Origin of the sequence: Undibacterium sp. Dicai25W (genome assembly GCF_049340505.1) — a bacterium.
Taxonomy (GTDB): Bacteria; Pseudomonadota; Gammaproteobacteria; order Burkholderiales; family Burkholderiaceae_D; genus Undibacterium; species Undibacterium jejuense.
Genome location: NZ_JBMPOQ010000020.1, coordinates 1 through 57,671, shown reverse-complemented (window position 1 = coordinate 57,671; position 57,671 = coordinate 1). Strand labels below are relative to the sequence as shown.

General features: G+C 47.5%; 52 protein-coding genes (1 of these 52 running past the window's edge). 34 read left to right on the top strand and 18 right to left on the bottom strand.

Annotated features, from left to right (window positions below):
- The 5 genes from argS to ACO0KY_RS16870 all read left to right on the top strand — a co-directional run.
- Nucleotides 1–486, top strand: the end of a protein-coding gene (gene argS / locus ACO0KY_RS16890; RefSeq protein ID WP_423047986.1) for an arginine--tRNA ligase. The gene continues 1,227 nt to the left of window position 1, outside the view; 486 of the gene's 1,713 nt are visible here — the last part of the coding sequence; its start codon lies beyond the left edge, outside the window; it ends in the stop codon at nt 484–486.
- A gap of 118 nt (nt 487–604) precedes the next feature.
- Nucleotides 605–1,282, top strand: coding sequence for an SPOR domain-containing protein (locus ACO0KY_RS16885; RefSeq protein ID WP_186913936.1), 678 nt, complete (start codon nt 605–607; stop codon nt 1,280–1,282).
- Between the two features lie 18 nt (nt 1,283–1,300).
- Entirely contained in the window at nt 1,301–2,008 is a 708-nt protein-coding gene (locus ACO0KY_RS16880) for a thiol:disulfide interchange protein DsbA/DsbL (RefSeq protein WP_186913937.1), read from the top strand.
- 76 nt (nt 2,009–2,084) lie between these two features.
- On the top strand, nt 2,085–2,870 hold the full coding sequence (locus ACO0KY_RS16875) for an SDR family oxidoreductase (protein ID WP_423047983.1): 786 nt from the start codon (nt 2,085–2,087) through the stop codon (nt 2,868–2,870).
- Between the two features lie 2 nt (nt 2,871–2,872).
- Nucleotides 2,873–3,676 (top strand): helical backbone metal receptor, encoded by an 804-nt coding sequence (locus tag ACO0KY_RS16870; RefSeq protein ID WP_423047981.1) that lies wholly within the window; start codon nt 2,873–2,875, stop codon nt 3,674–3,676.
- Between the two features lie 93 nt (nt 3,677–3,769).
- Here ACO0KY_RS16870 and ACO0KY_RS16865 read toward each other — a convergent pair whose 3' ends face one another.
- The 6 genes from ACO0KY_RS16865 to ACO0KY_RS16840 form a co-directional block, all read right to left on the bottom strand.
- The gene (locus ACO0KY_RS16865) at nt 3,770–4,189 is read right to left on the bottom strand and encodes a response regulator (RefSeq protein ID WP_423047979.1); all 420 of its coding nucleotides are present in this window, start codon (nt 4,187–4,189) and stop codon (nt 3,770–3,772) included.
- Between the two features lie 28 nt (nt 4,190–4,217).
- Nucleotides 4,218–9,020 carry a response regulator gene (locus ACO0KY_RS16860; RefSeq protein ID WP_423047977.1) on the bottom strand — a complete coding sequence of 1,601 codons (4,803 nt, stop codon included), beginning with the start codon at nt 9,018–9,020 and terminating at the stop codon, nt 4,218–4,220.
- Between the two features lie 282 nt (nt 9,021–9,302).
- Nucleotides 9,303–9,968: a methyl-accepting chemotaxis protein gene (locus tag ACO0KY_RS16855; protein WP_246447469.1), complete on the bottom strand. Its 666-nt coding sequence runs from the start codon at nt 9,966–9,968 to the stop codon at nt 9,303–9,305.
- Between the two features lie 799 nt (nt 9,969–10,767).
- Nucleotides 10,768–11,658 (bottom strand): DMT family transporter, encoded by an 891-nt coding sequence (locus ACO0KY_RS16850; RefSeq protein ID WP_423047975.1) that lies wholly within the window; start codon nt 11,656–11,658, stop codon nt 10,768–10,770.
- Nucleotides 11,659–11,711: 53 nt separating this feature from the next.
- Nucleotides 11,712–12,494 carry an alpha/beta fold hydrolase gene (locus ACO0KY_RS16845; RefSeq protein ID WP_423047973.1) on the bottom strand — a complete coding sequence of 261 codons (783 nt, stop codon included), beginning with the start codon at nt 12,492–12,494 and terminating at the stop codon, nt 11,712–11,714.
- Nucleotides 12,491–13,501 (bottom strand): M14 family zinc carboxypeptidase, encoded by a 1,011-nt coding sequence (locus tag ACO0KY_RS16840; protein ID WP_423047971.1) that lies wholly within the window; start codon nt 13,499–13,501, stop codon nt 12,491–12,493. Before ACO0KY_RS16840 ends, ACO0KY_RS16845 begins: the two co-directional genes overlap by 4 nt.
- Before the next feature lie 224 nt (nt 13,502–13,725).
- Between ACO0KY_RS16840 and ACO0KY_RS16835 the strand changes: the two genes are divergently transcribed.
- Nucleotides 13,726–14,001, top strand: coding sequence for a hypothetical protein (locus ACO0KY_RS16835; protein WP_423047969.1), 276 nt, complete (start codon nt 13,726–13,728; stop codon nt 13,999–14,001).
- An 86-nt stretch (nt 14,002–14,087) separates the two neighbouring features.
- Here the strand turns inward: ACO0KY_RS16835 and gshA are convergent, their stop codons facing one another.
- On the bottom strand, nt 14,088–15,680 hold the full coding sequence (gene gshA / locus ACO0KY_RS16830) for a glutamate--cysteine ligase (protein ID WP_423047967.1): 1,593 nt from the start codon (nt 15,678–15,680) through the stop codon (nt 14,088–14,090).
- Nucleotides 15,681–15,863: 183 nt separating this feature from the next.
- A complete protein-coding gene (locus ACO0KY_RS16825; protein WP_423047965.1) occupies nt 15,864–16,073 on the bottom strand; it encodes a hypothetical protein in 210 nt (69 codons plus the stop codon).
- Between the two features lie 24 nt (nt 16,074–16,097).
- Between ACO0KY_RS16825 and ACO0KY_RS16820 the strand changes: the two genes are divergently transcribed.
- The 6 genes from ACO0KY_RS16820 to ACO0KY_RS16795 all read left to right on the top strand — a co-directional run bounded on the left by ACO0KY_RS16820 (nt 16,098) and on the right by ACO0KY_RS16795 (nt 21,365).
- Nucleotides 16,098–16,490 (top strand): VOC family protein, encoded by a 393-nt coding sequence (locus ACO0KY_RS16820; protein WP_423047963.1) that lies wholly within the window; start codon nt 16,098–16,100, stop codon nt 16,488–16,490.
- Between the two features lie 34 nt (nt 16,491–16,524).
- The gene (locus ACO0KY_RS16815) at nt 16,525–17,286 is read left to right on the top strand and encodes an ABC transporter ATP-binding protein (protein ID WP_423047961.1); all 762 of its coding nucleotides are present in this window, start codon (nt 16,525–16,527) and stop codon (nt 17,284–17,286) included.
- 1 nt (nt 17,287) lies between these two features.
- Nucleotides 17,288–18,841, top strand: coding sequence for a hypothetical protein (locus ACO0KY_RS16810; protein ID WP_423047959.1), 1,554 nt, complete (start codon nt 17,288–17,290; stop codon nt 18,839–18,841).
- Nucleotides 18,842–19,130: 289 nt separating this feature from the next.
- Nucleotides 19,131–19,451: an NINE protein gene (locus ACO0KY_RS16805; RefSeq protein ID WP_186913950.1), complete on the top strand. Its 321-nt coding sequence runs from the start codon at nt 19,131–19,133 to the stop codon at nt 19,449–19,451.
- Between the two features lie 65 nt (nt 19,452–19,516).
- Nucleotides 19,517–19,843 (top strand): DUF805 domain-containing protein, encoded by a 327-nt coding sequence (locus ACO0KY_RS16800; protein ID WP_423047957.1) that lies wholly within the window; start codon nt 19,517–19,519, stop codon nt 19,841–19,843.
- Nucleotides 19,844–20,270: 427 nt separating this feature from the next.
- The gene (locus ACO0KY_RS16795) at nt 20,271–21,365 is read left to right on the top strand and encodes a catalase family protein (RefSeq protein WP_186913952.1); all 1,095 of its coding nucleotides are present in this window, start codon (nt 20,271–20,273) and stop codon (nt 21,363–21,365) included.
- A gap of 102 nt (nt 21,366–21,467) precedes the next feature.
- Here the strand turns inward: ACO0KY_RS16795 and ACO0KY_RS16790 are convergent, their stop codons facing one another.
- From ACO0KY_RS16790 to ACO0KY_RS16765, 6 genes are all read right to left on the bottom strand, one after another.
- A complete protein-coding gene (locus ACO0KY_RS16790) occupies nt 21,468–23,135 on the bottom strand; it encodes a bifunctional aspartate transaminase/aspartate 4-decarboxylase (RefSeq protein ID WP_423047955.1) in 1,668 nt (555 codons plus the stop codon).
- A 128-nt stretch (nt 23,136–23,263) separates the two neighbouring features.
- Nucleotides 23,264–24,952, bottom strand: coding sequence for an aspartate-alanine antiporter (gene aspT / locus ACO0KY_RS16785; protein WP_423047953.1), 1,689 nt, complete (start codon nt 24,950–24,952; stop codon nt 23,264–23,266).
- 66 nt (nt 24,953–25,018) lie between these two features.
- The gene (gene aspT / locus ACO0KY_RS16780) at nt 25,019–26,710 is read right to left on the bottom strand and encodes an aspartate-alanine antiporter (RefSeq protein ID WP_423047951.1); all 1,692 of its coding nucleotides are present in this window, start codon (nt 26,708–26,710) and stop codon (nt 25,019–25,021) included.
- Nucleotides 26,711–27,001: 291 nt separating this feature from the next.
- On the bottom strand, nt 27,002–28,624 hold the full coding sequence (locus tag ACO0KY_RS16775; RefSeq protein WP_423047949.1) for a Dyp-type peroxidase: 1,623 nt from the start codon (nt 28,622–28,624) through the stop codon (nt 27,002–27,004).
- A 39-nt stretch (nt 28,625–28,663) separates the two neighbouring features.
- Nucleotides 28,664–29,365 carry a hypothetical protein gene (locus tag ACO0KY_RS16770; protein ID WP_186913957.1) on the bottom strand — a complete coding sequence of 234 codons (702 nt, stop codon included), beginning with the start codon at nt 29,363–29,365 and terminating at the stop codon, nt 28,664–28,666.
- A complete protein-coding gene (locus ACO0KY_RS16765) occupies nt 29,358–30,026 on the bottom strand; it encodes a hypothetical protein (RefSeq protein WP_423047947.1) in 669 nt (222 codons plus the stop codon). Before ACO0KY_RS16765 ends, ACO0KY_RS16770 begins: the two co-directional genes overlap by 8 nt.
- A gap of 273 nt (nt 30,027–30,299) precedes the next feature.
- Here ACO0KY_RS16765 and ACO0KY_RS16760 point away from each other — a divergent pair, with 273 nt between their 5' ends.
- Complete coding sequence (locus ACO0KY_RS16760; RefSeq protein WP_423047945.1) at nt 30,300–30,992, top strand: aspartate/glutamate racemase family protein; 693 nt, start codon at nt 30,300–30,302, stop codon at nt 30,990–30,992.
- A 101-nt stretch (nt 30,993–31,093) separates the two neighbouring features.
- Here the strand turns inward: ACO0KY_RS16760 and ACO0KY_RS16755 are convergent, their stop codons facing one another.
- Nucleotides 31,094–32,170 carry an MBL fold metallo-hydrolase gene (locus ACO0KY_RS16755; protein ID WP_423047943.1) on the bottom strand — a complete coding sequence of 359 codons (1,077 nt, stop codon included), beginning with the start codon at nt 32,168–32,170 and terminating at the stop codon, nt 31,094–31,096.
- A 211-nt stretch (nt 32,171–32,381) separates the two neighbouring features.
- On the opposite strand from ACO0KY_RS16755, the gene ACO0KY_RS16750 reads away from it, so the two are divergent.
- From ACO0KY_RS16750 to ACO0KY_RS16650, 21 genes are all read left to right on the top strand, one after another.
- Nucleotides 32,382–32,783, top strand: coding sequence for a MerR family transcriptional regulator (locus tag ACO0KY_RS16750; RefSeq protein ID WP_186913960.1), 402 nt, complete (start codon nt 32,382–32,384; stop codon nt 32,781–32,783).
- A gap of 257 nt (nt 32,784–33,040) precedes the next feature.
- The gene (locus ACO0KY_RS16745) at nt 33,041–34,225 is read left to right on the top strand and encodes an isovaleryl-CoA dehydrogenase (protein WP_186913961.1); all 1,185 of its coding nucleotides are present in this window, start codon (nt 33,041–33,043) and stop codon (nt 34,223–34,225) included.
- Between the two features lie 133 nt (nt 34,226–34,358).
- Complete coding sequence (locus tag ACO0KY_RS16740; RefSeq protein ID WP_423047941.1) at nt 34,359–35,288, top strand: pyridoxal-phosphate dependent enzyme; 930 nt, start codon at nt 34,359–34,361, stop codon at nt 35,286–35,288.
- 8 nt (nt 35,289–35,296) lie between these two features.
- Entirely contained in the window at nt 35,297–37,066 is a 1,770-nt protein-coding gene (aceK, locus tag ACO0KY_RS16735) for a bifunctional isocitrate dehydrogenase kinase/phosphatase (protein WP_423047939.1), read from the top strand.
- A 45-nt stretch (nt 37,067–37,111) separates the two neighbouring features.
- On the top strand, nt 37,112–38,293 hold the full coding sequence (locus ACO0KY_RS16730) for an acetyl-CoA C-acetyltransferase (protein ID WP_423047937.1): 1,182 nt from the start codon (nt 37,112–37,114) through the stop codon (nt 38,291–38,293).
- A gap of 212 nt (nt 38,294–38,505) precedes the next feature.
- A complete protein-coding gene (locus ACO0KY_RS16725; RefSeq protein WP_423047935.1) occupies nt 38,506–39,177 on the top strand; it encodes an SDR family oxidoreductase in 672 nt (223 codons plus the stop codon).
- A 38-nt stretch (nt 39,178–39,215) separates the two neighbouring features.
- Nucleotides 39,216–40,352 carry an acyl-CoA dehydrogenase family protein gene (locus ACO0KY_RS16720; RefSeq protein WP_186913966.1) on the top strand — a complete coding sequence of 379 codons (1,137 nt, stop codon included), beginning with the start codon at nt 39,216–39,218 and terminating at the stop codon, nt 40,350–40,352.
- Nucleotides 40,353–40,425: 73 nt separating this feature from the next.
- The gene (locus ACO0KY_RS16715) at nt 40,426–41,031 is read left to right on the top strand and encodes a 2-hydroxychromene-2-carboxylate isomerase (protein WP_423047932.1); all 606 of its coding nucleotides are present in this window, start codon (nt 40,426–40,428) and stop codon (nt 41,029–41,031) included.
- A 32-nt stretch (nt 41,032–41,063) separates the two neighbouring features.
- Nucleotides 41,064–41,459 carry a rhodanese-like domain-containing protein gene (locus tag ACO0KY_RS16710; RefSeq protein WP_186913968.1) on the top strand — a complete coding sequence of 132 codons (396 nt, stop codon included), beginning with the start codon at nt 41,064–41,066 and terminating at the stop codon, nt 41,457–41,459.
- Between the two features lie 2 nt (nt 41,460–41,461).
- Nucleotides 41,462–41,875, top strand: a complete 414-nt coding sequence (locus ACO0KY_RS16705) for a YchJ family protein (RefSeq protein ID WP_423047930.1) — start codon at nt 41,462–41,464, stop codon at nt 41,873–41,875.
- Nucleotides 41,876–41,971: 96 nt separating this feature from the next.
- The gene (locus tag ACO0KY_RS16700; protein ID WP_423047928.1) at nt 41,972–43,579 is read left to right on the top strand and encodes a carboxyl transferase domain-containing protein; all 1,608 of its coding nucleotides are present in this window, start codon (nt 41,972–41,974) and stop codon (nt 43,577–43,579) included.
- Nucleotides 43,580–43,641: 62 nt separating this feature from the next.
- Nucleotides 43,642–44,520: an alpha/beta hydrolase family protein gene (locus tag ACO0KY_RS16695; RefSeq protein WP_423047926.1), complete on the top strand. Its 879-nt coding sequence runs from the start codon at nt 43,642–43,644 to the stop codon at nt 44,518–44,520.
- A 7-nt stretch (nt 44,521–44,527) separates the two neighbouring features.
- The gene (locus ACO0KY_RS16690; RefSeq protein ID WP_423047924.1) at nt 44,528–45,310 is read left to right on the top strand and encodes an enoyl-CoA hydratase/isomerase family protein; all 783 of its coding nucleotides are present in this window, start codon (nt 44,528–44,530) and stop codon (nt 45,308–45,310) included.
- Nucleotides 45,311–45,493: 183 nt separating this feature from the next.
- A complete protein-coding gene (gene bioA / locus ACO0KY_RS16685) occupies nt 45,494–46,825 on the top strand; it encodes an adenosylmethionine--8-amino-7-oxononanoate transaminase (RefSeq protein WP_423047922.1) in 1,332 nt (443 codons plus the stop codon).
- Nucleotides 46,826–46,863: 38 nt separating this feature from the next.
- Entirely contained in the window at nt 46,864–48,075 is a 1,212-nt protein-coding gene (bioF, locus tag ACO0KY_RS16680) for an 8-amino-7-oxononanoate synthase (RefSeq protein ID WP_423047992.1), read from the top strand.
- Nucleotides 48,075–48,773, top strand: coding sequence for a dethiobiotin synthase (gene bioD / locus ACO0KY_RS16675; RefSeq protein WP_423047920.1), 699 nt, complete (start codon nt 48,075–48,077; stop codon nt 48,771–48,773). Before bioF ends, bioD begins: the two co-directional genes overlap by 1 nt.
- Nucleotides 48,774–48,806: 33 nt before the next feature.
- Entirely contained in the window at nt 48,807–49,835 is a 1,029-nt protein-coding gene (gene bioB / locus ACO0KY_RS16670) for a biotin synthase BioB (RefSeq protein ID WP_422993938.1), read from the top strand.
- A gap of 52 nt (nt 49,836–49,887) precedes the next feature.
- A complete protein-coding gene (locus tag ACO0KY_RS16665) occupies nt 49,888–51,882 on the top strand; it encodes an acetyl/propionyl/methylcrotonyl-CoA carboxylase subunit alpha (RefSeq protein WP_423047918.1) in 1,995 nt (664 codons plus the stop codon).
- Nucleotides 51,883–52,132: 250 nt separating this feature from the next.
- Nucleotides 52,133–52,876, top strand: coding sequence for a pyridoxine 5'-phosphate synthase (locus ACO0KY_RS16660; protein WP_423047916.1), 744 nt, complete (start codon nt 52,133–52,135; stop codon nt 52,874–52,876).
- 8 nt (nt 52,877–52,884) lie between these two features.
- Nucleotides 52,885–53,817 (top strand): 2-hydroxyacid dehydrogenase, encoded by a 933-nt coding sequence (locus ACO0KY_RS16655; protein ID WP_423047914.1) that lies wholly within the window; start codon nt 52,885–52,887, stop codon nt 53,815–53,817.
- A gap of 2 nt (nt 53,818–53,819) precedes the next feature.
- Nucleotides 53,820–54,728, top strand: a complete 909-nt coding sequence (locus ACO0KY_RS16650) for a hydroxymethylglutaryl-CoA lyase (protein WP_423047912.1) — start codon at nt 53,820–53,822, stop codon at nt 54,726–54,728.
- Between the two features lie 74 nt (nt 54,729–54,802).
- Here the strand turns inward: ACO0KY_RS16650 and ACO0KY_RS16645 are convergent, their stop codons facing one another.
- Genes ACO0KY_RS16645 through egtD form a run of 3 tightly spaced genes read right to left on the bottom strand, consistent with a single transcriptional unit; the run spans nt 54,803 to nt 57,318 of the window.
- Nucleotides 54,803–55,093 (bottom strand): DUF427 domain-containing protein, encoded by a 291-nt coding sequence (locus ACO0KY_RS16645; protein ID WP_423047910.1) that lies wholly within the window; start codon nt 55,091–55,093, stop codon nt 54,803–54,805.
- A gap of 29 nt (nt 55,094–55,122) precedes the next feature.
- On the bottom strand, nt 55,123–56,337 hold the full coding sequence (gene egtB / locus ACO0KY_RS16640) for an ergothioneine biosynthesis protein EgtB (protein ID WP_423047908.1): 1,215 nt from the start codon (nt 56,335–56,337) through the stop codon (nt 55,123–55,125).
- A 15-nt stretch (nt 56,338–56,352) separates the two neighbouring features.
- On the bottom strand, nt 56,353–57,318 hold the full coding sequence (gene egtD / locus ACO0KY_RS16635; protein WP_423047906.1) for an L-histidine N(alpha)-methyltransferase: 966 nt from the start codon (nt 57,316–57,318) through the stop codon (nt 56,353–56,355).
- Between the last annotated feature and the right edge of the window lie 353 nt (nt 57,319–57,671).

Here is a 57,671-nt window from a genome sequence, read left to right as displayed (position 1 = left end):
GATGTGGTGAAAGGCCGTGACGCCGTACGCTTCTTCCTGATTTCACGTAAAGCAGATACAGAATTCGTATTTGACGTTGACGTGGCATTGGCACAGTCTGATGAAAACCCGGTCTACTATGTGCAGTACGCCCATGCACGTATTTGTTCAGTGTTGGCGCAATATTCGACCGACGAAGCAGGCTTTGCTGGTCTGGTAAATGTTGATTTGTCACCTTTGGTCGCACCACGCGAAGCAACTCTGTTGGCAAAGCTGGCTGAATATCCAGAAGCATTAGAACGTGCACTTGATGAGCTAGGTCCACATCAGGTGGCATTCTATCTGCGCGATCTGGCAGGCGAATTGCATAGCTATTACAATGCCGAACGTGTATTGGTTGACGATGAAGCGACCAAGATGGCACGTTTGGCGCTGATGCTGGCTACACGTCAGGTCATTCGCAATGGCTTGTCTTTGATCGGTGTATCAGCGCCAAATAAAATGTAATTGTTTAATATCCTTGCATGCTTGTGTCGGCATCAAAGGCGCAGGCGTGCAGGTATTGACCTCAAATTTTCGTACTCTAGCAATGACACCAGCGTAATTATTTATTCTTCGGAGACGCATGAAATCTCATCATTCAAGCCTGCAAGGCCAACGGGGCAATACTTTAACGGGACTAATTATTGGTCTGGTCATTGGTCTTGGTATAGCGGTTGCGGTTGCACTATTAATTACCAAATCGTCGACGCCGTTTACCAACAAAGGATTGAAATCAGATAAACCGGATCAACCAGTCACGCAGTTACAGGATCCGAATAAGCCTTTGTATGGAAATAAAGAGACGACGAAAGAGGTAGCCAAGGAGTTTGTAAAAGATCCGAATGCACCTAAGTCAGCCGAAACGGCGGCTACGCCTGCTGGGACCCCACCGGTATCCACTATTTCCGCAGCTACTAAAACAGCAGTTGAAACAAAAGCAGAAACCAAACCTGCAGTGGATAAAACACTCGCAGAAAAGAACGACAAAGCTGCTGATGTTGCAAAGAATGAAGCGAATGACGACAAGTACATTTACTTCTTGCAGGCGGGTGCCTTTAAGGATCAGGCAGATGCTGAGGGCGCACGCGCTAAACTTGCATTAATTGGTTTTGAAGCGAAGGTCAGCGAAAAAAATTCTGACACAGGAACCATGTATCGCGTCCGCGTCGGGCCATTTAATAATGCAGAAAGTATGAACCGAACAAGAACTAAGTTGTCTGATAATGGCGTTGATGTTGCCGTTGTGCGAACTGTTAAGTAATTTTGTAAAGGAAGAATAATGCGTTTATTTAGTCATATTGTACGTAGTGTCATGCTGCTGGGATTGGGTTTAATTGCAACTGGTGCCGGTGCTTCACCTGCTGCGCCACAAAATGGCACTGAATATCGTGTCTTGTCCCGTCCCCAGGGAACGGACAGTGGGAAAAAAATTGAAGTCATTGAGTTCTTTGGTTACTTCTGTCCCCATTGCAATGCATTAGAGCCACATATCGAAGCCTGGGTCAAAAAGCAAGGCGATAATATCGTTTTCAAACGTATACACGTCGATTTTCATGATCTCGTTACCCAACAAAAATTGTTCTTCACTCTGGAAGCAATGGGAAAAGTGGATGAATACCAACCTAAGGTATTTGCTGCTTTCCACGTTGATCACAACAGCTTGAGAACCGATGACGACGTGATGCGCTTCGTTGCAAAATCCGGTCTCGATAAACAAAAGTTTTCAGAAATTTATAATTCTGTATTTTTTACTCAGAGTAAATTGACCCGTGCCAAACAATTGGCGGACGCATATCAAATCGATGGCGTTCCAACCATCGCCGTCGATGGACGTTTTGTGACTTCTCCTGCTCAGGCTATCAGTACCGTTGGTCGTGCTTCGGAAGACGCCCAAAATACTGCAGTACTGCAGGTGTTGGATTTCTTAGTTGCCAAGGCGCAAAAAGATAAAGGCCTGACGCCAACTGAGCCAGCGAAAAAGAAATAAGCCATAGTTACGATCGCCACTACGATCATCAGTCCGCCGTATACTTTCTATCCGGCGGACTTTTTTATTGGATCATATGAAAACTGTTTTCATTACCGGTGCGTCATCAGGCATAGGTGCTGCGTTGGCTAAGGCTTATGCACAACAAGGCGCAAGGTTGGGTCTGCTCGCCAGACGCAAAGAAAATCTCGAACAGCTACGCGCCAATTTACCGAATCCGGAGCGCCATCACATCTACGCAGTGGACGTGACCGACCACGCCGCAGTGGCGTCAGCTGCTGAGGATTTTTTGAAACAATGCGGACAAGTTCATATTGTTATTGCCAATGCCGGTATATCGGTCGGTACCTTGACCGAGCATCAAGGTGATTTGCCGGTCTTTGACCGTGTCTTTCAAACCAACGTAACTGCAACTGTCGCGACTTTTGCACCATTTATTGCTGCCATGAAAACCTATTCAAAACAAGAGAATTGTCGATTGGTTGGGATAGGCAGCGTGGCTGGCATACGTGGCTTACCTGGCGCCGAAGCATATAGCGCTTCCAAGGCCGCAGTGATTAGTTACTGCGAATCTTTGAGGGTGGAGTTGAGAAAAAATCGGATACGCGTGGTAACCATCGCCCCAGGCTATATTGATACGCCGATGACCCAGGTGAATTCCTATCCTATGCCATTTTTGATGCCTGTCGAAAGATTCGCGAACCAGGCTATTCAGACGATCGATGCTGGACGTTCTTATCGGGTTATACCCTGGCAAATGGGCTTAGTGGCAAAATTATTGCGACTATTACCTAATCCTGTCTATGATTTTTTGTTTTCCCGCGCGCCGCACAAAGCACGCGTCGAAGAAGCAGGAAAATAAAGATGCTGGCGACATCTTATTTGGTCGACGCGATAGGTCAACGACACCCATTGGCGAATAAGGCCGATACCCGCATTGTCAGTCTGGTGCCTTCGATCACTGAATTACTGTGCGATCTTGGTCTGGCTAGTTTGATTGTTGGTCGTACGGGATTTTGTATTCATCCCGTACAGATCGTACAAGCGATACCAAAAATCGGTGGCACCAAAGATGTGAATATAGAAAAAATTCGCAAGATGGCACCAACTCATCTGATCGTCAACATTGATGAGAATGAAAAGCCAACGGTAGACGCTTTAGTAGAATTTATTCCCCATGTAATTGTGACACATCCAATTACGCCCATGGATAATCTGGATCTATATCGATTATTAGGACATATCTTTCAGGTGGAAAAAGCGGCGACAAAGCTGATACGCGAATTTGAAGGAGCAAGTAAAGCTTTATTTGAAATGAATGCTTTTAAGTCTGAAAGAGTCGTGTATTGTATTTGGCAAGATACGTGGATGACGGTGTCTCAGGATACCTATATCTCAAATATGTTGCGCATGATCGCGTGGCAAACCTGGACACCAAAAGACGCTAAAAGCAGATACCCCGTTTTTCACTGGAACGATCAAATGGCACAAGAAATTGATCGCATTTTATTGTCTACTGAACCTTATCGATTTAATGAATCACATGTCGATGCCTTGGAACGACAAACCGGAAAACCAGTGCAACTGGTGGATGGCGAAATGCTATCCTGGTATGGTAGCCGCGCTATCGAGGGTCTGCAATATCTGGCTACACTCGTGAACACCTAAGCTACAAGCATTGCTTCAATAAAAAAATCCCCCAGCATTCGTTGTCGGGGGATTTCTATAAATTGCCCAAATAAACTACGTATCAGCTAAGGGTTATACCTTTGCATATAGTTTTTCTATTGCAGCCAGCAGAGCATCTTTTTGCAAAGGTTTTTCTATCGTACCTAAAAAATTCTGGCGTGCTAACTGCGCAACCAGCGAAGCAGAATACAAAACTTTTGCGCCTTGTCCAGACATCAATATCACGCCACCAGTGTAGTTGCGTTCTCCTAATTTTTTCATAAATTCGAAGCCATCAATATCCGGCATTTGTATGTCACATAAAAGTAAATCTGGCTTGGGATTGGTGTGATCAAAAATGGTGAGTCCACTTTTCCCGCCCAAGGCAGTGACGATATTTTTTATACCGCATTCTGCCAGCAAATCGGAAACAAATTCGATTTGAAAATCGTCATCATCGACAATCATCACGTGCAGATGCGCATTGTCGGAAGGAGAGAGAGAATCGTCCATAATTTCACCTATCTAAAAACCAGTTAAATTAATTTGTTTGTTGCGAATCTTGTTTAAGCTTCAGATCCCATTCTATTTTCCAATCCATAAATTCCTTCGCTGCCATTGGACGGGCGATAAAATATCCTTGTACCTCATCACAACCTGAGCCAGCGATTAAATCCCAATCTTGTTGTTTCTCTACACCTTCCGCGACTAAATTGAGCCGGAATATTTTTCCTAATTGAATACTGGAACCCAGAATAGCTCTGGCTGCTTCATCTTTGGTCGCGCCATTGACAAATGCGCGATCGACTTTGAGTTCGGTCACAGGTAATTGTTTAAGATTTTCCATCGTCGAAAAACCGGTACCAAAGTCGTCGATAGACAGGCCAAATCCCTTCAGGCGCAAGCGCGTTAAAATTTCCAGGCTCACTGTCAGATTTTCCATTAAACGACTTTCCGTTAATTCCAGTGTAATTTGATTTGGTTGTACACCTGCGTTACAGACGATACGTTCAAACTCCTCAGGCAAATCGAGTTGATCCAGATCGTCCATGGAAACGTTAACGGATAGTTTAAAGTCGTGCCCTTCTTTGAGCCATTTTCCGAGTTGTAACGAGCCCTTCTTGAGCACTTCATGGGTCAGGACATCGATCATTCCGTGTGCTTCCATGACCGGCACAAATGAAGCCGGGCCTATGATGCCGCGCTCAGGATGACGCCAGCGTGCGAGGCATTCGGCACCGACCACTTGTTTGTTAAAGACGGAGACTTTAGGCTGATAGAAAACTTCAACACAATCGTCAGCGATACCTTGCTGTAATTCCGCGATTGTCAGTACGGCTTCTTTTTTGTATTGAACACGTTCTGGCCGTGAATGCTTCTGATGTGCCAGAGCGAGTTCCAGAGAATCCTGCAACAATGGTTTTTTCAGCGCGGCCAGTAGATTCAAACCATAGGCCTTTACCAGACTTTCCGCTACTTTCAATAAGTTATGATCGACACCGCTAAGTAAGATCACCGAACCTGAATAACCGTGTTCTGCGACTAAACGCAAAAAAGTGATCCCATCCATGCCGTGTAAATGCAGATCACACAACAATAAATCAGGATTGTAGGTGCGTATCATCGTCAGTGCCTGATGCCCATCCATGCAAGACATAATGCGAGTGACACCGAGCTTGCGCAACGTCGTGCTGGCGATTTCGATGTGGTTTGCATCGTCTTCCAATACTAAAACGTGTAAATCAGAGTGAGATGCCGTACCGATCGAGTCAGTTTTTGGAATAATTAAATCCATATTGCCTTTGGATTTCAAATAAAGGCTAACAAAGGACTCAATTTTTTCAAACCATTCATGCATTTCGCTCACGATTTCAAGAGAACGATGCAGATTGGATTTATTTTTTAATTCTTCCAATTCGTGACACAGGTCGGCAAATTGATGTGCCCCGACAGTGCGTGCGCTGGATTTTAAACGATGTCCTAATGCTGAAAGAGTAATCTGATCTTTCGCATGGCAAGCCTCGTCCAGTTCTTGTAATCCTTTGCGTGCGGAGTCGACAAATTTTGACGCAAATTTTCCAATTTTTTCAGGTACCGCACCTAATTGCTTTTCTAAAACGCGTAAATCGATGCATAAATTTTTATCGAAGACAACTTGCTGCGGTGCTTCATACAACTCTGTAGTTTCATGCACTTCATTGTTATTTGACAGCCAACGTGTCAAGGTACTGTATAAGACTTCGGGCACAAATGGTTTGGCAATAAAATCATTCATGCCGACCCCCAGGCATTGCAAACGATCTTCGTTCATTGCGTTGGCGGTCATGGCGATGACTGGTAAGCGAGCGAATTTTTCTATACTGCGTAATTTGCGGGTTGCTTCCAACCCATCCATGATAGGCATCTGGATATCCATCAACACGCAATCGACAGGCTTTTTTCGTAAAATATCGATGGCTTGCTTACCGTTGCCAGCCAATAAAATGGTGAGTCCGGCAGCTTCCAGTAGTTCGGTGGCAATTTGTTGATTGAATTGGTTGTCATCGACCACCAATACTGTCAGTCCGCCGCGTTCTTTGGACAGTAACTGCAGACGTGTGTTGTTGAGTGCATCTATCTTCGCTTCTGGTATGGCGGCAACTTCTTTTGCAGCTGACAGGTGTACCGTAAACCAGAAAGTGCTGCCTTTACCCAATTCACTGTGCACGCCAACATCACCGCCCATTAATTTTGCAAGTTGCTTGCTGATTGCCAAACCTAATCCGGTTCCCCCATATTTGCGCGTTGTCGAATTATCCGCTTGTTGAAATGAGCGAAATAATTTGCTTTGTTGTGCCTGTGTCATACCGATGCCAGAGTCCTGTACTTCAAAGCGTACCAGCCAGCCATCTGCGGCATCCTGTACTTTTCGCACCCTGACGATGATCTCACCTTGCTCGGTGAATTTGATGGCGTTGTTGGTGTAGTTAATCAAAATCTGACTGAGGCGATGTGGATCTCCATGCATGTGATTTGCTAATTCTTTATCGACATCGAAATTCAAAGCAATATTACGACCAATGAGCTTATTACTCATCATGCTCGACAGATTATTCAGAATTTCCTCTAACCAGAAGTCCACCGCTTCCAGCGTCATCTTGCCTGCTTCAATTTTTGAGAAATCCAGAATGTCGTTGACGATATGCAGCAAGTGTTGACCGGATAGCTGAATCTTCTTCAGATAATCACGTTGTTTTGGATCACTGGTTGCTGCCATCGCCAGATATGTCATACCCAGAACACCATTCATGGGCGTGCGAATTTCATGGCTCATATTAGCGATGAAATTACTTTTCGCTTCATTGGCAGCTTCAGCTTGACGCCTTGCTTCCGCTAACTCAGTGGTACGACTGACCACCAACTCTTCAAGGTGGTGACGATGTTTATCTAACTCTTCACCGAGGCGTTTTTTATCGGTGATATCTTCTTGTACTGATACGTAATGACTAATCGTGCCGTCCGGCTGGCGTAGCGGAGTAATGATCGCATATTGGATAATCTCGCTGCCATTTTTGCGTTTATTATGAAACTCGCCTTTCCAGATATTTCCTTGTGAAATCGTTGGCACCAGAGATAATAAATGGTCGTCGTGATATTCATTGCAGCGGATAATTTTCGGATCTTTTCCGATAATTTCGTCGCGCGTATAACCGAAAGTTTTTAAAAACGATTCATTAACGTATTCAATGTGACGATTGACGTCCGTGATGATAATTGTCTCTGGGCTTTGCTCTACCGCCAGAGATAATTTGTGCAATTGTGTTTCGGCGATTTTGCGCTCAGTAATATCCTGAATCTGAAAGACAAAGTGGATTGCTTTTTCAGCCTTGTCTCTGACAACACTCACATTGAGTTGAGTCCAGACATCTTGCTGACGGCGATGCAGGTAGCGTTTTTCTAGCTGGTAACTTTGACGCACACCACTCACGATTTCAGAAATTAATCTTTGGTCAGATGCCAGATCCTCGATTGGTGTGAACAGGTCAAATCCCTGATTAAGAATATCGTTTTCGGACCAGCCAAGCATGTCACAAAATGCGTGATTGACTTTCAAAAAACGCAGATCGAGTCCTACTAACGCCATTCCTATTGGTGAGGCGACAAAAGTTTGCTCCAGGCGCTCTTCACTGACATGTCTCACTGCGTCGGCGAGTTTGCGTTCGGTAACGTCCTGCACAATGCCCGTCAGCCGCACGACTCTGCCGCTGGCATTCATGATGCGATTTCCGGGCATCGCCCAGATATGACGTATGCTTAAATCGGGCAAAATAATCCGGTATTCAAAAGCGGATGCCAGACTATGTTGTTTAAAGGTGTCTTTTTGGCGATTGATAATATGTTGTTGATCTTCTGGATGTACTGTATCAAAGATCATTTGCGCAATGTTGCCGCGATATTGCGTCAGGTCACGTTGCCAGATGCGTTGCATTTCATCCGACCAGGTGACTTTGTTGATATCCGGCTCCCAGACCCAATGCCCTACCTGGGCAATATGCTCTGCTTCACGCAAATCCAGCTCGCTTTGCCGTAATGCTTCTTCAGCATGTCTGCGCTCAGAAATATCACGTGTGACACCCAACATCATGATGCTGGATTTGATGGCATCGCGAATCGGTACGGCATGGGTTTCCAGCCAGCGACGGGTGCCCCTTAAACCAGTTATTTCAAACTCCAAAGTACCACTATTTCCAGATAACACGTCTTCAAACAGAGTTTGGAATGCATCCCGGTATTTCGGGTGGATGAAAGAAATTAAGCCGCGTTGCCGCACTTCGTCGATGTCCCGCACTTCTAGCATGGCAAGACCAGCGGCATTGATTTCTATGAGATTACCATCTCGATCAACGACATTTACACACTCTGGTTCTGCTTCAAAAATTGCGCGTAAACGCTGCTCGCTTAGGCGTAGTTTCTCTTCGGCACCATGTTTGTAGATGGCGAGTTCCAGACCGGCACGCAATTCACGATCGGTAAATGGTTTGATGATATAGCCAAATGCTTCGGATTCTTTGACACGATCAAGGGTGTCGTCTTCTGTTTGGGAGGTCAAAAAAACGACAGGAAGTCCTAATTCAGCGTGGATGGTATTGGCCGCTGTGATACCGTCGATTTTGCCGGCGAGCATGATGTCCATCAGGATAACGTCCGGATGTAGTTCGCGCGCGAGCTCGATTGCCTCTTCGCCGAAGGCAGTTGATGCGATGGCTTGGTAGCCAAGAATTTCCAGCTTGATCTGGATTTGCAAAGAGACTAATTCATCATCTTCGACGACCAGTACCTTAGACTTTTGTTTGGGTGAAAGCATTTCTTACTCCACGGCACAAATAGCGTAGGATTGACCACAAAAATAATCCTGTTACTAAGGACACGGGTGCATTAATTTGCAAAAACACTCCGTTATCGTTTTTATAAAATGGCTTATAACCAGGTGGGTTGCACATTGGCGGTAGGTGTATGGGAATAAATTCCTATTACGTGAACTTCCTATGTTGTCAGTTCTGGTTGAAGCTATTTTGCGTAAAGAGACTGTTGATTCTTGAAAATACAGGTAGGTCACCAACCCTGCGCTGCTTTTATTGATTGAAAATCAGAAAAAAGTAATTTCGGTTTCGTCAACAGTACTGGCTTCATTATCTTGTTGATGATGCCTATATTCATCGTTCATGGTGTAAGTCTTTTGCAGTTCCTCTAACCACTCACTGGTTGTTGGCAATTCACCATGAGCAGCAAAGGAAACGTTTTCCTGCATTTTGTTGATATCGGTACGCACGACATCCAGCATTTGTGCGATACGGTCTTGAAATTGTAAGCTAACTAACAGTTGCTCAATATTGCTGCGGATGACATTCCCATGTTCGCGCATTTGTTGGGCGGAATCCCCCATGATTTCAACGTGAGATAAGACATCTCGTACCACTGCACCAGAAATCTCTAACACCTTGCTATCTTGAACGGAGGCACGGTCGGCCGTCGCCAGCGCTGTTTTCATTACGCTAGAGACGTTTCGTACGCGCTCGCCCATGCGTTTGCCGGTTTCTGCGGACATATGCGAAAGCTTACGTACTTCACTAGCGACGACCGCAAAACCACGCCCGTGCTCTCCTACCCGTGCTGCTTCGATCGCTGCATTGATAGCGAGAAGATTGGTCTGTGCAGCAATTTGCCCCACTTCTTGCGCCATGGTGTTGAGTTCATTAGTCGATGCAGCCAAATCTCGAATACAGTGGAGCAGCTCGTCCTTGCTCTCTATCATTTTTCCCAGTGAGTCAATAACAGGAGTGAGTTCTTTTTTACACAGCTGCAATAATGTAATCGTTGCATCAGCCTCTTTCGATTTGCCAAGATCACTGACACCACCAAAACCGGCGGCGTCAAACTCATTAACCATCGATGAAAAACTTTGGATTAATTGCCCAACGGCATTTTCTGTTTGCTCTTTGACTGAAGTGACGTGGGCATTCCAGAGCGGCAGTACATGATGTAATAAATTCGGTAACTCAGACGCCGACTCGATGCCATAGAGCGATTCGGTTTGATTTGTTTCGTCAGATACACTTTGTCGGCGTCGTATCAAATCCCAGCCCATATAACCAACAGCAGCCATGATGAAGACGGCGGCGAACAGATTGGCAATGCTTATTTGATTCCATAACAGAATGACCGTGCCGGTGAAGATCAGTAGAAAAGAAATCAGCAGGTCGCTGTGTGTACGAAGAGAAAAATTCTGCATGTTACATATCCCAGATGAAATACGACATGGACTTCTAAACTTGAAAAAATAACAGCTTTGTAATTTTGGGTTAATACACAACTCTATTGTGGACTGAATCGGATGAAATGCAATCAATTTGTTAATAAAATGTGGATTTTTTTGTAATGAAGTGATTACATTTTATTGATTTTTTAATATTTGGTTACAAAGATTTCTCAACGTGAAATTAAGTTGGTGTGCATCAATAATTACCTGTTTACATGGCAATTTGATGACGGCACAAGGTTTGTGAGTTTGGTAGGACCCACATGGTTTTGTGCCGCTTAAAGGAAAGAGTAATTTAGCGGTTGGTCAGAGAGACACCGGCAATCACCAAGATGCCGCCAAAGACCATAGAGATTAAAATCGGTTCATTGAGCAACAAAGCACCCAATGTAATACCAAATACAGGCACCAAATTATTGAATACCGCGGTTCTGGCGGGGCCTATGGTTTTGACACCTTCGTAATACCATACAAAACCAATAACGGTACCGAAAGCACCCAGATACACCAACGCCGCGAGCACTTGCCACGTTAAATGGCTGGCATCAAATTGTGCCAGTTCTGTCGTTGTACCGCAGACTAGCAATACCAATCCCCACAAGGAGGCATAAGTCGTCGCAGCAATCGGCGACAAGCCCTTCAGGGCTTGTTTACCGATAATCGTGTAAGCAGCCCATGCGCAGACCGCGCACAGCATGAACAACTCACCTTTGCCGATGGACTGTGACAAATCATGCAGCGCGCCGCTCACATCGCCACGAGTGATGACAATGCTGGCACCAATAAATGCGATCACGATTCCTATCCAACGCCGCATTCCTAAACGCTCGCCAAACAGCGCCGCCAGGATTAAAGCAGTGACAATAGGATTGAGTGCCACGAACAAAGCAGTGCGTCCGGCAGGCATGCGTTCTAATGCCGAAAAAAAGCACACGTTGTACAGAAATATGCCAGTGGCACCGAGCGCAAACGTCGCGTGTAGTTGTTGCCGGTTAAGCTTAGGTAAACCACCTTCGAGTTTCCATGCCAGCGGCAAGAGCAAAGCGCACGCGACCGTAAAACGCATTGCTGCCGCCATCATGTGAGGAATTTGCGGCGCAACCAGGCGTCCAGCGATAAATGTGCCACCCCAAAACAGAGCGACGGCGACAAGTTTCAGATAGGTGGTAAGGGCGACTTTTTGCACAATGATATTAACTAAAAGAAAATTGGAAAGCCTACACTAAATGGCACGGTATTTCAGCGAGGGATTGCATTTTGCGTTCGAATTTCAATCGTCGGTAACCACGCCTGAATCTGAGAAATCACCCAATCCCCATCGTCAAATGGCAAATCATGTCCGGCCGTTGGATGAATAGTTAAAGGACAATGCCACAGATTGGCCAGAGTTTTTGAACACTGAGGGTTGACCAATTGGTCACCATCCCCGACCAGCAATAACATCGCTGAGTGAGGCGTTTGCTGAGGTGCGTGATAGCGCAGTGCAGCCAGTAATTGACGAATGATATTGCCGCGGCTAATTGGGTATTGCCGGGCATAGCTGACCCAATTTTGTACCGCCGTATGTGTCATTGAGGTCGCTTTTTGACTGCTGGTCAGGTCGAATACTAACTGCTCGCGTTGTTGCACATTCCCGAACAACATCGTGGTGAGTAAACGTGGGTAATTACCTGGCCGTAAGCGGTGATAGAAAGGATTGTGCGGGGCCAGGCTGGTATTGATCAGCACCATCCTTGCTATTTCTTGCGGATAGCCGCGTGCCCACGCGACTGCAACCATGGCGCCCAAGGAAATGGCCAATAAACGGATCGGGGATTTTGCGTTTGCACCACGAACTTGCCTACGCGCGAATTCGACCATGTTTTCAATGTTGCTGGCGCTGGTTTGCTGGTGTAATTCACCGTTGCCGGGAAAATCAATCGTAATAACCTGGTCGTTTGGGAAGGCGGCTTTAAACGCCGCTAAAAAGTCCCCCCAATGCCTTTTCTCACGCATCAGGCCGCGTAATAAGACCCAGGTCATGGGCGATACCAGCGTGCAACCGCGCGCTCTTGCAGACGCAATCGCGTAGGGCCTTGTGCCATCCACTCCTGGTGACCACACGCAGCCCGCATCAGGAAATCCAACCACGATGTATGCCGGCGTAACACCCTGTGCAGGCGGTGTTCTGCAACGGGATTGAACATACCATGACGCGAAAACAATTGGCGCGGATTTTTTTTCACCCAAATCCAAGACCCCATTTCCAGTGTTAAAGGCAGAAACGTCTTTTCTGGGCTTTCCTGCGCCTGCAGGTACAGATAATCCCAGACGTCACCATGGGTCTGGTATTGCAAGCTTTGTGGCTCAAACAGGTAATGGTGATTCGGATGTGTTTGCTGAAATAATTCTTCTAATGCCAGGATGTCTGCCAGATTTGGAATAGGGTGAATACTATGCGCATGCGGAAACCAGACCCGGTCGCGTAAGCCAAAACCTGAATGGCAGTCTATCGCCAGACTAAATTGGCGGGACAATAATTCTTCTTTGACGGTCCGGCACAAGGCGATATTTTCGGCCTCCATTTCCGCGCCCTCTGGGCCGCGATACCACGGCAAATGCGGACTGAGTCTATGTCCCCCCAACAGAAATGGGACTTTATTTTCCGCTTGCACTGGTGCATTACGCATCAGATCAACGCCGTTTGGATTACTGCGGGTTGCTCGCCACATACCACCGGGATTGATCAACGGCATAAAGACCAGTCGGACTTCTTGCAGCATGTGCTGCAAACCTTTGTCCCACGATAGGCGCGTAATCAGCCCGCGTAAAAATGACAGCAATACTTGGGTGCCGATGCGCTCAAGTCCGTGAATTCCACCAAAAAAACCGATCGCCGGTAATTGGGGATCTGGATTGCCCATGGTCAGTTTGTACACCGGAAAGCGTTTATGCTGGACGTCAATTTCACACAAGATATCGACGTCAAGATAGGGTTTTCCCAGCTTAATGATGCGTTCTAACTCTCGTAATTCAGGCAATGCTGGCATGGGAAGCTACGCTAGAAATTTAACTCGCTCATGCTATTGGAGGCAGACTAAGAAAGCAAGAACATAGGAATGTAATTTTTACGACGCGAATTTACGACAGATTTCGTGGCAATACCCTTGAACGCTCTACCATTTCTAAATTTATATGCTTTAATGCAAAAAAGCTGCCACTGATTTTGCTGATGAATACCGCGGTACGTGTGACGACGAAACAAAGGTGAGCGATGAATAATCTGAAAATAGATGAAGCGATGGCCTATGTTCGTAAAATTGCGGCAAAGAATCGTGGCGAAGTACCAGAATGGAATAAGTATCAGGAATTATTAAAAGAACACCTGAAAGATCCTTTCAACCTCAGATTTAAAATGCCGCAAGAATATTATTACGCCTACTTACGTGGCAAGAACATGAGTCATGAAGAAGCGTTGGAGCGCATGGGAATTTCCACAAAAACCAAAACCAGTCAGGAAAAGAAAAAAAGTTTTTGGAAATTCTGGTAGACCAGTTGGTCCTTCTTAGCCACCCTCTGAGTCTTAGCACTCCAGCAAACAAATAGCTGCTCCTAATTTCAGGGCGGCCATAGAGCTTAATTTTCGCAGCAAATCTGGCTCGAAGTGCGCGAGCGATAATCGGTAATAAACTCGTCAAATGTACCGATCTGAGAGGCTTCCATTGTCTCTTGTTCAGCAATAGACGCTTTGGCCAAATCTTCAAAATAAGCAATTTCTTCTGGGCTTGGTGGGCGGGCGCGGAACTGTTGCGCCAGTATGGTACTTTGTTTGAGTGCAAATTGCGTAAATGAACCATTCTCAGCCTGAATTGCCCGTAATACTTGTGCAGACGGTGTCAGATCGCTGTTCAATAATTTTTCTTTCTGTACCTGCATAGACTCTGCATGCGCTGCAGCACCATGTTGTTTATCAAGTAAAGCGGCAACCGGAGTGATTTTTTCCAATAATTCTAGGCCCCAAGTCTGTAAGGAAACTGTTTTGCCGCCGCGCTTGAGCATTAAACCAGGGCGACGACCTTCTTTCACTGCCAGTGCAAAATTTTCAGAATTTTCCTGCCCTTCAGCCTCATTGGTTAATGGACTTTCATCCAGCGCGCAGAACAGTAAAAATGCATCCAAAAAGCGTGAGGTTTCCAGATTGATGCCAAGCGGATCAAACGGATTTACGTCCATACAGCGAACTTCCACGTATTGCACGCCGCGCGCACACAAGGCTTCTATCGGACGTTCACCGGTGCGGATTACACGTTTTGGGCGTATGGTTGCGTAAAACTCGTTTTCGATTTGCAATACATTGGTGTTGATTTGTACCCATTCGCCATTGATTTTGGTACCGATTTTTTCATATGCCGGATAAGGCTTACGTACCGCGATGGATAAGCTGCGCATGTATTCCATCAAATTGTTATACGGCGGCACCAGACCATCCTGAGCGTTATTTTGATAGCCAAGATCGCTCATGCGCAAACTGGTAGCGTAGGGCAAATACAAAGTATCCGCAGATAAGGTTTCCAATTGATGCGGACGACCACGCAAAAACGATGTCGTCAAAGCAGGCGACGCACCAAACAAATACATCAGCAACCAGCTATAGCGCTTAAAGTTGCGGATCATCGCAATGTAGCTTTCGGATTGTACATACATCGCGTCACCGGGTGTATTTTCGGCTTTCTGTAAGACTTTCCAAAGGTTGTCCGAGAGTGAATAGTTGTAATGAACACCGGCAATACATTGCATGCTCTTGCCGTAACGCAACGCCAGACCGCGGCGATAAACATGCTTAATCATGCCGATATGTGAATGTCCATACCAAGCGATCGCAATCTTATCTTCTTCAGGAAGAGGGCAAGGCATGGATTGGCTCCACAACATTTCATCACCGAGCTTGGTGTACGCAAAACGGTGAACCTTGTCTAACTTCTCTAGCGCTTGTGCAATGTCGCTTTCTGCCGGCGTAATGAACTCCAGTAAGGCTTCTGCATAGTCGGTCGTAATTTGCGGATGTGTTAATGTCGAACCCAACGCTTTTGGATGTCCATGTTGCGACAAATGCCCTTGCGGATCGACCCGCAAAGTTTCGCGCTCTATGCCTCTCAAGCCTTGTCCCAGCAAGGGGCGATGCTCATTACTATCGAGTAGCGCCAGACGTTGATTTAACAAATTACTCACAGAGTTTCCTTCAAGATATGATGTCATCACATTAATGCAAGATGCAATTTTTTGAGCAAGCATAGCCGAAATTTGAATTTGACATCGGATGCCATATCAAATCATCGTCATGTTTAACAGGTTGCCAAAAAGCAATGTGTGGTAATCGCGCTTTGCGCCCTCGATCACTGACGCGAAAAACCTTTATTTTCCTTGATGCGTTGAAATTCGTTGTTTTATTGCTAGTCGTAAAGATCGATCAATCAACTGCGCCATTGGTTTTTTGGTAAGCTCTTGCTGTAGTGTAACCATGTTTCTCATTGCCTGCTGCCTGGGCAGAAGTTGAAGTGTAGGCATGATATGTTTCAGGCGTATTGTTGATGCAGGCAGACGCGACAAAAAATTTGTTTTCATTGAAGTCAACCAGGAGCCATTGCAATGAAATTTGGATACACCATTATCTATGTGCCTGACGTAGCCGCATCTCTCGGTTTTTTTGAGACTGCATTTGGACTTCAGCGGCGTTTTCTCGATGATTCGGGCATGTATGGCGAGCTGGAGACGGGCGCGACCACGTTGGCGTTTGCCGCGCATGAAATGGGTGAATTTAACTACCCTACTGGCCACGTCGCGGCACACACTTCGATTAAACCGTTAGGTTTTGAAATTGCCCTCGTCACTGAGAATGTCGCACATGCCCATGCCCGCGCCGTAGCAAGTGGCGCCAAAGAATTGGCAGCACCATCGCAAAAACCCTGGGGGCAAATTGTTTCGTATGTCCGCTGTCCGGATGGCGTGATGGTTGAATTGTGCACGCCAGTGATCGGCTGAGTCTTAGCTTTAAAAAATCCTTGAAAGAAATGGCATGTCTGATGTTGCTTTAGAGTTGCAGGGTTTAACCAAAGTCTTTGGTCGTCCAGCAGTAGATCACTTAAATTTATCAGTGAAAAAAGGCGAGTTGTACGCTTTATTGGGTCCTAATGGCGCTGGTAAGACGACGACCTTACGCATGGTAGCGGGCTTGCTTTTGTCTGATAGTGGCACGATCAGTATTTTGGGACAAGATCTGTTGAGTGATCCCGCAGCAGCCAAGCAAAAGCTGGCGTATTTACCAGATGACCCGATGCTGTATAACAAACTCAAGCCGTTTGAGTATCTGGAATTTGTCGCTGGCTTATGGGGTATAAAACCTAGTTTTGCTCAAACCAAGGCGGCCGAATTGCTTGAATGGTTGGATTTAAGTAAACATGCCGACGAATTAACCGAAGGTTTTTCACGGGGCATGAAACAAAAGCTGGCGCTGGCCGGTGCCCTGATCCATCAACCTGAATTAATCATCCTCGATGAACCGCTGACCGGCTTGGATGCCGCAGCAGCGCGTCAGGTGAAAGATTTATTGCTTGCCCATGTTGCGCAAGGTGGCACTGTCATTCTTACTACCCATATTCTCGAAGTCGCAGAGCGCATGGCGCAGCGCATAGGGATTATTCAACACGGCAAACTGATCGCCGAAGGTAGCTTAGATGAGTTACGTCATCTGGCCGATAAAACGGACTCTGGTGCAGACCAAGGCGCACAAGTCGCGACGTTGGAGCAAGTCTTTTTGCAATTAACGGAACCAGCCTGATATGCGCGGAGTTGAATTTACACCAGGTAGTTTTTTGTGGCTGTTGATGCACGAATGGCGCATGTTTTTTTATGAAATGGGTGATGCCAGTAAATTGAATGCCAACTCAAAAAAGTCGGCGCGCGGCATGCCGCTTAAAGGAAAGTTACTGCTGGCAGTGGTCTGGATACTGATGCATTATCTAGCGTGGGAGATGATGTCTGATCTCCCTGCATTGACACGTTTCCCATCTTTCTTATTGTTAGTCGGAATTAGTTTTGTGCTGTTGATTTTGATGACCTTCATGTTATCGTCCGCACTTAATCGCAGTATCAAAGCCTTGTTCGAACGGGGTGATCTCGACTTGTTATTGTCGTCACCGATTTCTACGCAAACGATTTTTAATGTCCGGCTGACCGGTATCGTTTTGGGTGTGTTGGCGATATTTGTTTTCTTCCTATCACCGGTGATTGATGCTGGGTTATTCCTGGGGCAGATTTATTGGCTTGGTGCTTACCCAGTATTAGTTGGTATGGCGATGCTGGCATCTGCTGCAGCGATGTTATTGACATTAAGTCTGGTGAAGTTCATCGGCGTGAAACGCACCCACACCGTCGCCTATTTGTTGAGTGCACTTAGTGGTGCTGCGATTTTTTTGAGCAGTCAAATTTTTTCACATGTGCAAGAAAGTACGCGTCAGAAGGTCATTGGTGGCTCGCTGTCTTACTTAGACCAACATCATTTATTGGCGGAAACTAGTCCGATTTGGTTGCCAGCCCGCGCAGTATTTGGTGACTGGCTTAGCGCTCTGATGATATTTGCTAGTGGTTTGATTATTTGTTGGCTGACGACCCGCTACATGCATCACTTTTTTGTCCGCGGTGTACAGCAAGCTGGCGGGGTCAGTCCAAAAGTCATACCGGACTCACGAGCACGTAAAGTGCGACGCTTTTATAGCGGTGTTTGGTTAGTTATATTTGTTAAAGAATGGCGTTTGATATTGCGTGACTTCGAATTGTTGGCGCAAATCTGCCTGCAATTGTTGTATATGCTTCCGTTGTTTTTTGTGGTTTTTAAAAATGGTGTGATGCTCCCGGGCGTTGTATCAGGGCTGACCTATTTGGGAATTTCCTTGGCCGGATCGCTGATCTGGGTGATTCTTTCTGCTGAAGATGCGCCGGATTTACTGCAATGCGCGCCACTTTCGATGAAACAAATCATCTATGCAAAACTTGTAACCGCAGTGTTGCCTGTATGTGCGTTAATCGCTCCAGCTGTGCTTGGCTTATCTTGGCACGATCCGCTGTCAGGGGTGTCACTGGCAATTGCCAGTTTCGGCGGTATTTTCTGTGCGTCATTGATCCACCTGTGGCTTAGTAAGCCTGCGACACGAGATCATTTTAAACGGCGCGGACAAGGAAATCTCATCCCGATGTTGTTGGAAACTTTAAATGCTTTTTCCTGGACTGGTATGGCATTTGGTTTGCAGACTGTAGGAAAATGGGCCTGGTTTGGTGCCCTTGGCGCAGTAGTTGTGTTGATTATCGCGTGGCTAATGAGGGTGAGGCGACTTTGAACTGGTGAAGCAAATCGCGATCATCACATAGAACTGACGCAAAACCGCCCCAGCGGCGTTATAGCTTCTTGCCGTACCCTTGTAATGTCGTCGTCGCCATGCCTTGCTGGAACGATTTTTCGTCAGTCCTAAAATAAAAATATGTTGTAATTGTTGCTACTTTTTTTTATATTCACAGAACTTCGACGTTTTTCTGTGCGCCTTCAAAATAAGTCATTAGAAAAAGTTTGCTCTGTCGAGAAGAAAAAATATTTTAATTAGTCCAGAAGTAATTTCAGGGGTATTCATTGTGAGTGAATCAGTTCAACAAATGATTTATTGTCGTGCCTGTGGGCAGCAAATGCATGTCAGTGCAGCTGCATGTCCGGGTTGTGGCGCGGTTCAGACGCCGGCAAACGCTTCTGATAAGCGCATATTACCCGCGATGTTATTGTGTTTCTTTTTCGGCTTTCTCGGTGTGCACCGCTTTTATGTAGGCAAAATTGGCACGGGCATACTGCAAATATTAACTCTGGGTGGTTTTGGTATATGGGCTCTGATCGATTTTATTTTGATTGTCGTCGGTGCCTTCACGGACTCTGACGGTCATAAAATTACCGAGTGGACCTAAAGCTATTTTTAAATAGTACTGTGTGATAAGTAAGTTTTTTGTTTCTGTTCAATTGGGAAAAAGTGATGAACTTTCAAGATTCAATCAAAACCTGTTTCAATAAATATGCGTCTTTTGAAGGACGAGCATCGCGCTCTGAGTATTGGTGGTTCGCGTTGTTTACATTTTTAGTTGCGTATATCGGGATGTCGCTAAGTTATACCTTGTATGTATTGATTGCTCTGGCACTTGTTGTGCCTTCTACTGCGGCCGCTACCCGTCGTCTGCATGACACGAATCGTAGTGGCTGGTGGCAATTAATTGCCCTTCTTCCTATCGTGGGCATTATTGTTCTGATCGTGTTTCTGGCGCAGGAAAGTAAACCTGAAAGCCCTGCGGCCATCAGCGCCTGATAGGTAAGAATTCAATGGGCACTGATTCGTTAATGTCGATGTGTCGGTGCCCACTATCACGTTTCTTTCAGTAAAGTAGATCTCTTTTCCCCAACTTGCCATCTCATGCATTCTGAAAGAGCATGGTCACCATCCGTGTCAATAAACGACATTCCTGATTCATCATTAGGAACTTTTTGTGTTTCCCGTCTATGCTTTGATTGATGTATAAGTACAACGCCCTTCAATTGCTTGCCAATTTAGACATGTGTAAGATACGCCGTACATGTTAATGAATTCGCGCCTTTGCAGCGATTTCAGTCTTTTGCAATATTGTCTCGCAGCTGAGTGATGGCTCTTATGCAGTGCATGAATATTTTCATCATGTATCGCCGGAACGCTGTTGTGTCAGTCCCCCGATTGAAATTAAGTGTGAAGAGGAAAACCTATGGCGTCTCCACCACCGCTCGCAACTGAAAAAATTCCCGCAGACGAGGCCAAATACATTCGTGAATTGCGTAAGCGTTTGCAAGCGAAAATTACTCAGGAATATCCCAAAGGCATCATGCGGCGCGATGCGCATCCAAAAATGCATGGGTTGGTACGGGCTTACTTTATTGTCGAGCCCGATTTACCTCCGGAGTTGCGAGTTGGTGTTTTCAAAGAAAATCGGCGCTATAAAGCATGGATACGATTCTCCAATCAAAACGGCACGATACAACCTGATATTAAAAGCGATATCCGCGGCATGGCGATCAAACTCATGGGCGTCCCGGGTAAAAAATTGCTTGAAGCAGAACAAGACGAACAAACCCACGATTTTATTCTGATCAGCACGGATGTGTTTGTGACTGCCGATGTAAAAGAATTTGCCGGATTGATTAAGGCATTCACTTCCGGCGCATTGTCGATCATATGGTTTTTTATGACGCATTGGCGGGCGGCATACAACCTATGGCATTCAATGTTGAAATTTGCCAATCCTTTGCACATCAGCTATTTCAGTACGACGCCGTATATGTTCGGCGATAAAGCGGTGAAGTATTCGGTGGTACCAACGACTCAGGTGATCGACACGTTGCCAGCGCAACCCAAGGTCAATTTTTTGCGTGATGCGATGGTCGCCCAATTATCACAAGAAGATGCCGTGTTTGACTTCCGGGTTCAGATACAAACTGATGCAGTGCAAATGCCGATAGAAGACCCGGGAAAATTATGGCCAGAAGCCCTGTCGCCTTTTCGTAAAGTGGCGACGATACGCATACCAAGGCAAAGTTTTAATAGTGAAATACAGCGCGAGTTTGGCGAAAATATGTCGTTTTCTCCTTGGCATGCTTTGCCTGAACATCGACCGCTTGGTGGCATCAATCGCGCACGAAAAATTGTCTATGATGCGATTTCTAAGTTCCGTCATGAACATAATCATGTTGAACGCAAAGAACCGACGTCATGGGAAATTCCGGGCATGGATCTGAATGAACAACAAAATCAGAACAGCCGTTTTCAGTGGGGAAATACCACGACTTTCCAGATTCACGAATAACACGAGACTGTAGACATATCGCTGTTTTTACGAAGATCGAAGATAAAAAAGCGGCTTTGCATCTATATAACGATGCAAAGCCGCTTTTTGATTTACTTCATGTTATTTTTTTGAAGACTTTTTGCTCTTATCAGCCTTCTCGCCTTTTTCAGCTTTCGCAGATTTTTCTGCGTTTCTGCCGTCTTCGCCGTTCTCTTTCAAGAAAATTTCGTAATACTCGGTCGCCATTTTGCGGATCGCCTTACCGATGTTGGCGTAGTCGTATTCATTTAGATTAGCTAATGAAACACGACCCGATGGATGAGTCGTACCGAAACCTTTACCTGGCAATAAAATGACGCCGGTTTCTTCAGCAAGCCGGAACAATGCTTCATTTGGTTTCATTTTCTTCAGTAACCATTTAGCAAACGGTTTTCCATGCATTTGTTCTGCCAGTGATTCCATATCCAGCAAATGGTAATAGCGCACAGAATTTGGATCATGCGGCATAGGCAGACCAAGTTCGCGGTACAGAGCTTGTTTGCGACGCAAAACGATGCTCTTCATCTCCGCTTTATAGTGACCCGCTTCATCCATCAGTGAAAACAGAGAGAACAAGGCCATTTGTGCCTGCACTGGTGTGGAGAGACCCGCCGTGTGATTTAAAGCTACTGTGCGGCTATCAGCGACCAGTCTGTCGATGAACTTGAGCTTGCGCGGTTCAGTGGTGATGGAGTGATAGCGGGTATCGAGTTCTTTGCGCAATGATTCTGGCAAATTCGCAATTTTTTCATCCAGAACATTGTTCTCATGCGTAGCGACCACACCCATACGCCAGCCAGTGGCACCGAAGTATTTCGAGAACGAATAAACCAGAATCGTGTTGTAGGGGCACAGTGCAAACAAGGATACGAAATTATCAGCAAAGGTCGCATAAACGTCATCGGTCAGGATAATCAGATCTGGACGTTTCTTGACGATCTCAACGATGTAAGCCAGCGTTTCATCATCAATTTTTACTGACGGCGGATTGCTAGGATTGACCAGGAAAAACGCTTTGACCTTAGGATCAAGTAATTTATCTAATTCCTTCTTAGTAAATTGCCAGTTGTTTTCTTGCGGCGCATCGATCATCAATTCGACCAGATTGTAGTCATTGAGTAATGGGATTTCGATGTACGGCGTGAAGATAGGCATGCCAAGCGCAATTGTGTCACCTTCGTTGATCAGGTGATTGGCCTTGAGGCTGGCGAACAGGTAAGTCATTGCTGCGGTGCCGCCTTCAACTGCATACATATCAAAATGACCGATGAATGGATGCTCACCAACCATTTCGCGATGGATGTATTGTGCAACCACTTTTTCACTGAGGCGCAGCATACGATCTGGCACAGGATAATTACATGCCAATATCGCTTCGCACATTTCGTAAATAAAATCACCAGCGGACAGACCAAGCTGATCGCGTACATACGATACCGCCGCTTCGATAAAGCGTACGCCAGGAACGCCTACATTGTTTTTGGCAAAAATTTCAAAACGGGCTTCGATGCCTTCGCGTTGCGGGAAGCCGCCGACGTCTTTCATGTAAATGTAAGAACGTTCTGCTTCCGTCATGGCGAACAGGCCAAATTGGAAGAAGCCGTGACGTGGCGTTGTCGCCAGAAAATTTGGGTTACCACGCCCCGCATTGAGCATCATACGATTGCTTTGTTTTGCGGTCTGGATAAGCGCGTCTTTGAGTTCGAAAGGGCTCAATAAAGCGAGTTTGTCGGGATTGCTAAAGTCCATGTTTGTTACTCCTTAATGGTAGTGTATCTATCGAATCAATTAAATCTCTTGATTCTCTTTAATCGATGAATAGATGTTGAACATAACTTCATTACCCGGTGACTGACCGGGTAATGACTGGAAACAAATTAAACCAGGGCGACGACCAGCGGCCCAAGCAAGGTCAAAAACACATTCGCGAGCGCATAGGTAATCGCAAACGGTACCGTCGGAATTGCATTTTCAGCTTTATCTAAGACTTCACCGAAAGCCGGATTGGCGCTACGCGAGCCGCTCAGAGCACCGGCAAAAATCGCCGTATTGTCATAGCGCAGTACATAACGTCCGATTAACATGGTCAGGATCAAAGGCAAGATGGTTACAACGACTCCGATCAGAAACAGCGAGATACCGTGCTCTTTAACGGTTTGTACCGCTTGCAAACCGGATGAAAGACCGACCACGGTAACAAAGCCTGCCAGGCCCAGATCTTTGAGAATTTGAACAGCACCAGCGGGCATCGCACCGAGTGACTGATGTTTGGAGCGATACCAGCCAAACAGCAGGCCTGACAATAACGCACCGCCGCCACTGCCCAGCGTGAGCGGTATTGATCCGATCTTTGCAGTCAATAAGCCAACCGCCAACCCAACGACCAGACCCGCCCCCATATAAACAAAATCCGTTTTTTCACTTGGAACAATCACATAGCCAGCGATACCAGCAACGCGTTTAACGTCTTGTTCTGAGCCATAAATGGTAATCACGTCACCCAACTGAACGATCGTATCCGCCAACATAGGCAAGACTTTTCCCATGCGACTGATTTGTACAACGTAGATACCGTGGCTGACGTCGCCAGCGGTCTGTGCACGAATTTCGCCGACTGATTTGTTATGGAATGCCTTATTCGTCAACGCGATATCCTTGCGTTGCATGGTCAGTTCCATACCTTCCACTGCATACAGTTCTTTGCCCAGTTCTGTGGCAACATCAACCATTGCTTCACGGCGTCCGACCACCAATACGATGTCGTTAGTTTCCAGGACTAATTCAGGCGTGACTTCAATGAATTGCTTGTTACGTTGTACTCTTTCTATGGTGATAGTGACTTGAGGATTTGCTTGCTCCAACGCCAACACCGTTTTGTTACCGGCTTGGGTGATTTGGTAGATGCGTCCCGTCAGATCAGGTGCTGCAAGTTGTTGGCCTGGTGCCAAAACCTGCACGCCTTGTTGCATCGCTGCTTCCGCTTTGACTGCATCTTCTTTGATACTACGACCCATCAGTCTTGGCAGTATATTGACGCAAACGATGATGGCACCGAAAGAGCCAAACACATAAGTCACCGCGTAACCAACGGCGACATTGCCTTGCAAGCGGGTGACTTCATCGGCGGCCAATCCTAATTTGGCGATGGCATCGCTGGCGGTACCAATGATAGCTGATTGCGTCAGACCACCTGCGGCAACACCGGCAGCAAGGCCTTTGTCGAGTCCGAAAATTTTCGCCATGATGACAACGGTCGCTAACGCGGTTACCGCTAACACCACCGCAAGAATAATTTCGCGTATTGATTGCTTTCCGAGAGAATTAAAAAACTGTGGTCCGCTTTCATAACCAACCGCATAAATAAACAAGGCAAACAGCACAGCCTTCACGCCAGGATCAACATGTACGCCGACCTGACTGACGAGCACCGCAACCAGCAATGAGCCAGCGACGCCGCCGAGTTGAAATTTTCCAAACTTAATTTTCCCTACATAATAGCCAATTGCCAGAGATAAAAACAAAGCGATCTCGGGTGATTTGGCAAATAAGGCATGTAGACTTTCCATATTCAGTACCTTTCATTAAAAATTATTCACAGCACATCAGGTGAGTATTGTTCGCCTGATGCGCTGTTACGCTGCATGTTGCAGCATTCCTGCTAAAGCTACGATGAGTGGCCCCAGCAATGGCAAGACGATATTTGAAACCGCATAAGTGATCGTGTAACCCAGCAAGGGAGTAGAATTACCTGCGACTGTTTGTATCGCGCTAATCGCTGGTGTGCTGCACTGTTGACCAGCAATTGCACCTAATAAAATAGGCGCTTTTAATTTCAACAAAAAGTGTCCCACGAACAAAGACACACATGCAGGGACCAAAGCGACCACAACACCGATGAGTGGCAACGACACACCGTATTGTTTTATCAGTGTGATTGCCTGCGGGCCGGATGAAAAACCAACGCAAGCAATAAACCCAGCCAGGCCCAGGTCTTTTAATAAAGCCAAAGCAGATTCGGGAATACCAGCGACTTCCATGTGCTTGTCCTGATACCAACCAAACAGTAAGCCGCTTAACAGAGCACCGCCACCCGTACCGAGTGATAATGGAATCGCGCCTAGTTTGAGACTCAGCATACCTATCGCAATGCCACTAACGATGCCCAGAGCTGCGAAGCTGATATTGCTTTTATCAGTCTTACGAATTCGCTGACCTAGCTTTTCAATTGCGACAGCAGAGTCTGTGCTGCTGAGTGTATTGCTGATACAGACTTGTAATACATCACGCAATTGCAAATGCAGATCCGGCAACGGAGGCAAACGGTGTTCACCACGTTGCACACCGATAATTTGCATACCTGTTGGCAGTTGCAGGCTGGCAAGCGTGGTCTTATCGAGATCAGAATTTTTTAGTATGACCTCAGTGCGATATAAAATCAGATGAAAGCTATCCGGATCCGCAAATTCTTCGCCTAACAGCGGCGCTTTGTTAGCCAATACCTGACGCAGTCCAAGAACCAAAATTTCATCTGAACGTAATAGCGCCAGTTCAGGAGTGATTTCCTGATACACGCCATTTCTGCGTACTTTGACTATCGTTGTTTGTGTACCCAATTGTTGTTGGAGCACACTCAGACGTTGACCATCAACTTGAATTCTGTAGCTGCGCCCTACCACGTCAGGGACTGCAGATTCAGCCTCTGCGCTGACATCGTTCCCTCCCATTTCCTGCCATAATTTTTCTGCTTCCTGACGCAAGTTAATACGTAACAACAAAGGAAAAATCTGACTGGTGACGATCACGATGGTGACTAATCCGAAAATATACGTAATCGAATAGGCAGTCACCACATTGGCTTGTAGTTGGCGGATTTGCGCTACGGGCAAGTCCAGTTTGGAGATGGCATCCGTCGCTGTTCCTACCACCGCAGACTCAGTGGCAGCACCTGCCAACATGCCAGCAGCTGTTCCTTGATCGAACTTGAACCAATAGGTCGCGAGTAGTACCAGCGTCACGACCACGATCACTTCGATGAGACATAACAGTGCCAGACGTAGCCCCTTAGCGTTCAGATTGGCAAAGAATTGTGGGCCGCCTGCATAACCGAGGGCAAAAATGAATAAAACAAAGAAGACGTTTTTGATGCCAGGATCAATCGCAACTTGTGCCTGACCCAAGAGCAGAGCCACAATCAGCGTACCGCAGACGCCGCCTAACTGAATAGAGCCAAACTTGATTTGTCCGAGTGCATAGCCAATCGCCAGCGCCAAAAAAAGCGTAATTTCTGGTTCCAGCTGTAACACGTGCACAAACGAAATTGGCATGCCTCATTTTTCCTGACTAAGTAAGATGCGGAGGTGCTGTCAAAACCCCTTTCATCTACAACTCGCAAACTGCGATTTTTGGAAAGACTTGATGCTGAAACGAAAAACTTTTTTGATCTGTGTCGAAAAATAAGATCAAAAGATAACATACCAGTTCACCTACGCAAAAGTATTTTATAGGTAGGGACAAATGAGCATCTTGACCAATATCAACTATTTGCATTGAGCAAAATTTGGCCTTGATCAAGATTTTTACTAAAGCGGCCGATTATCTTCGTGAATACTTAGAGATCAAGTTGGATCAATAACGCCACGCGCAATCATACGTAATGCGGTCAGGCTAGGGATGAAAAAATATTCGCCGCCACGTGTTTCTACAAAACGCGGAATCTTCGCCAAAATGAACGGCACCTCTTCACTTGCGGGGTCTACTTGCAACACGGCTTTACTCGAAAAATGCGGATCATGACTGTGGTTGCCGAGGATGATTTCTTTATCGTTACCAGCCTTAAAATCATTGCCATAATTGACCCACTGTTGCTGCACAAATTCAAATTGGCGATTGATGTCGGCGTTGAGCATCATGATAATAATGCCGTGATTACCATCGTCTCTGCTACGGTCTTTGACTTCACCGTACGGTAAACCACGGCGTAAAATGCGGCGTCGGTTACTTAAGGCGCCAGGCGTATCAAAGGCACCGGTAATTGTTTTGTAGGAACCAGGTATGTCACCGGGATCTCGTCCCATTTCTAAAGAAGCGCGCGGATTGATACGGCGCAAATGTGCGCTGAAGGGGCATTTGGCGCCACTCATATCATCGTCATACGTAAAGTCGCTTAACATCCGATCTTGTTCTGCGGGGCTGGCTTGCGCAAATTTTTCATCAAACTTTTTCTTGCTCCCAGCGTCTGGTGCGCTGACCAGCGGTGCGCCATTGTCACGCCAGCGACCGACAAATTTTGCTGCCAATAACTCTTCTCCGCCCGGATATTTTTGTCCCTCTTGCTTCAGATATTTGTCAAAGCTGGCGACATTTTCATGCAGCTTTCTATAGACCATATAGGTGCCGTTGCGCGCCAACAAAATGGGACGTGGCGCTGGTGGATATTCTTGCGCTTCATCGATATGACCTAATAAAAATTCGCCAGTCGCTAAAGGTGCCCAACTACCATCAGCCATTTGTTTGCCACGACCACGCACGCGTGCTTCGTCATACGGTACGCCTTCAAACACGGGGTCGCCTATGCCGTCGGTATAACCGAAATGTTCTTTGGCTGTCGGCAGACCGTTTTCCATCACGACCTTGACATCCTGATAGTCAAGCAACGCGCCATCGTCACCGCGATTGCCACCAAGAATGACCACGCCAGCTTCCGTCTTCTTCACTTCCTCAAGCAACCATGCATACGCCTGTTCCAGAAACACATCGCATTGCGTCATAGCTTGCTGTATCCCGGTTAATCCAGTTTCTGACGAGGGTGGTGCCAACGCGTTGAGGGCAATAAAAATATGAACGTCTTTGTCACGGGTTTCGCGATTATCGCGCCAGATTGGATCCCAGTGTTCCGGCGCGCTCGGACCATCGTCACCGAGTATATCTTTGCGGCGCTTCATCCCTTCGACAAACTCGGGTGAAAAACCGATCAGTGATGCGCGTGGCAATTCCAACTCTTTCAAACCCTGATATGTGAAGGCGATATTCACCGTCCATTCAGGCGGTGGTAAATCATCTGGGCCTTTGCCCCAACAAACTGCCGTTGTGACACGTTGTGTGATTGCATCCACAAAGCGACGTGCCCGACTACTATTGCGAATATTCAAAAATACATAGCGTGCTTTGGGATAACCGAAACGACCATAAGCACGTAACACATGGCCTTGAATATCTAATAGATCGAGTTGTTTGCTCATGACAGACTTTCTGAATATAGACGTTGCTTGATCGATGATTCAAAGCCGGTATTGACCTGGCTGCCAACTTGGCGTTTGCAAATCATTGAGTTGAGTTCGCAGCATAAAAGCACGGTAATTTGCGCGAATTGCGGTAGCACTTAAACCTTGATTTTCAATCGCGAATTTTGTGAATTCCTGCTTCATGTACAGCGCCTTTAATTGTTCCTCTAAGGGCTGATCAGTAGAACCATTAAAAAATAATGATGTCGTCACCTGACACTTCTTCATGTAAGTAATAAAGTCACTGGCATGGTGGACATTTTCAAAGCCATAGCAGTTATCCCAGATGTCATGAATGCGGCCATTAATTGCTTCCCACATACCACGCAAATAGGCGTCAGGTGTGCCTGCCGGGCCGGCGTAAAAATTGCAGCAAAACACCAGATAACGCGATTGCAAACGATCTTGCTTAGGCATGACATCGCGGCGCAAACTATCCGGCACGACCGGCAGAATATCCGACCAGGTATCCGGTAAGCTTCCACCGGGTAGTGATTCCGTCACCACATCATCAAGTACATAAAAGCGGCACAGATAGGTTTGTGGCACCAGTGCCATGGGGCTGTTAAATTCGCTATTCCAGGCTTGCAATTTATCGCGCACCAAATCGGCATACGCAATTTCTTTACCCGGTACACGACCGTTTTTAATCGGTGAAAGTATCGATAAGCCGTAGGCATTTCCGGCGACATTAGACATGACCTTGCTCCTGATCAAGCTGACCCGCGTGCCAGCGTTCACGTTTTTCTACCTGATAGGCAGACATACTGATAATCGGTGTTGGATGCATCGCCCCTAAATCGTGTTGTAAGCCACGAAGTACGCCGTGATAGCGCTTTAAGAACTCTTCGTCGCTTCCATCTTCGACGGTCTTATTAAAGTCACTCAATGTGTCTTTGACGGTCTTCGCTGATTTCACATCATTTGAGGTCGCCAGCGGATAGGCGTTGTAGTAATGGATGGTTTCCAGCTGGTTATACTGGATATAGTTGTGAAACGGCGTCAGCGCCACTGATTTGGAATAACGCACATTCCATTTCCAGAATAAATCCAGCCCCCCCGGAATCGCAAAGGTGAATGAATCGACATACTGATCCCAACTGCCATTGAAGTTACTAAAGAACAGCATGTAGGAATAGTTGAGATTTTCTTTTGGCTGATCCGGTGACAGATGCGGAAACTGTTTGCGTCCAATAATGACCCAGCGCGCATAGTGAATCAACGATAGGGTTTGTAAACCGCTGAGGGTGCTCGGACGCTTTAAGGCAACCCAAAAGAATAATTTATTAAGCCACGCGGTGTACCAGCGAACCGGCGTGATGACATTCATGGCATAAGCTTTGCCAGCGATATTAGACATGCACAGCCTCCCAAAAAGAATACGACGGAGATTCGACAGGTGTTTTTGTTATGATAGCGAGATGTTATTTTAGAATAACATAATGATAATTTCTGCGCAGCTATTTTTTGTGAGGCGTGATTTATTTGCAAAAAATAAGTGGCAAAATCGTACTGTCCAAACCACCATGCCAGCGCGGAAACCTTTGCATCAGCATTCTCTGTCATTGATATGATTTCTAAATAGAATCAACGGTCACACGCAATTTGCTATGATCAAAAACAGGAGGCTGTTTTGAAAACCATAGGTTTAATCGGCGGCATGAGTTGGGAATCAACGATCCCTTACTACCGCAAAATAAATGAAGTCATCAAACAAAAATTGGGTGGTTTGCATTCGGCAAAAATCATCTTGTTGAGTGTCGATTTTCATGAAATTGAACGCCTGCAACATCAAGGTGATTGGCATGCTGCCGGCGCATTGTTGGCAGAGGCCGCATCGACCCTGGAAAAAGCCGGTGCTGATTTTCTGGTGCTGTGTACCAATACCATGCATAAGGTCGCTCATGATATTGAAGCGGCGGTCAGTATCCCGTTGCTGCATATCGCTGATCCGACGGCGCATGCCATCAAACAGGCTGGTTATCAAACTGTAGGCCTGTTAGGAACCCGGTTTACGATGGAACAAGCGTTTTATCGTTCTCGTTTAATTGAACAACATGGCTTACGGGTCATCGTGCCTGGACCGATTGAAATTGATGTGGTTCATCGCGTGATATATGAAGAGCTATGCTTGGGAATTGTATCTTCTGAGTCGCGCAAGGCATATCAAAAAATCATCGGCCATCTTGCCGCACGTGGCGCAGAAGCGGTGATTTTAGGTTGTACGGAAATTTCACTGCTGGTCAGTCCGGAAGAGTCGACATTAAAGTTATTTGATACAACGGCATTGCACGCGACAGTGGCAGCTGAATTGGCGCTCGCTTAAGTTGGATTGCAGATGAGCTTCTGCAGCAGACTTACCAAAGCTTTCAGGCTGGCACCATCAGTATGCGCTGCTTACAATTTGGCGCGAGTGCTTAAGTTGTCTTACTGCGCAACGACAAAGCGCATCACGCCATCGTCCCCCAATTGACGAACCAGTACGCCATCGAACCAGAGCTTGTGCAAATGTGCGAGCGCTTCACCGATGGCGAACGTCAGTTGATGCGAATCGAGCGGACGTCGGAACATGATAGGCACGATGTCGCATGCGGATTGCGGCGTAGCGCAGGCGACGCGCACCTCTTCCAGTCGTTCAGCGTGATGCTGTTGCAGTTGCGTGATGCGCGTGTGCATGCCTTTAAACGGTTTGCCATGGGACGGCAAAATTAGTGTGTCGGCAGGTAATGGCAGATATTTTTGCAATGAATCAAGGTATTGCTGCACCGGATTCGCTTCAGGCTCAATCGCAAATACCGAGACATTGGTAGAAATACGTGGCAGCAGCATGTCGCCAGAAATCATCAAATTCAATTTCTTGCAAAACAGCGACGCATGCTCAGGAGAATGCCCAAAGCCAGTGATGATGTCCCAGCGTCGTCCCAAGATCGTCAATGGTGTACCTTCTTGCAAGCGACGATAAGCCGCCGGTACGGTTGGGACTAAACGTGTGTAGTGGGTTTTACGTTCCTGAATTTGCTCCAGCATTGCCGGGTCAGTCAGGCCATGTTTGCGGAAATGCGGGAACATCGCCGTCCCGTCTGCACCTGGCAAGCTGGCGGACATCATGCGGGCGAACGCATATTCACCAGCGGTCATCCACAAAGAGACTTTCCAGCGGCTGCATAAAAAGTCAGCCAGCCCCACATGATCCGGATGGCAATGGGTCACAATCACGCGCACGATGGGTAATCCACGTAAGTGATTGTTCACATCACCCAATAACACTTCCCATGTATCCCGCGTGGTATCGCTGGAAATCCCGCAATCCACCACGGTCCAGCCATGCACCCGCCCGGTGTCGGTTTCGATCTCGTCTTCCAATAACCATAAATTGATATGATTTAAGGCAAATGGCAATCCCATGCGTACCCACAGCACGCCAGGGGCGATTTCCATGGTTTTGCCTGCTTCGGGCAAGGTGTCGCCGAAAGGATAGTCGAGTTGCTGTTCAAGCTGATTCATGTTTGTCTCTTGGTGTGTTGCTGGTTTTGCTTATTTGGGACTGCTGCCAACGGGTTAAGTTGCTTTTCTATGGCTAGAAATTATTTTTTTTCAGTCCGATGTGCCTTGATAGGACGCTACGGCAGGAATAGCCTACAATGCGTTTTTATTTAATTGACGTTAACGTCAATTCGAGATTGTAATCAGAAAACTGATTTTTGTATCTAAAACTATGGCCACCTACACCATTACCGAATTAGCACGCGAATTCGATATCACCCCACGAGCGATCCGTTTTTATGAGGATCAGGGGCTCTTAAGCCCGACCCGCGAAGGTCCAAGTGGCCGTAACCGCGTCTATACTGCTCGTGAACGTACCCACTTAAAATTGACCTTACGGGGCAAACGTCTGGGTTTGAGTCTGTCGGATATCAAAAGCCTGGTCGATATGTATCGCTCCCCCAAGGATACAGAGACGCAGTTGCAAAGTTTTTTGGTCGTTTTGGCAAGACATCGTGCGGCATTGGAACAACAACGCGAAGATATTGAAGTCATGTTGGCGGAAATCAGTGCCCATGAAGAAGAGAGCCGTCAATTGTTGGCACAGGGGGCCAAAACGAGTCTGACCGAGTAAAAATACGGTCAAGTGCAAAAGCTGTGTAATTGACGTTTACGTTAACGTCAATTCAAAGTATCATTTTTGTTTCGAAGAATTCGATTTGCAAGCTGGTTTTCATTGTAATAATTATCATTAGCCAGAGAAACCAGACGTTTAGTTTGAAGAATTATGTTAATAGCACAATAGTTAATTAATGGTTAATTAATAGTGAATTTATTCATATTCATCGCAAAAGACTCAATTCCACCATTCCAATATTCAGTGAGGACGACATGCTCCATCTCCCAGGTTTAACTTTTGATCACGGCGAAGACATCGCCGCATTGCGCGAAGCGATTCAACAATTTGCCGCAGCAGAAATCGCACCCCGTGCCGCTGAAATCGACCGTAACGACCAATTTCCTATGGATTTATGGCGCAAAATGGGCGATCTGGGCATTCTTGGTATCACGGTCGGTGAAGAGTACGGTGGCGCAGGTATGGGGTACCTGGCGCACATCATTGCGATGGAAGAGATTTCCCGCGCTTCCGCCTCTGTTGGTTTGTCGTATGGCGCGCACTCAAATCTGTGTGTGAACCAAATTAAACGCAACGGCACTGAAGAACAAAAACAAAAATATCTGCCAAAACTGATTTCTGGTGAACACATTGGTGCATTGGCGATGTCTGAACCAAATGCTGGTTCCGATGTTGTTAGCATGAAACTGCGCGCTGATTTTAAAGGCGATCGCTGGGTGTTGAACGGCACCAAAATGTGGATCACCAATGGTCCAGACGCAGATACCTTAGTTGTCTACGCCAAAAATGATCTGGAAGCAGGTCCACGTGGCATGACCGCTTTCCTGATTGAAAAAGGTTTTAAAGGTTTCAGCATTGCGCAAAAGCTAGACAAGCTCGGCATGCGCGGCTCCCACACCGGTGAGCTGGTGTTTGAAGATTGCGAAGTCCCAGCAGAAAACGTCCTCGGTGGTTTAGGAAAAGGGGTCAATGTTTTGATGTCCGGCCTGGATTTCGAGCGTACTGTTTTGTCAGGTGGCCCGTTGGGCATTATGCAAGCGTGTATGGATTCCGTGGTGCCTTACGTGCATGACCGCAAACAATTTGGTCAGCCAATTGGTGAATTCCAATTGATGCAAGGCAAATTGGCGGATATGTATTCCACCATGATGGCATGTAAAGCTTATGTCTATGCAGTCGGTCAGGCTTGCGATCGTGCCACGACACCCGAAGCTGTCCGCGCGCTGCGTAAAGACGCTGCTGGCGCGATTCTGTACTCCGCAGAAAAAGCGACCTGGATGGCAGGTGAAGCGATCCAGACCCTCGGCGGCAACGGTTATATCAACGAATATCCGGTCGGCCGTTTGTGGCGTGATGCGAAACTGTATGAAATCGGTGCCGGTACCAGCGAAATCCGTCGTATGTTGATCGGTCGCGAACTGTTCGCAGAAACGCGCTAAAGTCTGGAGCAGTGGGTAGTTTTGCCGGTCACGCCGATGAAACTGCTCCCAATGGCTTGTTTCAGTTTTGCCGTGCAAGCATCCGAAAAACGGCTTGCACACTTCTTGACATCAGCATTCGGAAAAATCAGGTATGACACCATTACATCTGAATACCCCATTATTAGCTCATCGAGCCTTGTCTTCTGCGCTGGATAAACAAGTCTGGCTGAAGATGGACAATCTCCAGCCTTCCGGCTCGTTCAAGTTGCGTGGCATAGGGCTGATGTGTCAGCGTGCTGCGGCCAAGGGCGCACGGCATTTTGTCTGTCCATCTGGCGGTAACGCGGGTTTTTCTGCAGCAGTTGCGGGCGTTGCTTTGGGATTGCAGACCACGATAGTCGTACCAGAAACCACCTCAGAAACAGTACGCAATGCCATTCGCGCGATCGGCGTGAATCTCATCGTCGAAGGCAAAGTCTGGGATGAAGCTAATCAGCGCGCACTCGCTTTATGTGAGCAAGCGGGTACGGTGTACATTCCTCCGTTTGATCATGCCGACATTTGGGATGGCCATGCCAGTCTGATCGATGAAGTTGCAGGTCAACTTGATTTTGACGTCGTGGTTTGCTCAGTTGGTGGCGGCGGCTTGATGAGTGGTATTGTGCAGGGCTTGCAACGCAATGATTTGAAGCATGTTCCGGTTATCGCGGTGGAAACTGAAGGTGCCGCTTCTTTGCATGCAGCAATGCAAGCAGGTGAATTAGTGACTTTACCTGCTATCACGACGATCGCAAATTCGCTCGGTGCACGGCGTGTGGCACAAAAGGCACTTGATCTGACGCGTGAACACGACATCCGTAGCGTGCTTGTCAGCGATGCACAGGCGGTTGACGCTTGCCTGAAATTTGCAGATGATATGCGTGCTTTGGTTGAGCCCGCTTGCGGTGCCACGTTGGCAGTTGCTTATCAGAACTTATCTGTCTTGCATGCGTTCAAAAAACCACTATTTGTTGTTTGTGGCGGCATAGGCGTAGATTTGGATAAACTACAAGCTTGGAAAAACCAATTTCAGCTTGTCTGAGTAAAAACATGCCAAATACCCATTTCCCCAAACTGTTGTCCTCCCAAATTGCCTTCGACATCGCAAAGATGATCCTCGATGGCTTTGATAAACATTACCGCCTGTTTAGCGCGAGTAGTCAGGGAGCCAAACGACATTTTGAGACGGGTGATTGGAAAGCTGCACAAACTGCTGCACGTGAGCGTATCCAGTTCTATGACACGCGCGTACGTGAATGTGTTCAAGCGCTTGAGGACGAATATGACGAAGACGATCTGACCGATGATGTCTGGCGCGAAGTCAAACTGCACTACATGGGTCTGCTGACCGATCATTTACGGCCAGAGTTGGCAGAAACGTTTTTTAATACCGTATGCACGAAGATGCTGCATAGAAATTATTTTCATAATGATTTCATCTTCGTACGTCCCGCGACCTCGACGGAATATATTGAACGTGAAGATACGCCACCGACTTACCGTGTGTATTACCCAGCGACCGACGGATTGAACTTTACAATTAAACGTATTGTTACCAATTTCCAGTTAAACGCCGAGTTTGAAGACCTGGATCGGGATGTTGCTTTGGTGGAGGCTCGTTTACGTGAAAACTTCGGTCGCGAAAAAATCGAGCCGAACCACCAGATACAAGTTTTAGCGAGCTTGTTTTACCGGAATAAATCCGCTTACATCATCGGCAAAGGCATCAACGGCAATCGCGAATACCCTTTCGTGATACCAATTATGCACAAGCATAAAGGCTCACTGGTGCTCGATACCGTGCTGTTTGATACGATGCAAATCACGGTTTTGTTTTCTTTTACACGTGCGTATTTCATGGTCGACATGGAAGTGCCGTCAGCGTATGTTCAATTCATACGCAGCATTTTGCCGAAAAAACCGCGTAGCGAAATCTACACCATGATAGGCCTGCAAAAGCACGGTAAAAATTTGTTTTACCGCGATTTTTTGCACCACCTTAAATATTCTTCAGACCAGATTGCTGCCGCGCCTGGTATTCGTGGCTTAGTCATGTTGGTATTTGCATTGCCATCGTTTCCGTATGTCTTTAAATTGATTAAAGACAGCTTCCCGCCACCGAAAGAAACCACCAAAGCGCTGATTAAAGAAAAGTACCTTTTGGTCAAAAATCATGACCGCGTTGGCCGTATGGCTGATACGCTGGAGTACTCGGATGTGGCTTTTCCACGCTCACGTTTTTCTGATGATTTGCTCCACGAAATTAAGCAATATGCGCCGTCTTTGTTGGAAGTGAATGATGATGAAGTCGTCATTAAACATCTGTATATAGAACGTCGCATGACACCATTAAATATCTACCTGACCGAAGCAGAGCAGCGCGGTGATATGGACGCCATGGAACACGGTGTGCGTGAATATGGCAATGCGATTAAAGATTTAGTGGCAGCGAATATTTTTCCTGGCGACATGCTGTATAAAAATTTTGGTGTCACCAAACATGGTCGTGTCGTCTTTTATGACTACGACGAAATCGAATACATCACCGATTGCAAGTTTCGCAAAATTCCAACACCGCGCAATGAAGAAGATGAAATGTCTGCTGAGCCGTGGTATCCGGTTGCTAAGAACGACGTGTTCCCTGAACAGTTCGGGACTTTCTTGTTAGGCAATCAAAAAGTAAAACAATTTTTCTTGAAACATCACGCAGATTTGCTGACAGCCGACTATTGGGACGGACGCAAACAGCGCATCGTTGCAGGGAAAATTGATGATGTGTTTCCGTATCCGCAAGAGATCCGATTCTGTCATCAAACATAATTAAACGTAATAATTTTTTCGGCCATTTTTATTTTGGAGAATGTAATGAACGACCCTATCGTTATCGTTGGCGCAGCACGTACCCCTATGGGTGCTTTTCAAAGTGACTTTTCTTCTTTGACAGCGAGTCAGCTCGGTGCTGTTGCGATCAAAGCAGCGGTGGAACGTGCCGGCGTCAAACCAGAATTGGTCGAAGAAGTGTTATTCGGCAATTGCTTAATGGCCGGGCAAGGTCAGGCACCTGCACGTCAGGCATTGCTGGCAGCTGGTTTGCCGATGTCCACGGGTGCTGTGACACTGTCTAAAATGTGCGGCTCTGCCATGAAAGCCACCATGATGGCATTTGATTCCATCACCGCAGGTAGCAACGAAGTATTGGTGACCGGCGGCATGGAATCCATGACCAACGCACCATACCTGATCCCGAAAGCACGCGGCGGCTATCGTATTGGTCACGGTCAGATTTTTGATCACATGATGCTCGACGGTCTGGAAGATGCGTACGACAAAGGTCGCTCCATGGGTACCTTTGCTGAGGACTGTTCCGCTAAATATCAATTCAGCCGTGAAGACCAGGATGCATTTGCGATTGCTTCCGTTAAGCGCGCGCAAGCGGCAACCGCCGATGGCTCATTTGCGTGGGAAATCGCACCCGTGACTGTTTCTGGTCGTGGTGGCGATGTAGTGATTGATAAAGACGAAGGCCCATTGAAAGCCAAGCTCGACAAAATTCCTGCTTTAAAACCTGCATTCAAAAAAGATGGCACCATCACCGCCGCATCTTCATCATCCATCAACGACGGTGCTGCGGCTCTGGTATTGATGCGCGAATCCAAAGCCAAAGAATTAGGTTTAACACCCATCGCAAAAATTCTGGCACACACAACCCATGCGCAAGAACCAGGCTGGTTCACGACCGCACCCATTGGCGCGATTGAAAAACTGTACAAAAAAACTGGCTGGACGACTGACACAGTTGACCTGTTCGAAATCAACGAAGCCTTTGCAGCAGTGCCTATGGCAGCCATGAAAGACCTCGGTATTTCTCATGACAAGATCAACGTACACGGTGGTGCATGTGCTTTGGGTCACCCTATCGGTGCGTCTGGTGCGCGTATCATCATCACGCTGATTGGTGCATTGAAAAAGCAAGGTAAGAAGCGTGGTGTGGCATCGTTGTGTATTGGTGGTGGCGAAGGTACCGCGATGGCCATCGAACTGTTTTAATTGATGTTGTGCGCTACGCTCATTCAAACTCCGGACGCATAGCGGCGTTGCAAATGCGCGCAATACCGACGTATTGCGGTGCTTTGTAACTTGCTTTGCATCGCGGACATTGAATGAACTAGCGCACGATATAAAAGCGACACTGCAAAAAGTACTAAAAGCATAAAAACGAAGATGCACAGTGCACACAGATATAAGTTAAAGGAAGCAACATGCCGACAGCATTAATCATTGGAGCTTCGCGTGGAATTGGTCACGAGTTAGCTATGCAATACAAGGCGGCCGGATGGCGCGTGATTGCGACGGCGCGAAATGCGGATCACATTGCGGCCCTGCAGTCAGACGGTTGTGAAGCATTGCCCTTGGATGTCAATAATCTCAACGATTGTGCTGGTCTGGGCTGGCGTCTGGATGATGAAAAAATTGATGTTGCGATTTTAAATGCCGGTGTTTATGGACCGCATACCACTGGATTGACATCGCCACAGCAAGAACAGTTTGACGATGTGATGCACACCAACGTGTTAGCTGCGATGCGCATTTTGCCTATGGTTTTACCTTTAGTGGAACATGCGCATGGCAAACTTGCTGTCATTTCTTCGCATATGGGTTCGATTGCGAGTCGCTCGGCTTCACAGGGTTGGTTATATCGTGCAAGTAAAGCCGCCTTGAACTCAGTATTGAAAGACGTATCGCTCAATACCAACCAAGCAATTTGCGTCGCCTTGCATCCAGGCTGGGTGAAAACCGATATGGGTGGCGCTGGCGCTGATTTAGAAATTAGCGATAGCGCACAACGGATACGTGCACTGCTTGATGGTTTAAAAGCAGAAAGCAATGGCGGTTTTTTTAATGCAGAAGATGGCGCCAGTCTGAGCTGGTAAGACCTGAAATAAAAACGAGAAATTGGAAAGAGACTCACATGTTATTGACACCAGAACACGAAATGATACGCGACGCGATTCGCAGCTTTGCCCAGGAACGTTTAGTGCCAAATGCAGCACGCTGGGATAAAGAACATCATTTCCCTGCTGAAGAATTAAAAGAATTGGCGCAGATGGGGGCGTATGGTGTGGCGGTGCCAGAAGAGTTCGGTGGGGCAGGCATGGATTATTTGTCGCTGGCGCTGGTGTTGGAGGAAATCGCCGCGGGTGATGGCGGCACATCTACCGTGGTGTCGGTGAATAATTGCCCAGTGTGCAGTATCGCGATGATGTACGCCAACGATGCTCAAAAAAAGCAATGGTTGACGCCCTTGGCGCGTGGTGAAATGTTAGGCGCATTTTGCCTGACAGAGCCACACGCCGGCAGCGATGCCTCAGATCTAAAAACCACCGCACGTCGTGAAGGTAATGAATACGTCTTGAATGGCGTTAAACAATTCATCACCAGCGGCAAACACGCGGATGTGGCGATTGTGATGGCAGTGACGGATAAAGCAGCAGGCAAAAAAGGCATCAGCGCTTTCTGGGTGTCCACCAAAACGCCGGGTTACATCGTTGCAGGTTTAGAACATAAAATGGGTCAACACTCGTCTGACACCGCGCAAATTTTATTTGAAAACTGCCGCATCCCTGCTGAGAATCTGATTGGTGAAGAAGGCATGGGTTACAAGATTGCTTTGTCTGGTTTAGAAGGCGGCCGTATCGGTATCGCGTCGCAATCGGTCGGCATGGCGCGTGCCGCATTTGAGGCGGCGCTGGCGTATGCCAAAGACCGTAGCAGTTTTGGTAAATCGATTTATGAACATCAGGCCGTGCAGTTCAAGCTGGCTGATATGGCGACCCAGATTGAAGCAGCGCGTCAGCTGATCTGGCATGCAGCCAGTATGAAAGATGCCGGTAAGCCTTGTTTAAAAGAAGCGGCGATGGCGAAATTATTTGCTTCAGAAATGGCAGAAAAAGTGTGCTCTGATGCAATTCAGATTCATGGCGGATATGGTTACGTCAGCGATTTTCCGGTTGAACGTATTTATCGGGATGTACGTGTTTGTCAGATTTATGAAGGTACCTCAGAAATTCAGAAAATTCTGATTGGTCGCGCATTAGCAGCGGGATAAATTCCGTTAAAAATCGTTCATTTGATGGTGTAACAAGCGGCGAAAGCAAGTTAATAAAAGCGAGGAGACAGCAATGAGCAAGGCAATTGAATTCTGGTTTGATTTTGTTTCACCTTATGCGTACATCGCAAGTCAATCGATTGAAGCTTTAGCCGCAAAATACGGTCGCACTGTTGAGTGGAAACCGATCTTACTTGGCCAGGTATTTAAATCGACGGGTTCAGGTCCTCTGACAATGCGCCCGCCGATGATGACAAACTATTATAAAAACGATTTTGTGCGCTCTGCGCGTTACGCAGGCGTTCCATTTGTGCTGCCGGAAGTATTCCCGATTGGTACGCAAAATACAGCGCGTGTTTGTTTGTGGCTGCAAGAGACGGCGCCAGAGCGAGTGGGTGATTTTGTGCGTGGTGTGATGCGTGCGTATTTCTCAGGACCTGCTGCCATTAATGATCCGGCCTGGCTGTCGAATTTTGTTGGCAGCTTAGGACTCGATGGTACACAAGTAGCTGATGCGTGTAGTGATGCCGACCGCAAAGAGCGATTGAAACAAGCCTGTGAAGCAGCTGTAAAACAGGGTATTTTTGGTGCACCATGGATCGTGGTCGATGGTGAATCCTTCTGGGGTAACGACCGCTTACCGCAAGTAGAAAAATGGTTAGCGACTGGCGGATTTTGATCAAGCGAACGTTCATATACTGGAGCTAAAAAATGAAAAAAGGCTACAAGCAATTAGTCGACGAAGCAAATGCACAGATCAAAACGTATAGCGTTGCCGAAGCACAGGCAAAGTTAGGTGACCCAGGGGTGCAATTTGTCGATGTTCGCGATATTCGTGAATTGGAGCGCGAAGGTATTGTCCCCGGTGCATTTCATGCACCACGCGGCATGATAGAGTTTTGGGTTGATCCGGATTCACCGTATTTCAAACCTGTTTTTGGTGAAGCCAAAGAATTTATTTTATTTTGCGCAGCAGGTTGGCGCAGCGCGCTGACCACCAAAACCGTGCAAGACATGGGCCTGGAAAACGTGGCGCATATAGACGGTGGTTTCGGTGCCTGGAAGGCAGCTGGAGCACCAGTAGCAGTGAAAGAAAGTAAAAAGTAAGTATGCGTCGTAAAGACAGTAAAAACATGGTTGATAAAGCACACAGCGATGCCTGTCCATGTGGTTCAGAGAAGCAGTTTGCAGATTGCTGTGGACTGTATTTGGGTGGCAGTGCCGTGGCGCCAACCGCAGAAGCATTGATGCGTTCTCGTTACACCGCATACACCTTGAATGATGAAGCGTATTTGCGTGCAACCTGGGATGAAAGAACTTGTCCTCAGGAGTGCATCACACACGATGATCCGACGAAATGGTTGGGTCTGGAAGTGAAGCAGCACACGCACGACGGCGATGCGGCAACAGTAGAGTTTGTCGCAAGATACAAGATCGGCGGGAGAGCGCACAAGCTACATGAAGTCAGTCGCTTTGTGCGCTACGACGGTAAATGGTTTTATGTGAATGGCGTAGTGAGTTGAAACGAAGTCATTCAACGGATTTCACATTCCGTTTCATATTAACGGCAAGCATTTTTTGTCAGCAGTACTAAAAATAGATTTTTGGATAAACATCATATGACAACTTTAGATTCCAAATTGAATCCTCGTTCTGAAGAATTCAAAGCCAATGCTGCTGCGATGCAAGTCGTGGTCGATGACCTTAAGGCCAAAATAGAAAAAATCGCTTTGGGTGGTGGTGACGATGCACGTAAAAAACATCTGGCGCGTGGAAAATTATTGCCACGGGATCGGGTGCAAATGTTATTGGATGCGGGTACGCCATTCATGGAATTTTCGCAGCTCGCCGCCTATGACATGTACCACAATGCAGCCCCATCTGCTGGCGTGATTACCGGCATTGGTCGTGTGGCTGGTCAGGAATGCGTGATCGTCTGTAATGATGCCACCGTCAAGGGCGGAACCTACTATCCAATGACGGTCAAAAAGCATTTGCGTGCGCAAGAAATTGCAGAGCAAAATAATTTGCCATGTATTTATTTGGTTGATAGCGGTGGTGCTAACTTACCGAATCAGGATGACGTATTTCCGGATCGTGATCACTTCGGTCGTATTTTCTACAATCAGGCGAACATGTCCGCCAAAGGCATCCCGCAAATCGCCGTGGTCATGGGCTCTTGTACCGCTGGTGGTGCGTATGTGCCTGCGATGAGCGATGAATCGATTATTGTTAAAAATCAGGGCACGATTTTTCTCGGTGGCCCGCCATTGGTGAAAGCAGCAACTGGTGAAGTAGTCACTGCCGAAGACCTCGGTGGTGGCGATGTGCATACGCGCTTATCTGGCGTGGTTGATCATCTGGCACAAAACGATACGCACGCCTTGTCACTGGCACGCACTATCGTCTCGAATCTGAACCGTCAAAAACCACAAACTGTGGTCATGAAAGACGTCGAAGAACCAAAATTCCCTGCCAGCGAATTGTATGGTGTGATTCCGGTGGATACGCGTAAACCTTTTGATGTGCGTGAAGTGATTGCACGTGTTGTAGATGGCAGTCATTTTGATGAATTCAAAGCACGCTATGGCACGACCTTAGTGTGTGGCTTTGCCCATATTTACGGTATGCCTGTCGGCATCATTGCCAATAACGGCATTCTGTTTTCAGAGTCTGCATTAAAAGGCGCGCACTTTATTGAGCTGTGCTGCCAACGCAAAATCCCGCTGGTCTTTTTGCAAAATATCACCGGTTTTATGGTGGGACGAAAATACGAAAACGAAGGCATCGCCCGCAATGGCGCTAAGATGGTGACCGCTGTTGCCACCGCGAACGTACCGAAATTTACGGTGATTATCGGCGGTAGTTTTGGTGCTGGTAACTACGGCATGTGCGGTCGCGCTTATTCTCCGCGTTTTATGTGGATGTGGCCAAATGCGCGTATCTCCGTGATGGGTGGCGAGCAAGCCGCAAGTGTATTGGCGACAGTTAAACGTGATGGTATTGAAGGCAAAGGCGGTACCTGGAGCGCCGAAGAAGAAGCCGCGTTCAAACAACCGATCAAAGATCAATACGAACATCAAGGTCATCCATACTACGCTTCTGCCCGCTTGTGGGATGACGGCGTGATTGATCCGGCGGATACGCGTATGGTTCTTGGGCTTGGTTTGTCGGCGGCATTGAACGCGCCGATTCCGGATGTGAAATTTGGTGTGTTCCGGATGTAATGATGACGATGCGGCTTTCAATCAGATATGTTTTTTTTACCGCTATTGGTGTGGCGTTGGCAATGTCTTCTTCCGCCATGGCACAAGAGTCGAATACCAATGCGACTGCACCCATAGCGATGGCGGCTGACTTATTTGAATCTGTGGTGAATATTGATGTTTCGGTGAAAGACCTGTTGGGACGTCAAGTGACAGGGAAGGTCGTCATTACGCAGTTTAAACCGAATGGTGATGGACCATTTCCAATGATGATTTTAAATCATGGGCGTAGTGGAACTAATCGCGATCAGCCAGCGCGATTTCGCTATACCGCGCAAGCAAGATATTTCGTAAAGCGTGGTTTTGCTGTATTTGTACCCACGCGCATTGGTTATGGTGAGTTGGGTACAACGCCTGATCCGGAAGATAGTGGTTCTTGCAGGAATAAAAACTATGCCTCGTCAGCAGAGGCTGCATCAACTGAAGTCATTGCTGTACTCGATTATGCAAAGCAACTGCCCTATGTCGATCCTAAAAAAGTATTGATTGTAGGGCAGTCGGTCGGCGGCTATACGACAGTTGCAACTGCCGCCAAGAATCCGCCTGGCTTACTTGCGGCGATTAATTTTGCTGGTGGCGCAGGTGGTGACCCTGACACACATCCGGGTGAGCCTTGCGAGGCTTATAAGTTAGAACAAATGTATGAAAAATTTGGCAGTACCAGCAAAGTACCTATGCTTTGGGTGTACACCGAGAACGATTTGTATTTTGCACCGAAATATAGCCAGGCTTGGTTTAATGCTTTTACCAAAGCGGGCGGCATAGCTGAATTTCAACTGATGCCAGCATTTGAAAAAAACGGTCACAGCTTGTTTGCGAAAGGCATCAAGCTCTGGACACCCTTAGTTGACTGTTTTCTGGATGAACACGGCTTTGATGCCAACAATAAAAAAACGCAATGAGGAAAACATGTTTCACACTCTGAATCTGACGACGGAAGCACAGATGGCGACGGTAACTCTAAATCGTCCCGATGTCCGCAACGCGTTCAATGAAACCACGATCGCAGAAATTACGCAGGTGTTTCAGCAACTCGACGCCGATACTTCGGTGCGCGCCGTTGTGCTGGCTGCGAACGGTCCGGCATTTTGCGCCGGTGCAGATTTGAACTGGATGAAAAAGATGGCCGACTATACGCATGCCGAAAATCTGGCTGATGCAGGTCAGTTGGCAGCAATGCTGGCAGCGATCTATCGTTGTAGCAAACCAGTCGTTGCTAAAGTACAGGGTGATTGCTATGCCGGTGGTATGGGCTTGGTGGCTGCTTGCGATATCGCGGTCAGTGTCGATACTGCAAATTATTGTCTGAGTGAAGTCAAATTAGGTTTAATTCCAGCGACCATTTCACCGTATGTGATTAAAGCCATGGGTGAAAGTGCGGCGCGTCGCTACTTCATTACGGCAGAACGGTTTTCTGCAGCAGAAGCACAGCGTATCGGATTTGTGCATGAAGTTGTGAATGCAGAAGCACTCGATAGCAAAGTGGCGGAGATCGTCAAAGCGTTGGTGTCAAATAGCCCGAATGCCGTAAAGCAAGCCAAAAAATTGGTGCAAGATGTCGCTAGCCGCGAAATCACGCCGGGCTTGGTCGCCGCGACAGTCGAAGGGATTGCCCAGATTCGCGCATCGGAAGAGGGGCGAGAAGGCGTACGCTCGTTTCTAGAGAAGCGCAAACCATCGTGGTTGCTTTAAAGTAAAGATAAGTAAAGATCAGCAGAAATAAGCAAAAACCCTTAATTAACGGAGCAATTAGCCATGAAAACGGGTGCTGCCGGAAAAGTCGCATAAAATACGCGTCTTCTTTAACCAGACCTGCGGTACTCAATGTTGTTGATTTATACATTGAACGGGTCTGTCTTGTAGTTTGGAGTCATTTTGGAAACACAAAATAACTGGGTCGCACGTAGCTTGCAGCATGTCTGGCATCCGTGTACCCAGATGCAGCATCATGAAACCGTGCCGCTGATTCCGGTCAGCCATGGACGCGGGATCTGGCTGTACGACATGGATGGCAAACGCTACCTCGATGCGATCAGCTCGTGGTGGGTGAATCTGTTTGGCCACGCTAATCCACGGATTAATGCGGCGCTCAAAGATCAGTTGGATAAGTTGGAACATGCAATGCTGGCAGGGTTCACCCATGCACCAGTGATTGAATTGTCTGAAAAATTATCGGCTCTGACGGGAAATGCCTTAGGGCATAGCTTTTATGCCTCGGATGGTGCCTCGGCAGTCGAAATTGCATTGAAGATGAGTTTTCATGCATGGCGCAATGGTGGTCAGACTGAGAAGCAAGAATTTATCTGCATCCAAGGTAGCTATCATGGTGAAACCGTTGGTGCTTTGGCGGTCACCGATGTAAGTCTGTTCCGCGAAGCCTACGGCCCGATGTTGCAACGTGCGCATGTGGTGGCGTCACCCGATGCTCGCTTAGCACAAGACGGCGAAACCGCTACAGATGTGGCATTGCGCGCCGCTGCGGATTTGGAGCGCGTCTTACAGCAACGCCAGGGTAAAGTTGCGGCGGTGATTATTGAACCGCTGGTGCAATGTGCAACTGGCATGGCGATGCATGATCCTATTTATTTGCGGCGGTTGCGTGAATTGTGCGATCAATATCAGGTGCATTTGATTGCTGATGAAATTGCGGTGGGTTGTGGTCGCACAGGTAGCTTCTTTGCGTGTGAATCGGCGCAGATCTGGCCAGACTTTTTGTGTCTGTCTAAAGGAATCAGCGGTGGCTATTTGCCGTTAAGTCTGGTGATGACAACCGATGCCGTGTATCAGGCTTTTTATGATGCCGATGTGCGTCGGGGCTTTTTGCACTCGCATTCCTACACGGGCAATCCTTTGGCATGTCGCGCTGCACTGGCAACGCTGGCGATTTTTGAAGATGAGAATGTGATCGCGGCGAATCGTCAGAAGTCACAAATGATCGCCTCTGCATTTGCTGGCCTGAAAGACGATGCACGCGTCAAGCATGTGCGTCAGCAAGGCATGATCTTCGCGTTTGATGCGGTGGTCGATGACGCGGAGCGCGCAAGTACTTTTTCGCGGCGTTTTTTCAGCGCCGCTTTGCAACAAGAATTATTAATGCGTCCGATAGGTCGCAGTGTTTATCTGATGCCGCCGTATATCCTGAGCGAAGAAGAAATTGCTCTGCTGGCACAGAAAACCATGAACGTATTTGAAGAGGTAATGGCATGAGTGGCAACCGTAGTAACCTGCATGTAGCAGCGGCCAGAATGCCTTTGTTGCAGGCTTTGCAGGACGAATTAGCAGAATTAGAACAGCAACATCTGATCCGCCGTCGTCGTACTGTGGATAGTGCGCAGGGCGCGACGTTGCAGGCAGAGGGCAAAGAATTACTGGCGTTTTGTAGTAATGATTATCTGGGTCTGGCAACGCACCCGCTGGTGGTACAAGCTTTGCAACAAGGCGCGAGTTTGTACGGCGCAGGCAGCGGTGCTTCACATTTGATCAGCGGTCATAGCCGGGCGCATATGGCCTTGGAAGAACGCCTCGCCGAGTTTATGGCACCCAATGTCGAGCAAGCGCGTGCCTTGTATTTCTGTACAGGTTACATGGCAAACCAAGCCATTATTACCGCACTGGCGGGAAAAGATGCGGCAGTTTTTTCAGAAGAGTTAAATCATGCGTCGCTGATTGATGGCGTGCGTTTGTCACGTGCAGCGACCAAGGTATTTCCGCATAAAGATTATGCGGCGCTGGAGAAAATGCTCAAAGCATGTACCGCCAAAAAACGCGTCGTCGTTACTGATAGCGTATTTAGCATGGATGGCAATATTGCTGACCTGCCACCTTTGCTGGCGCTGTGTGAGCAATATGATGCGTGGCTGATCGTGGATGATGCACATGGCTTTGGCGTATTAGGCGAAAATGGTCGTGGGGTTTTAGAACATTTCAATCTGAAGTCACCCAATCTGGTCTACATGGGCACGCTCGGCAAAGCCGCAGGTGTTGGTGGTGCCTTCGTCGCGGCGCATGAAACAGTGATTGAATGGCTGATTCAAAAAGCCCGTGCTTATATCTATACGACGGCGGCAGCACCAGCATTGGCACATGCTCTGCTGACTAGCCTGGACATTATTTCTGGTGCTGAGGGTAACGAGCGTCGCGCGCATCTGAACAAGCTCATTCAAATGTTTAGTCTTGGTCTGAACCTGCAGCAATGGAAGCTCATGCCGTCGCTGACGGCTGTGCAACCTGTCGTCATTGGTGATAATGCGGCAATGTTGACGATTGCGGGTAATCTATTAGAACAAGGCTATTGGGTCGGCGCGATACGCCCACCGACTGTGCCAGTCGGCACCGCACGCCTGCGCGTGACCTTGTCAGCCGCGCACACAGAATTGCAAGTGCACCAATTGGCGCAAGCGATCAATCGTCTTGATCAAATGAGCTATGTCGCACAATGTTTTGCTGAGGTTGCCTGATGAATAATAAGCGTTCTTACGATTTTTTTGTGACTGGTACGGATACCGAGATCGGTAAAACGTTCAGCAGCAGTGCCTTGTTGCAAGCGCTCGCACTAGGCGGTACAAGCAGCGTCGGCATGAAACCCATCGCGTCGGGTGCAGAATTGCGCGACGGTGTCTGGCATAACGAGGATGTGGATAGCCTGATTGCAGCTTCCAGCGTAAAGGCCGATACCGCGTTGGTGTGCCCGTACCTGATGCAGACCCCGGCAGCACCGCATATCGTGGCAAAACAAGAAAATGTCGATATCTCTGTGCCGCATATACTGGCGAGTTATCAACAACTGATACACGCCGCTGATGCGGTGATCGTCGAAGGCGTCGGCGGATTTTGCGTGCCACTGAACGACACAGTTGATACCGCAGATCTGGCGCAGCAATTGGATTTGCCAGTGATTTTGGTGGTTGGTCTGCGGCTTGGTTGTATCAACCATGCGCTGCTGACAGCACAAGCGATCCGTGCCCGTGGCTTACGGCTGGCCGCATGGATTGCGAATACCGTTGATCAAGATATGCTGTATCTGGCAGAGAACATCGCTGCGATACAGCAGCGGATAGGTGCTCCCTTGTTAGGCCATATTCCACGACTGTCAGGTAATCCGACAGACAAGATGAAGAACGCAGCGACATATCTTGATCTCGATATCCTGAAATAATTGAGTAGTAAACTTTGAAGTGAAGGAAGACATATGCAAGCGAATGACATCCCGCAACAAGCCGTACAGTTTCAAGCACCGGTAAAAAAGATAGAAGCAGAAACCTGGCCGGTTGACGATGTGCTGGCACTGTTCGATCTGCCATTTAACGATCTGATGTTCAAGGCACAAAGCGCCCATCGCGCTAACTTTCCCGATGGTGATGTGGAATTGGCGACTTTGTTGTCGATCAAAACTGGGGGCTGCGAAGAAGACTGCGGCTACTGCCCACAAGCGGCACGCTATGACACCGGTGTCGAAGCCAAAAAAATGCTGGATGTGCGTGAAGTCTTAGATGCCGCGAAAGCTGCTCGGGAAAACGGTGCCACCCGTTTCTGCATGGGTGCAGCATGGCGTTCACCAAAAGACCGCGATATGGAAAAAGTCGAAACCATGGTGCGCGAAGTGAAAGCCATGGGCTTAGAAACTTGCGCCACTTTAGGCATGCTCAAAGAAGAACAAGCACAACGCTTGGCTGATGCGGGTCTCGATTATTACAACCACAATCTCGATACAGCGCCTGAGTTTTACAACAATGTGATTTCCACACGGGATTATCAGGATCGCCTCGATACCTTGGGTCACGTGCGTAATGCTGGCCTCAAAGTATGCTGCGGCGGTATCGTCGGTATGGGTGAATCCCGTCGTCAACGCGCAGGCTTAATCGCGCAATTGGCAAACTTAAATCCTTACCCAGAATCAGTGCCCGTCAATCATCTGGTACAAGTTGAAGGCACGCCTTTGCACGGTCTGGACCCGCTTGATCCACTCGAATTTGTACGCACCATTGCGGTCGCTCGCATCACCATGCCAAAAGCCCGTGTACGTTTATCCGCAGGCCGTCGTCAAATGGGCGAAGCAGTACAAGCGATGTGTTTCCTGGCTGGCGCGAATTCGATTTTCTACGGCGACAAGCTGCTGACGACACAAAACCCAGAAGCGCAAGACGATCGCGTTTTGTTAGAAAAACTCGGTTTGAAAACTCGCGGCAAAGTAGAAGCCAAAGCGGGTAGCTGTAGCTAACGATTAAGCAAAAAATTCATTTATTTAAAAAATTAACCAAGAGCGAAGAGACATGTTCACCAAAATCCTGATCGCCAATCGTGGCGAAATCGCATGCCGCGTTGCTGCTACTGCACGTCGCATGGGTATCAAAACTGTCGCAGTGTATTCGGAAGCGGATGCCAATGCGAAACATGTGGCGGTCTGTGATGAGGCTGTGTTGATTGGACCAGCGGCAGCGAAAGAAAGCTATTTGCGCGCTGACAAAATCATCGAAGTGGCTTTGGCGACGGGCGCGCAGGCGATTCATCCCGGGTATGGTTTTTTATCTGAAAATAGTGAATTTGCTGAAGCGTGCGCCAAGAACGGTATCGCCTTTATCGGCCCACCAGCATCCGCCATCGAAGCGATGGGTAGCAAATCTGCCGCGAAGTCTTTAATGGAAAAAGCCAATGTGCCATTGGTTCCTGGCTATCACGGCGATAATCAGGATGCTGATTTTTTACACGGTGAAGCTGATCGTATCGGTTATCCGGTGCTGTTGAAAGCGAGTGCTGGTGGCGGTGGCAAAGGCATGCGCGTGATTGAAAAATCCGCTGACTTTAAAGATGCGCTGGCCTCCTGCAAGCGCGAGGCGATTAATTCGTTTGGCGACGACAAAGTACTGGCAGAAAAATATCTGCAACGTCCACGTCATATCGAGATTCAGGTGTTTGCCGATACACACGGTAATTGCGTTTATTTGTTTGAACGCGATTGCTCGGTGCAACGTCGTCATCAAAAAGTATTAGAAGAAGCCCCCGCTCCTGGTATGACCGCGGAACGCCGTGCGGCCATGGGTGAAGCGGCAGTCGCTGCGGCAAAAGCAGTCGGCTATGTAGGTGCCGGCACGGTTGAGTTTATCGCCAACCAAGATGGTTCGTTCTATTTCATGGAAATGAATACCCGTCTGCAGGTGGAACATCCGGTGACAGAAATGATCACCGGTACCGATCTGGTTGAATGGCAATTGCGCGTTGCTGCTGGCGAAAAGCTGCCGCTGCAACAATCTGAATTGCGTATTCATGGCCATGCCATTGAAGCGCGTGTGTATGCTGAAAATCCAGAAAAAGGATTCTTGCCTTCGATCGGTACTTTGCGTCACGCACGTACACCTGCTGCTGTGAATTTTGAGCTCGGTGGTAATGGCGATCCGGCAGCATTCCGTATCGATAGCGGCGTCCGTGAAGGCGATACGATTTCACCTTTCTACGATCCTATGATTGCGAAAATGATCGTCTGGGGTAAAGACCGTCAGGAAGCCTTAGCCCGCATGGCGCAGGCTTTATCGCAATATCAAATCGTCGGTTTGAATTCAAACATCGCGTTTTTGTCCCGTTTGATCAAGAGTACGGCATTTTCTACCGCTGATTTGGATACGGGTCTGATTGAACGTAATCAGGAAGAATTATTCCCTGTGGTGAAGCCAGCCAGTATGCATCGTCTGGCATTAGCAGTTGCCGCTTTGTTGACATCTGAAAAAGCGATCGGGAGCGATCCTTGGCAAAGCAGCCACGGCTGGCGCATGAATAGCCATATGCAGCGCGGTTTGCAATTTATTGAAGAAGCGACGACACATGATGTAACGGTCACTTATCTTGCTGATGGCTGGAAAATCAGCAGCGCCGATGTTGTTGCTCAGGTTAAACTGGTTTCAACATCTGGACATGATTTTGTGCTGGCGATCGATGATCAAACCGTGACTGGAACGGTGGTGCGCGATGGCGAACATTTCCATGTTTTCAATCAAGATGTGCATACCGATTTGCATTACCTCGATGCGCTCGCACACGCTGGCGAAAGCGAAGCAGAAGGTGGCCGTTTGACCGCACCAATGCCAGGCAAAATCGTTGCCGTGTTGGTGAGTAAATCGCAAGAAGTCAAAAAAGGCGATGCCTTATTGATTATGGAAGCGATGAAAATGGAACACACAATTTCTGCACCACACGATGGTGTGATTGATGAAGTGTTGTATGCGGTTGGTGATCAGGTGACAGAAGGCGCGCAGTTATTAGCGTTTGCGCAGTAAGTTGTAGAATTTTCCCCCCGCTACCGTTTGCCGTAGCGGGGAGTAGTCTGCTGAATTTGCAAATCCGATTTGCGAGCGCAACAGAGAACGGTTTTGCGCTTTTGGAACAATCAAATGCACAGCGAGAGAGCAGCAGTGTCAGAAGCGAGTTATCACGCATTGCAAACCAAAAGCATACAATAAGCCTATAAATATGGCTATTGCCTACTTGCCACACTGCGTCGTAAGAATGGCGCTATAAGGAAACGACATGACCTTACTCTCTATTAATATCAACAAAATTGCACTACTACGCAATTCGCGCGGCCGCAATTATCCAGATGTCGATGCGTTTGCGGCACGTTTCCTGGATCTTGGTGCTGCGGGGATTACGTTGCACCCACGTCAGGATCAACGCCATGCACGTTATTCTGATGTCGAAAGTCTGGGTGCCTTATGCAAACAACGCGGTGCGGAGTTGAATGTAGAAGGTTTTCCTGCACGCGAATTCGTCGAGGTGGTGAAGCGTCACCGTCCGGCACAATGTACTTTAGTACCTGATGCGCCAGATCAGCTGACTTCAGATCATGGTTGGGATTTTAAAAAAGATGGCGAGATGCTACGCAGCGTCATTGCTGAACTGAAAGCTTTAAATATACGCACCAGTTTATTTGTTGATTTTGATAATCCCGATATTCCAGTCGCTAAGGAGCTCGGTGCTGATCGTGTTGAACTGTACACCGAACCATATGCGGAATTTGTAGGCACAAAATTAGGCGAAGAAATTTTTAAAGGCTTTGCGGTGGCCGCGAAGCTAGCGCAGCAGTCCGGATTGGGCGTCAATGCAGGACATGATTTGAATCTGAATAATCTCGGAAAATTCTTAGAAATACCGGGTATTTTAGAAGTCTCGATAGGTCACGCCGTGATTGTTGAAAGTCTGGAAATGGGCATAGACAGTGTCGTTAAACAATACATGGACATTATTCGTCAAACCCAGTCGGTGAATCAATAATTTGAGTTATGGCCAGTATCCTTTTTTATGCCAACAGCCAGCACGAACAAGAATGGTTACGTACATTGCACATTGCGTTTCCGCAGCATGTAATTCGCACTTGGTCTGCAGGTGATGATGCCCCGGCCGATTATGCGATTGTATGGAAACCACCCGCAGAGATGCTGGCGGGGCGCACCAGTCTAAAGGCGATCTTCATCCTCGGCGCCGGCGCTGATGCGATTTTGCAATTGGGATCTGCGTTACCTACTGGCGTACCTATCGTGCGTCTCGATGACGCCGGTATGGGGGTGCAAATGGCAGAATATGTTTGCCACGCTGTGTTGCGCTATTTCCGTCGCTTTGACCAATACGAGGCGCAGCGCGATCAGCAGCAATGGAATTTCTTAATGCCATTTGAGAAAAGTGATTTCAGCGTTGGTGTTCTCGGTCTTGGTGTGTTGGGACAGCGTATTGTCGATGTCCTGAAGCAGTTTGAGTTTCCTGTGCTTGGCTGGAGTCGCAATCCCAAGCACATCGACGGTGTAACCTGCTACGCAGGTTCTGATGGCCTGGACGCCTTCTTACGTGCCAGTCGCGTGGTCGTGTGTATTTTGCCGTTGACCAATGAAACGAGCGGCTTATTGAACCGGGCCAACCTGCAAAAACTTCCACAGGGCGCTTACCTGATCAACGTCGCACGTGGCGCTCATGTGAACGAAGATGATTTGCTGGCTTTGGTGCAAAGTGGGCATATTGCTGGTGCAACGCTGGATGTGTTTCAGCAAGAGCCTTTGCCCGTTGAACACCCATTCTGGCGTGAGCCACGGATACAGATCACGCCGCATATGGCAGCAATGAGTTTATTTAAAGAAAGTGTTGCGCAAATTGCCGAAAAAATCCAGGCGCTTGAACAAGGCTTAGCAATTCGCGGAATCGTCGATCCAACGAAAGGATATTAATGATGTCGCTACCACAACAAGTCAAAATCGTCGAAGTCGGACCACGTGATGGTTTGCAAAACGAAAAAGAAAGTATTCCTGCCGATGTCAAAATCGCGCTGGTTGACCAGTTGACCGCTGCAGGTTTTCAAAATATCGAAGCGGCCTCTTTCGTGTCACCGAAGTGGGTGCCACAAATGGCAACTTCAGCCGAAGTGATGGCGGGCATCCATCGTAAAGCGGGCGTGATTTATTCCGTATTGACGCCGAATATGAAAGGCTTTGAAGCGGCGTTGGCGGCAGGTGCGGATGAAGTGGTGATTTTTAGCTCGGCATCTGAAGCGTTCGCGCAAAAGAATATCAATTGCTCGATAGAAGAATCGATAGAACGTTTCCGCGATGTCGCAGCGGCAGCCAAACAAAACAAAATACGCCTTCGCGGCAGCATCAGTTGCGCCTTTGGTTGCCCGTATCAAGGCGATGTGCCCGTCAGCAGCGTGACCGATGTGGTACGTCGTATGCGCGATCTGGGTTGCGATGAAATTGATATTGCCGATACGATCGGTGTGGGAACCGCACGTCAGGTACAAAATGTGATGCAACATGCAGCCAAAGAATTTGCCATCACAGGATTATCTGGTCACTTTCATGATACGTATGGTCAGGCATTGGCGAATATTTACGCGAGTCTGGAAGTCGGAATTTCGATTTTTCATTCCAGTGTCGCGGGTCTGGGCGGTTGCCCGTATGCTAAAGGCGCGACAGGCAATGTTGCTACCGAAGACGTGTTATTCCTGATGCAAGGTCTGGGCATCCATACCGGTATCGATCTGAATGCGGTAGTTGACGCAGGGCAGTTTATTTCTCAGCACCTCGGTCGCAAAGCCGTGAGTCGCGCTGGCAATGCGCTGGCTGCAAAGCGTGTGGGTTAAGGTTCGATAAAGATTTCATGGAAAACATGGTTGTTTTGCTGTCGCCGCCATGTTTTCCATTTTCAAGTACGAACCTACGCGACGATTTGCACGCCACGCCAGAATGCAATATAGCCAGTAATCTTTTTTGCGGCATCTTTGGGCTGCAGATACGTCCAACCCGCATTGGCATTGGTTTGCTCATCCACCACGATATCAAAATAATTCGCTGTACCCTTCCAGTGACATACCGTCTGTTTGTCACTCTGTCTCATATATTGTTGGTCGACACTTTGTGGAGGGAAGTACACATTTCCTTCCAATACGATAACTTCATTTTCAGAGGCTTCGGCTATGATTTTGTTGTTCCAGATCGCGGTCGGCATGGCTTACTCCTTTCTTTGTCAGTGGGTGGTTAATCGTCGGTATCGGATATTGAGCGTGCTAAGCGTATGCCGGTTCGTTGCCAACGCGCATGGCTGGGGAAGAAATTTCTATAGGTGAGTCTGCTATGGTGCGAGGGTGTAAAGCTTGATGAACCACGCAATACATACTGATTCACCATAAATTTGCCGTTATATTCACCGATCGCACCGGCAGGAATTTCAAATCCCGGGTAAGGCGCGTAACTGCTGCTGGTCCATTGCCAGCAACTATCAAATAGCTGGTGCAGGTTGTCGTCTTTTTGTGCCGCACATTCCCATTCCGCTTCCGTGGGTAGGCGCGCTCCTGCCCAACTCGCATAGGCAGCCGCTTCAAAATAAGAGAGATGACTGACGCTTTGATGCATATCAAGGGGTTGTAATCCGTTCAGACTGAATTCCTGCCAATGCGCGCCGGAGTGCCAGTAAAGCGGATGACGGATTTGATGCTGACGTAACCAATCCCAGCCCTCGGCCAACCACCAGTTTGGGTTTTGGTAACCGCCATCCTGAATAAAGAGTAGATATTCGCCATTGTTGATGAGGCGTGATGTCAGGGAAAAAGGCTCAACAAATTGTCGGTGACGTGGCTTTTCATTATCAAAGCAAAAGCCAGATCCTTCATGACCAATTTCCAGCAAGTGCGCGTCAAAGCGATGCCATTCTAGTGGCGTATTGCTGATGCAATGATCACTGAAATCTGCTTGTTCAGTGCCAGGGCTCTCATTTAGTAGCGCAGGATGTAAGGGATTGCATGACAGTAGATGTTTGATATCTGTCAGCATCAATTCCTGATGCTGTTGTTCATGCTGTATGCCTAGTTCTATGCGCTCTGCGAGTTTTTCTGATTTGAGCGTGCTGAGCAAATGTTGTATACGCAAATCAGTAGCGTGGCGGTATTCTAAAATCTCAGACAGCGCTGGCCTGGTCAGCAAACCACGTTGTGCGCGTGGATGTTTTTCACCCTCCCCATTGTAATACGAGTTAAACAGCACCTTGAACTGTGGATGGAATGGGATGAAATCAGTATCGAATGCTTCCAGCACAAAGGTTTCAAAAAACCACGTTGTATGCGCCAGATGCCATTTCAATGGGCTGGCGTCTGGCATCGATTGCACGCAGGCATCTTCAGCACTGACCAGCGCAGCGATGTTCAGTGTGCGCTGTCTGGTTTGCTTCCAACGCTCTGCTAAGCTAGTTGCCCGCATGATCTGATCCTCGCTTTACAAAGCTTTAGCATAAACCACGGCAAACCAGTTGTTACTATCTGTCCAGCATTGCGCATGTCCAAAACCTGCGGAATCAAGCAAGGCTAAAAATTTATCCAAGTTGTATTTATAGCTATTTTCAGTATGAATTATTTCGCCTGGCAAGAAATGCCTGTGCATATTCTTCCAAGTGACTGTTTGTGCAGTCCGCGCTTCTAAATGCATTTCTATGCGTGAATGACTTGTATTAAACAGCGCATGGTGACGCCATTGGTGCACGTCAAAATTGGTGCCGAGTATTTGATTGATGTGACGTAACACATTCAGATTGAAGGCAGCGGTAACACCTAATGCATCGTCATAAGCATGATGCAAGGTATCGTGATCCTTAATCAGATCGATGCCGATCAACAGTCCACCATCAGCATCGCATTCAGAACGTAAGTGCCGTAAAAAGGTATGTGCCTGACTCGGTTCAAAATTGCCTATCGATGAGCCGGGATAGAAAAACAAGCGTTTGTCACTACGGATCTCATCCGGCAGGGTCCATGGCTTTGAGAAATCCAGTCCTAGAGCAGTCATCTCTATATAAGGAAAGCGCTGTTGCAAACGTTGCACCGCGTCTTCCAGATACTTAATAGAAATATCGATAGGCACGTATTGAATTGGATGCAATAGCGGGAACAGTCGTGCTGCTTTGCGACAATTTCCTGCGCCTAGATCAATCAGCGTGCTGTGCGGTCCTATTGCATGAGCTATGTCGCTCATGTATTGAGTGAAGATGCTGGCCTCAGTGCGGGTTGGATAATATTCTGGTAGCTCGCAAATAGCATCGAATAGTACTGAGCCCACCGCATCATATAAGTACTTAGGGGACGTATGTGCGGCATCAGACAATAAGCCGATTTCTAGTTCGTGTTGAGAGGGATGCGGCAAAGCGATCACTTCCGCTTCGTTGTTACTAGTAAATGCAAGAGACATATACCACCCTTTTTGAGAGGAAACATCAACAGCAATGGGGACAAGTTGAATGACAAATCAGCAAATCAGTAGATATTTAAAGCAGAATTGATAATTTGTTTATGCGCCCATGGTATATCGATTTAATGACCAGCGTTTGACTTCCTCGCGAACAAAGGCAGGGATAATTCAGCGCCCGGATATTGGTGACCACAAACGCTTTATCATCAATCTAAATTATTTTCAGATTCCCTTGCTTTCATGGGGCGAACTTTGCTATAGTTCGCCTCCCGCTAAAACGGGAAGTAAGAAAGAAGCAGCAGCCAGCAACTCCGGCGGTTTGATTTGATGAAATTGACGCGAAAGCGACAACA

Bases quoted from the DNA above. Each gene is read 5' to 3' on its own strand.
- aspT (WP_423047953.1), bottom strand. From the start codon at position 24,952: ATGGAAAGTCTACATGCCTTATTTGCCAAATCACCCGAGATCGCTTTG.
- bioD (WP_423047920.1), top strand. From the start codon at position 48,075: ATGAATAATAAGCGTTCTTACGATTTTTTTGTGACTGGTACGGATACC.
- ACO0KY_RS16740 (WP_423047941.1), top strand. From the start codon at position 34,359: ATGACACCATTACATCTGAATACCCCATTATTAGCTCATCGAGCCTTG.
- ACO0KY_RS16810 (WP_423047959.1), top strand. From the start codon at position 17,288: ATGCGCGGAGTTGAATTTACACCAGGTAGTTTTTTGTGGCTGTTGATG.
- aspT (WP_423047951.1), bottom strand. From the start codon at position 26,710: ATGCCAATTTCGTTTGTGCACGTGTTACAGCTGGAACCAGAAATTACG.
- bioF (WP_423047992.1), top strand. From the start codon at position 46,864: ATGCCTTTGTTGCAGGCTTTGCAGGACGAATTAGCAGAATTAGAACAG.
- ACO0KY_RS16865 (WP_423047979.1), bottom strand. From the start codon at position 4,189: ATGGACGATTCTCTCTCTCCTTCCGACAATGCGCATCTGCACGTGATG.
- ACO0KY_RS16705 (WP_423047930.1), top strand. From the start codon at position 41,462: ATGCGTCGTAAAGACAGTAAAAACATGGTTGATAAAGCACACAGCGAT.
- ACO0KY_RS16790 (WP_423047955.1), bottom strand. From the start codon at position 23,135: ATGGACTTTAGCAATCCCGACAAACTCGCTTTATTGAGCCCTTTCGAA.
- aceK (WP_423047939.1), top strand. From the start codon at position 35,297: ATGCCAAATACCCATTTCCCCAAACTGTTGTCCTCCCAAATTGCCTTC.
- ACO0KY_RS16875 (WP_423047983.1), top strand. From the start codon at position 2,085: ATGAAAACTGTTTTCATTACCGGTGCGTCATCAGGCATAGGTGCTGCG.
- ACO0KY_RS16730 (WP_423047937.1), top strand. From the start codon at position 37,112: ATGAACGACCCTATCGTTATCGTTGGCGCAGCACGTACCCCTATGGGT.
- bioB (WP_422993938.1), top strand. From the start codon at position 48,807: ATGCAAGCGAATGACATCCCGCAACAAGCCGTACAGTTTCAAGCACCG.
- ACO0KY_RS16660 (WP_423047916.1), top strand. From the start codon at position 52,133: ATGACCTTACTCTCTATTAATATCAACAAAATTGCACTACTACGCAAT.
- ACO0KY_RS16665 (WP_423047918.1), top strand. From the start codon at position 49,888: ATGTTCACCAAAATCCTGATCGCCAATCGTGGCGAAATCGCATGCCGC.
- egtB (WP_423047908.1), bottom strand. From the start codon at position 56,337: ATGCGGGCAACTAGCTTAGCAGAGCGTTGGAAGCAAACCAGACAGCGC.
- ACO0KY_RS16655 (WP_423047914.1), top strand. From the start codon at position 52,885: ATGGCCAGTATCCTTTTTTATGCCAACAGCCAGCACGAACAAGAATGG.
- ACO0KY_RS16700 (WP_423047928.1), top strand. From the start codon at position 41,972: ATGACAACTTTAGATTCCAAATTGAATCCTCGTTCTGAAGAATTCAAA.
- egtD (WP_423047906.1), bottom strand. From the start codon at position 57,318: ATGTCTCTTGCATTTACTAGTAACAACGAAGCGGAAGTGATCGCTTTG.
- ACO0KY_RS16815 (WP_423047961.1), top strand. From the start codon at position 16,525: ATGTCTGATGTTGCTTTAGAGTTGCAGGGTTTAACCAAAGTCTTTGGT.
- ACO0KY_RS16645 (WP_423047910.1), bottom strand. From the start codon at position 55,093: ATGCCGACCGCGATCTGGAACAACAAAATCATAGCCGAAGCCTCTGAA.
- ACO0KY_RS16885 (WP_186913936.1), top strand. From the start codon at position 605: ATGAAATCTCATCATTCAAGCCTGCAAGGCCAACGGGGCAATACTTTA.
- ACO0KY_RS16745 (WP_186913961.1), top strand. From the start codon at position 33,041: ATGCTCCATCTCCCAGGTTTAACTTTTGATCACGGCGAAGACATCGCC.
- ACO0KY_RS16695 (WP_423047926.1), top strand. From the start codon at position 43,642: ATGTCTTCTTCCGCCATGGCACAAGAGTCGAATACCAATGCGACTGCA.
- ACO0KY_RS16725 (WP_423047935.1), top strand. From the start codon at position 38,506: ATGCCGACAGCATTAATCATTGGAGCTTCGCGTGGAATTGGTCACGAG.
- ACO0KY_RS16720 (WP_186913966.1), top strand. From the start codon at position 39,216: ATGTTATTGACACCAGAACACGAAATGATACGCGACGCGATTCGCAGC.
- ACO0KY_RS16710 (WP_186913968.1), top strand. From the start codon at position 41,064: ATGAAAAAAGGCTACAAGCAATTAGTCGACGAAGCAAATGCACAGATC.
- ACO0KY_RS16755 (WP_423047943.1), bottom strand. From the start codon at position 32,170: ATGAATCAGCTTGAACAGCAACTCGACTATCCTTTCGGCGACACCTTG.
- ACO0KY_RS16880 (WP_186913937.1), top strand. From the start codon at position 1,301: ATGCGTTTATTTAGTCATATTGTACGTAGTGTCATGCTGCTGGGATTG.
- ACO0KY_RS16835 (WP_423047969.1), top strand. From the start codon at position 13,726: ATGAATAATCTGAAAATAGATGAAGCGATGGCCTATGTTCGTAAAATT.
- ACO0KY_RS16765 (WP_423047947.1), bottom strand. From the start codon at position 30,026: ATGTCTAATATCGCTGGCAAAGCTTATGCCATGAATGTCATCACGCCG.
- ACO0KY_RS16860 (WP_423047977.1), bottom strand. From the start codon at position 9,020: ATGCTTTCACCCAAACAAAAGTCTAAGGTACTGGTCGTCGAAGATGAT.
- ACO0KY_RS16795 (WP_186913952.1), top strand. From the start codon at position 20,271: ATGGCGTCTCCACCACCGCTCGCAACTGAAAAAATTCCCGCAGACGAG.
- ACO0KY_RS16715 (WP_423047932.1), top strand. From the start codon at position 40,426: ATGAGCAAGGCAATTGAATTCTGGTTTGATTTTGTTTCACCTTATGCG.
- ACO0KY_RS16775 (WP_423047949.1), bottom strand. From the start codon at position 28,624: ATGAGCAAACAACTCGATCTATTAGATATTCAAGGCCATGTGTTACGT.
- ACO0KY_RS16820 (WP_423047963.1), top strand. From the start codon at position 16,098: ATGAAATTTGGATACACCATTATCTATGTGCCTGACGTAGCCGCATCT.
- ACO0KY_RS16800 (WP_423047957.1), top strand. From the start codon at position 19,517: ATGAACTTTCAAGATTCAATCAAAACCTGTTTCAATAAATATGCGTCT.
- ACO0KY_RS16870 (WP_423047981.1), top strand. From the start codon at position 2,873: ATGCTGGCGACATCTTATTTGGTCGACGCGATAGGTCAACGACACCCA.
- ACO0KY_RS16750 (WP_186913960.1), top strand. From the start codon at position 32,382: ATGGCCACCTACACCATTACCGAATTAGCACGCGAATTCGATATCACC.
- ACO0KY_RS16650 (WP_423047912.1), top strand. From the start codon at position 53,820: ATGTCGCTACCACAACAAGTCAAAATCGTCGAAGTCGGACCACGTGAT.
- ACO0KY_RS16690 (WP_423047924.1), top strand. From the start codon at position 44,528: ATGTTTCACACTCTGAATCTGACGACGGAAGCACAGATGGCGACGGTA.
- ACO0KY_RS16845 (WP_423047973.1), bottom strand. From the start codon at position 12,494: ATGACCTGGGTCTTATTACGCGGCCTGATGCGTGAGAAAAGGCATTGG.
- ACO0KY_RS16840 (WP_423047971.1), bottom strand. From the start codon at position 13,501: ATGCCAGCATTGCCTGAATTACGAGAGTTAGAACGCATCATTAAGCTG.
- ACO0KY_RS16770 (WP_186913957.1), bottom strand. From the start codon at position 29,365: ATGTCTAATGTCGCCGGAAATGCCTACGGCTTATCGATACTTTCACCG.
- ACO0KY_RS16825 (WP_423047965.1), bottom strand. From the start codon at position 16,073: ATGAAAACAAATTTTTTGTCGCGTCTGCCTGCATCAACAATACGCCTG.
- ACO0KY_RS16855 (WP_246447469.1), bottom strand. From the start codon at position 9,968: ATGATAGAGAGCAAGGACGAGCTGCTCCACTGTATTCGAGATTTGGCT.